We start from the raw sequence: 57671 nt of genomic DNA on the forward strand, positions 1-57671 counted from the left end.
ATATTGGTAATTATAATGCGTATTTGAAATATAGGAAAATATACAAGGGGGGGTAATGAGTTAATTTTCCTATTGGGATTGGATTTGCAAATTACGGTATTTTGCAGAAAAAGTTGCTTTTTTTTTAAAATCTTAAAAGAGCTTGACCAATTTATATTCAATATGCATTACTTCTTAAGATTTATTGCTCCAACTTAATCTAATCTATTTTGATTTGACGTTAATATTTTTGTACAAGTTCTTTCGTTATTTGATCTTCAAAATAATGAAAGTAACCATCCATTTATTCGAGAAAATAGAAGACAATTCTTTCAATCAAAAATAAAATGTAAACTGCTTTTTAAATAGAAGCGTTTTCTCCTTTGGTGTGAATACACCAAATAATGAGTGAAAACATAAATTTGCTGCAAAATCTGCAACAATTCACCCACTTCAAAAGTTACTCTACTACAATATTTAGTAAAATCATCAACGATTTATATGCAATTCAACTTGGTTTCTGATTTTGTGCCAACAGGCGACCAACCCGAAGCAATTCGGCAATTGATAGAAGGACTCGAAAACGGTGAAAAAGCACAGACCTTGCTCGGGGTGACAGGTTCGGGAAAGACTTTCACCATGGCAAATGTCATTCAACAAGTCCAAAAACCCACCTTGATTTTGAGTCATAACAAAACTTTGGTAGCACAACTGTATGGAGAATTCAAGCAGTTTTTTCCTGAAAATGCCGTAGAGTATTTTGTGTCTTACTACGACTACTACCAACCCGAAGCCTTTATTCCTTCAACGAATACCTACATCGAAAAAGACTTGTCTATCAACGATGAAGTCGAAAAATTGAGACTGCGAACTACGACTTCTTTGATGTCGGGAAGGCGTGATATAGTAGTGGTAGCCTCTGTATCATGTATTTACGGTATGGGAAATCCTGCGGAGTACAAAGACAGCATCATTCGCATTTCGGTAGGCGATGTGGTGTCTCGCAATCATTTGTTGCATGGTTTGGTGGATATTTTGTATTCTCGTACCGAAACCGATTTTGAGCGGGGTACTTTTCGGGTGCGGGGCGATACGGTGGACATTTATCCTGCCTATGCAGATTATGCATTTCGGGTTACGTTTTTTGGTGATGATGTGGAGGAAATCGAAACCATGAATCCCGAAACAGGTATGCGAATGGAAAGCGTCAAAGACATGGCAGTGTATCCCGCCAATCTTTACATTGCGCCCAAAGACCAGATGATCAAAATCATCCACGAAATCCAAGACGAAATGAAGGCACAAGTTGAATATTTTCAATCCATTGGCAAATATTTGGAGGCGAAGCGATTGGAGGAAAGGGTCAATTTTGATCTCGAAATGATGCGAGAATTGGGCTATTGTTCGGGTATTGAAAACTATTCTCGCTTTTTTGACCGCCGAAAACAAGGCAATCGTCCTTTCTGCTTATTGGATTATTTTCCAGACGATTATTTGATGTTCATTGATGAGAGCCATGTGACGATTCCACAAATCCACGGAATGCACGGTGGTGATAGAGCCAGAAAACTGAACTTGGTAGAGCATGGTTTTCGCTTGCCTTCAGCTTTGGACAACCGCCCACAAAGTTTCAGAGAATTTGACCAATTGGTCAATCAAATCATTTATGTGAGTGCCACACCTGCCGATTATGAATTGGAGCAATCAGAAGGTGTGGTAGTTGAGCAAATTGTTCGCCCAACAGGATTGCTCGATCCTCCTATTGAAGTCCGTCCGAGTTTGAATCAGATTGACGATTTGATTGGTGAAATCAACGACCGAGTCGAAATCAATGAGCGTATTTTAGTGACAACTTTGACCAAACGAATGGCGGAAGAACTGCAAAAATATCTTGACCGCCTCAATATTCGCTGCCGATACATTCATTCAGAAGTCGATACATTGGAGCGTGTCGAAATCATTCGGGATTTGCGACTAGGTGAGTTTGATGTCTTGATTGGGGTGAATTTATTGCGAGAAGGATTGGATTTGCCTGAAGTATCTTTGGTTGCGATTTTGGATGCGGACAAAGAGGGTTTTCTGCGAAACGAACGTTCACTGACCCAAACGGCTGGTCGTGCCGCAAGGAACTCCAATGGTTTGGTGATTATGTATGCCGATAAAATCACCAAATCTATGCAGCGCACGATTGACGAAACCAACCGCAAACGGGCTAAACAAATGGCGTACAATGAGGAACATGGCATGACTCCAAAAACTGTTTTCAAAAGCCGCACTCAAATACTTCAACAAAGTTCTGTCCTTGAGGGTCAAAAGCAAACAAAGGTCTATGCTGAATCTTCTGTGGATACCAACATGAGTATTGCAGCTGATCCAGAAACACAATACTTGAGTCAACCACAACTGCAAAAGGCGATTGACAAGGTAAAGAAAGAGATGCAAAAAGCGGCAAAGGATTACGACTTTATGGAAGCTGCAAGATTGCGGGATGAGATGTTTGCTTTGGAGGAAATGAAGAAGGAGAAGTTTGGATAGTTGGTGGAATGTAGTTCAGTGATTGATGATTAGGTTTTCAAAACTATTAACTACCAATCTTTTGTGTAAAAAATAAAGTAGCGACTCAAAAATAATCTTTTAAAGTTGCCAACAAAATAACCTACCGCATTTGAGATGGAAACTTTTGAAGTTTGCTCTTTGAAGGTTATTGATTTTCATTGTAATAGAGAACCTTTGAAGCAAAACTTCAAAAGTCTAAATCGGGAAATTATTTTATGGACGTTCCTTATTCCTTCTTGTGTTTTCAAAATCAATCCTCAACCAACTGCTTGATTTTGATACTCAAAGCTGCAAAAATCAAGGTCATAATTGGACTCAACCAATTGAAAATAGCATATACAAAATAGTCGGATACAGATACCCCCAATACTCCACTTTGATAGGCACCACAAGTATTCCAAGGAACCAATACCGATGTTACTGTACCCGAATCTTCCAAAGTACGACTTAGGTTTTCAGGCGCAAGTCCTTTATCCTTATATGCTTTAGAAAACATTTTTCCTGGGACTACAATCGCTAAATATTGGTCGGAGGCAGTCACATTCAAAGCCAAACAACTTGCAACTGTGCTTGCAAATAAACCAAAAGTAGATTTCGCAACACTCAACAATGCCGCAGAAATGCGGGCTAAGGCTCCAATTGCATCCATGACCCCACCAAAAACCATCGCACAAATAATCAACCAAATCGTACCCAACATGCCCGACATTCCGCCTGCTGTGAATAAATCATTTAACTCTTTGCTCGATGTTTCGACTGCTGTATCAACTGTCATAGCATTCATAATGCCTTTATAAGCAGAGTTAAAACTCAAACTTTCTGCCCCCCCTACTTTGGCTACAATATCTGGCTGTGCGATAATTGCTGCAATACCTCCTAAAAGCGTACCTGCAAATAAAGCAATCAATGGCGGTGTTTTTTTAACAATCAATAGGACAACCAATATGGGCACAATGAATAGCAATGGAGTGATATTAAATGCAGCATCCATCGCTGCCAATTGTGCCGAAATATCTGGTGTTCCTGTGGTATCAAGCGTAAAACCTAAGATGGTAAAAATGATTAAGGTAACAGTAATTGTAGGTACAGTCGTCAAAGCCATGTACTTGATATGGGCAAATAGGTCAGCACCCGCCATTGCAGGTGCGAGGTTGGTAGTATCCGATAATGGGGACATTTTATCACCAAAATATGCTCCTGAAAGTACCGCTCCCGCAGTCATTCCCAACGAAATACCAAGTGTGTCACCAATACCAATAAGCGCAATTCCAACTGTGGCAGAAGTTGTCCAAGAACTTCCTGTTGCGATGGAAATAATCGAGCAAATAACCACACAAGCTGCCAAAAATATGGTCGGATTCAATATTTTGAGTCCATAATAAATCATGGTTGGAATGATTCCGCTAATCAACCAAGTGCCTGCAAGTGAGCCTACCATCAACAAAATCAATATTGCCCCAGCCGTTGATTTGATGTTTTCGCTGACCTCTTCTATCATTTTTTTGTAGGAAACCTTATTGAAAAAACCTACAACCATTGCTACTGCCGCACCGCAGAGCATAATAAATTGGTTGGATCCGCTCAAGGCATCATCACCAAAAGCATAAAAAACATTGTAAAACAGCATGACAATCAAGGCAAAAACAGGGATAAGTGCTTCCCAAATATTTAGCTCCTTGTTTTCAATAATGACTTCGTTGTGGGGATTTGTATTGTGGTTTTCCATTTTGAATATTAAATTGAATGGAAAAGGTAGATATATTTTTACTTTTTTCCTAAAACACTCCACTCAATTTTCCTCCTATCGAAGTCATATCACTCCATCACCCGATTCCCGACCCACACAAACCGCCGATTCACAAAATTGGGGTCGGCAAAAGAAGCATTGCCCGCAGGATTGCCGCCTGATACGTGAAAATCAGAAAACGCCGCCGCTTGATTCACAAAGATAAAACCCGTCAAATTGAGGGAAACGGGCGTGAAAGCAGCATTCATGGCTTCGGTGATTTGGGCTGCAATTTCCTCGTCAGTCGTATAAGCCGCACAAGAAATCGCACCCTGTTTTGCAGCCAAAGATTGGGCTAAATCAATAGACTGCTGTGTGTTTTTGGTTTTGACAACGACAATGATGGGACCAAACAATTCTTTTTCAAATACCGAAATTTGGTCGTCACCTACTTCAATGATGATCGGTGATTGAATACGTGCATTTTCAAACTGTTCGTACTGTACCTTTGGTGGAGGCAAAACCACATTGCCGCCCAAGTTTTTCGCCATTCTCGCTCGCTGCAAAGTCAAAGGATTTTGAATTGCTCCCAAAGTCACTTTCATTCTTGGATTCAATACGTGCGCTGCTACCTCGTTTTGCAGTAAATCAACTACTTGTTCATAAGGGATTACCTCTCCATCTTCTTCTACTCCCGTTTCGGGAATAAAAATATTTTGCGGAGCCGTACACATTTGACCCGAATAAAGCGATAGAGAAAACGCCAAATTTCGCATCACTTGCCGCAAGTTAGGCGCAGAATCTATGATGACAGAATTAACTCCTGCCTTTTCGGTAAACACTTCTTTTGTTGGACTTTGCAGGGATTCAATATAGTTTCCAAATTCGCTACTACCTGTAAAATCTATCAGTTTGACGGCTGGATGTTCGGCTAATTCTTTGCTTATCAAATTTGAAGGACTATCTACTGCTAACTGAGTGGTATTGGGAGAAAATCCGTTTTCTTGCAGCACTTTTTGAAGTTCAGCAATGTAAATCGCAATGGGCAAAATGCCTGTTGGATGCGGTTTGAGAATACATACGTTTCCTGCCATCAAATTGGCGTACAGGCCCGAAACACTGTTCCAAACAGGAAAGGTCGAACAGCCGATTAACAAGCCTATTCCTTTGGGAATGGGCAAGAATGTTTTTTGAAGGGAAATCGTGGAGCGTCCCATTGGTTTTGTCCATTCGGTTTGTCGTGGAAATCGGGTCAATTCTTGGTAGGTCATCGCAATGGCTTCTACTGCTCTATCCGTAGCGTGTGGTCCCGATGCTTGAAACGACATTCCAAAAGATTGTCCAGTAGTGTGTTGAGTAGCATAAGCAATTTCAAAATAACGTTCTGCAATGCGTTCAATGCTTTCCATTAAAATACCTGATCGTTCTTCAATACTTACCTTTCGCCAAGTTTTGAAGGCGGCTTGGGCATTGTTTATCAGAACTTCAATGGGCGTTTGGGGGTAGGTGATCCCCAAGTTTTTTTGCCAAAATGGAGATTCTTCATTGCCTATCCAATCTGTTCCTCCTGTTTGCAGCAGCTCTTCAAAAGGTTTGTTCAACTTGGCTTCAAAAGCTTCGTAGCCTTCTTTTGCCTTTTCTTTGGGGTAGGCGTTGTGGTGTTCGGGATGGTGGCAATAGAATGCTCGGCTTTGGTTGGCTTCAATGGCTTTGGTGAGGGCGGTTTGGTGTTTTTGGAAAAGGGACATAAGGCAGAAGGAAAATTTAATCAGAGATTACACTGACAACACAGATGCTATCAGATTTTTTATTTATTTTGGGGTAGCAAGATAAAAAATAATAACGATGAAAAATTTTATTAATCAAGTATCTATACAAAATTTCAAATCTACCTAACCCGCTCCACATTCAATTCGTCCTTCACCACTACCACCGTCCAAGCTTGCAAATTGCTCATTTTATTCAATTTAGCAGATTCTGCCACATACTCCAACAATTGTTTTTTCGCCTCTTTCTGCTTTGCCTTCAATTGTTTGGCATCTTCTTTCTTGAGGTACTTCAATTCAAAAATGTACTGGTGTTGAATGGGAATATTTGGACTTTCTAAGAAAGACAAATCTAAATAACCCGCAGGTGTTTCTCGCTCACTTTCGATGAAAAAAGTATTGGTCAGCATCATGTAAGTAATCATGATGATTTTGACATATTTCTCGTCAAATTTTTGGTAGTCTCGATTTGCCAATTGATGTAAAGTGGAGTGAATCAAGTCAAAAAACGCTTGTGGATTACCTTTGAATGCCATTGAAGCGATGGCAGAGGTAATCAAACCTGTATTGACATCCACCATTTTGTTTTCTTGGAGAACCTCTCGAAAATAGTCAAAATACAGTTTTTGAATCACATAGTTGGGCACTCTAAAATAGATGATGTTCCCCAAAGCATAATCAATCGTCAAAAAACCATTGTAGAACAACAAACTCATGAAGTCGTGTTGGGTGAAGATTTTGGCAAAAGAAAACTGTTGGGTAATTAGGCCTTCTAATTCTCCTTCTTCAATGATTTTGTCGAGTGTTTGGTGGTTTTCTTTTGGAGTAGCGACATTCATCAAACGTCTGACTTTGTGGTAGTCACTTGCAATATTGGTGTCCAACATTTCTTCTGGCAGTTCACCATAGGCTTGGTAATAAGCAATGAAATAAAGCACCATATTGGGATTGAAGAGTCTATTTTTGGCCCTGTGATTCAGTTTATACCCATTGTACCAATCCTTCATCAAGGGCAGCAATTCTTCTACGTCTTCTTTCTTGTTTGGAATTGCCAATTCAAATAGCTCTTTTACAGTATCTTCTGTAAAACCCATCAGTTCGGTCATGTTCAAATCCAGAGAAAGGTTGGTGGCAATGTTGAAGCCGCTCGTCATGCTGTCTAAAGTGATGGGAGTAATGCCTGTACTGAAAAAGCGGTCAACTGTTCCAAAATAAGTTCCTTCCTTAATCGCCTCATAAAACTTGCGAACAAAACCTTTTTTACTAACAATATCTTTGAAGTTCTCCAAATCAAAAGCAATCAACTCATTGGCAAAATGGTCGTATTCATCAACTAAAATATAAACTTTGTGGTCGGGTGCTTTTTCTTTGATTAAGATTAGTAAGGAAGACATCAAATGGGCAGGATAGGTCTTTTCGGTAATTTCTTTTTGTTCTTCAGTTGTAAAAAATTGAGGGTAGGCAGTACAAAAACGACTGATTCCTTCTCTTACCTTTCTCAAAAAGCCTTCAAGCGTACTCTCTGCGCTACTCGTGTCTATTTGTGTAAATTCAAATCTCAACACCAAATACTTACTTGCCATTGGAGTCGGATGTTTGCCAATGTAGTAATTACCAAAGAGTTCTTGAAAAGTATCTTTGTGTTCTAAGCCATAATAATGGTGCAACATGGAAATAAAGAGGCTTTTACCAAATCGGCGAGGGCGCAAAAAGAAGAAATACTTTTTCGCCATGTTTTCCAACTGTTCGATGTAAGGCGTTTTGTCGACATAGTAGTAGCCTTGTTTTACCAAATCTTTGAAATTGCTAATGCTGTAAGATAACTTGATTCCTTGATTCATATCGTTGTTTTGTTTGGAAAGATACACTTTTTTGAGTGAAAAAAATAGCTTTAAAAGCAGATATTGAAGGCTTCAAAACTCATCGAATTTCCTTCCGCATCCGATACAACATCGGCTCAAAATCATTCTTCGCATACAATTTCTTAGCCGCTTCATTGAAGTAATAGACATTCAACTCCAATTCTGAAAAACCCGCATCCTTTGCTTCTTCTTCAATTTTTTGCAGTAATAAAGTACCAATTCCTTGCTGTCGAGCGTTTTCGTGAACGCCCATGTTGTCTATCATCACATATCGGCGGGGAATCAATATCGGGTATTCGGGAATTTGTTTTACAAGGGCAATCAAGTAACCCAACACCTCATTTTCTTCGACTGCAACCAAAAAAATGCACTCTTCATCTGCCAGAAAATCACTGAAACGATTGAACATAAACAACTCGTAATCCACATCAGTTGGTTCTTTGAATCTGGAAGGAACGGCAAGACGGTGGTGAATGTCGGCTTGTAGGTTGATGCCGTAGAAACCTTTGAAGTCTTTGGCAAGTGCGTGTCGGATGGTCATTGAAGTATCAAAATTGAAGGTGAAAATACTATTTGTCCTATTCAACAAATTTGCAAGCCTAAAAAGTTCGATTCAGAACCAATTAGGACCAAAGATGTTTTAAGTTTGTGCAAAATGCCCCCTTTTAACAAAATAGTGAAGTAGATGCTAGGAAAATGGTACGATGGAGAGTTTGTTCAAATATCGAAAGTAAACGATACGGTCAAGCGGTTTTGGGTGCAGATTCCATCACTCAAAACGATTGATTTTCAAGCAGGACAGTTTATGACCTTTGATTTACCGATTCACGAAAAACGGCACAAACGCTGGAGAAGTTATTCGATTGCTTCACCACCAAATAACGACAATGTGTTGGAGTTTGTGATTGTGAATTTGGACGGAGGTGAAGGAACGCAGTACCTATTTGAAGAAGTTGAAATTGGTACGCCATTAAAATTGAGAGGGCCTTTGGGCATTTTCAATTTTCCAGAGGCACATTTAAAAAAAGAAATTTGTTTTGTATGCACAGGTACAGGCATTGCTCCTTTTCGCTCTTTTCTTTTAGATTTGAAGAACAAAGGTGAATCTTTCCATAAAATACATCTCATATTTGGCACTCGACATGAAGACGGTATTCTGTATCGTCAAGAAATGGAAGCACTTGCCAAAAAATGGAAAAACTTTCATTACTACATCACTTTGTCAAGAGCAGAAGATTGGGAAGGCTCGAAAGGATATGTCCACTCTATATACGAGGAAGTTTTTGCAGACAACCGAGATGCCCATTTTTACTTATGCGGTTGGAACGAAATGTTGGATGAAGCAAAGGATAGATTGACTGCAATGGGTTATGAAAGAAACCAAATCACGTATGAGTCTTATGGTTAAGTATTTATGCTTTAGGTTTAGATTTTTCTTCTTTAACCTTGTAAATCCTGAAAAAAGTAAGCGCAGTGATTACCAAACCTGTTGCAACGCCATAACCCAATAAATCACGCTCTCCGTTCCAACTCACCAACTGTCCCAAAAATAATACAGCCATGACAACGATTACGACATCAATCAACTTGTGTTTGAGATCATCCAAGTTATTGATTTCTAACCACTGAGGCAGTTTTACATTTGGGTCTATAAACAATTCGTATAGCCCCGCCGAAATGATGTAAATCACCGTTGCCAACAAATATTCGTCAATCACTTCAATAAATGACAAAATCACTCCTTTGTCACCTTTTCCGTCAATCACTCCGTGTTGCACCAATTCCGATACATACTTCAATACTTTCCAGCTACCATGTAGCAGCAGTGATGTAGCGGAAATGAGCGAACCAATAACAGCAAAAAGAATCAAGTAACGACTGTTGGAAACTAAGTTTTTGAACATAATAGGGAGTTTTGGAGTGCAAAATACGGCTATGCACCCAAATTTAAAACTACTCTCGTTCAAAAATAAAAACAGCCCTGCAATTGCAGAGCTGTTTTTAATGGAGAATCATCCAAAATCAATGGTTATTTGACCATATCAATTGACATCAATATTCTGGTGGCTTTTTTCAGCACCTGCTAATTTGGGCAAAGTCACCTTCAATACACCCTCTTCGTATTTCGCAACAATAGATTCTGTATCAATCTTATCGTTCAATTCGAAATAGCGTTCAAAACTTCCTGGCTTGAACTCCAATTGACGGGAGTGTCTTTTTTCAGATTCGTCAGTATCAGGTTTTTCAACTGCAATACGCATGGTATTTGCTTCAAGGGTAATTTTGAAATCACTCTTGACATACCCCGCAGCAAAGAGCTGAATCTCATAATAATCGTCCAACTCCTCTACATTGACAGGTGGGTAAGACCATGCCGACATAAATTTGTTTTTCCAATGTCCTCTACCGTGGTGTCTGCGATGACGGGTTCTCCAATGTGGATGATTAGCTGTTTTACAACACATAATAAATTTATTTTTAGAATGAAATAATAATTGTTACTGTATTTTAATCACTTTGTAGTGAGAAGAGTAGGTTCGATTCTTTTTCGAAAAATCCGAAAAGGACTCGTCTTTCCATGCTGCAATTTGTGGGCTTCTTTGGTAAGCACTATCAAAACGATCTTCAAAATCTGGGCGATACGAACCTTCCCAGGTAAGGTATCGAAAGAAGTTTTTGATTTTTCGTCCCAAAAAGAACGCAAAACTCAATACGGCTGCTGCAATCGCTGCCATAACTACAAATCGAGCAATGAAAAAGAAAAGAAAAACGCCCAATGAAAGGGCAAAGAAAAACTTAAATGGTTTCATGTCTTGTGTTTTTTTAAAAGATTAAATCACAGATTCGGTAGATAACGCAAATGGCGCTGATAAATACCATTTGAATAATTGAAGTAACCCAATCTTTGAAGAGATAATTTTTATGGGCAATTTGAAGCGATTTGCCTGTTTTATTGCCTTATATCTTTGAAGACGATTGAAACCAAAAATTACTTTAAAAAAATAGAATTATTTTGAAGAAAAAATTTTTAGCATTGATAATCAAACATTAATGTTCATTCCTTTTGCCACAACGCTCTCGCCATTTGCTTTTAAACTCAGCTCGTTCCTCCTCACTCATACGCATCCATTTTCCCCGCCAAGCTTTGCGAGATTTTTGCCAACGATGAGAACCTCCTCCTGCACCGAATCGAAAACCACCAAAAAGTATTCGAGCAAGCACAAACAAGCCAATCGCTTGCCAAAAAGTAATGGTTTTGAAGTCGGTCACCTTGACCAATACTTCATTCCACAAAAACACAATGACATTGCCCAGAATGAAAAAAAACAAGGCGAGCATCGCTAAAAAAAATAGGCCTTTAATCGGGCGAGGTATGCGTCTATCGGATGTGTTGTTACTGAACATGACTGTATTTGATTAATTGCTTACGTTTTTTAATAGGACAAAAATTCTTCATAAAGTGTTTGCAGTCGTTCCCGCAAATGTTGAACAGCGTAACGCTTTCTCGAAATCAAGGTTTTGATATTCACACCCGTTCTATCAGAAATTTCCTGAAATGTTTGGTCTTCCAATTCGTTCCAAACAAATACATTGCGTTGATTTTCGGGCAATTCCTCCAATGCTTCAAACAAGGCTTCCCAAAAGACTTGTCGAAGTGTTTCGGTTTCAGGCGTATTGTTGTCGGCAAGTAAGATGTCCTTCAAAAAAACATCTCCTTCTTCATCTTCGTAGGTATAATCGTCCAACAATTCGTCTTTTCGCTTTCGGTAATTGTCGGTAATTCTATTGCGTGCCACTCGAAACAGCCAACCACTGACCTGCTCAATCGGCTCCGTATCTACAACTCTACTGAATTGATACCAAACCTCTTGTAAAATATCTTCGGCATCAGCAGTCGTTGGCACTCTGCTCCGAATAAACCGAAACAAACGATTGCTGTATTCTTTGACAATTCCTGTTGTATGTTGTTTTTGCTGTTCTGCCATTAGCGTTAGCATAAATCCTCTTTCTTTAAGAAGACGATTGAACGCACTTTTTACTTTAAATTATTCATTTTTTTCTAAAACTTTTTTCACAATACTGCCGAATTTTGTAGAATCAGAAATGACTCAACCAAAAATTTATGTTTTGGTCTTGAAAAGATACAAAAAACTTCAATTATCGTATTTTTAATGCAAATCAAACACTTCAATAATTTTTTTCTAAAGCACTTTATATGAAAAACAAACACTACACCATCCGCACCATGACTCGCTCAGAAATCGATATTGCAGTCGAATGGGCTGCAAAAGAAGGTTGGAATCCAGGCTTGCAGGATGCAGACAGTTTCTATGCAGCTGACCCAAATGGTTTTTTGATTGGCTTATTGAATGGCGAGCCAATTGCCTGTATTTCGGCGGTTCGGTATGGAGACTCTTTTGGTTTTATTGGTTTCTACATTGTTCATCCCGACTATCGAGGCAAGGGTTACGGCCTACAAATTTGGGATGCGGCATTGGACTATCTTAAAGGGAGAAATGTGGGTTTGGATGGAGTTTTGGAGCAGCAAGAAAACTACAAAAAATCGGGCTTTGAGCTTGCTTACCGCAATATACGTTTTGAAGGAAAATCAAGTGGAAAATTTCCTCAACATGAGGGTTTGGTAAAACTCAATTCCTTGCCTTTTGAAGAAATTGAAGCCTATGACCGTACTTTTTTTCCCGACAACCGAAGTGCTTTCCTTCAATCTTGGATAAGGGAAAGTAATGATAAAGAAGGCTTTGCAGTAGTGAAAGAGGGACAACTGCAAGGCTATGGAATGATTCGCAAATGTGGTTTGGGTTATAAAATCGGGCCTCTTTTTGCGGACAATGCAAACTTGGCAGAAGTGCTTTTGTTGGCTCTTACTGCCAATCTTTCACCTGAAGAAGTGTTTTATTTTGATACGCCTGAGGTGAATCAAGCCGCAGTTGATTTGGCAGAAAAATATGGCATGAAACGAGTGTTTGAAACTGCCAGAATGTACAATCAATCGAATCCTGCTATTGATTTGCAGCGTTTGTTTGGAGTGACAACGTTTGAGTTGGGATAGGTGAAAGTGTCAAATGCTGAACTTGTCGTGCATTTTAATCAGGATACAATATAGGCTTCAAATACATGTTTGATTCGGTTGATACGGTCTTATTTTGTAAATTGTGTCTTATTTCTTTTGCCGTACAAATATTGTAGAAAAATAAATACAATTATTTTTAGAAGCTTCCTCACTCAAACCATACAGAAATAACGTGCGAGCTAAAAAATCAACAAAAAACAACCTTCGTCAAAGAGGTATAAAAAAACCTACTGGGGTAAGTGTAGAAAAGTTTTTGAAACCTTCTAGCAATAGATGGAAACTTTTACTGGGTTTATTAACAGGTTTAATAATCATCACCTTTGGGTCTTATTTAAGCCTTCAATATGTTTACATCTTTTTGGATATAGGCAATGATACCAACCTTATTTTCTATCCCAATTATCTTTACACAGCTGAATATCTTCGAACAGAAGGCATCTCTATGTGGTCTTTTAGCAAGGGACTGGGGCAGGGTGATTATGGCTCGGGATTGCTTAACAATCCTTTTAACTGGATATTATACATTTTAGGCGGTGACAAACTGGCTTATGGAATTGTCTATGCAGAAGCCTTAAAGATTTTGTCCATTGGCATATTGTTCTTTTTATACCTACGCACAGTAGGTTTTACCCGTCTTACTTGTTTGATAGGTAGTTTGCTGATGGCTTTTTCTGGCTATGCTATTTTGGGTAGTACTTGGTATGGTCATTCTAAATTTGTGTTTGAGGGAGTTTTTGTGTTGTTGGCTTTCGAGTTATTGTTCAAACAAAACAAATGGTGGCTTTTCCCCATTTCCATCATGTTTTTTTTAGGCTCAAAGCTTTACTTTATCGGTATATTTTTACTGCTATACAGCTTGTTTCGATTCATGGACACCAAAGGGTGGAAACCACAAGAATTGCTACAACTGTACCTAAAAATGGGCATTTTAGGACTTCTTGGCTTGACTTTTACCGCCCCTTTTTTAGGCTCTACGGTGTATAAATTTTTGTATAGTCCAAGAGTTGCAGGAGATGTATCTTATGTTGATTCTCTATCAAGTACGCCCATTTTTTATTTGGAAACCCCTTTGCACTACTTGACCGCACTGACCCGCTTTTTCTCCAATGATTTGTTGGGAACTGGCTCAAACTATGCAGGTTGGAAAAATTATTTAGAAGCCCCTGAGTTTTATTGTGGCTTGCTTACCCTCTTACTCATTCCCCAGCTTTTCACGTTTCTGAATCGCAGGCGAAAGATTCTATATGCTTGTTTTTTGGGTTTTTGGATTTGGTTGATTGTCTTTCCTTATTTTCGATATGCTTTTTATCTGTTTGTAGGTGATTATTATAAAAATGCCCTTTCCTTGTTCATTCCTTGTTCCTTTTTGTTTGTGGGTTTATCGGGTTTAAATTTGATTCATCGAAGCGGCAAAGTGAATGTGAAAGTGCTGTTCGCCACCTTGTTTGTTTTGCTATTGTTGCTACATTTTCCTTATACTGCTGCTGAAGGTATTATAGATAAAAAGCTGCAATGGATGATAACCTTGATATTGATGGTGCATACAGGCATTTTATATGTTTGGCAAGTCAAAAAATCTTATAGATACCAATTGCAGTGGGTTTTATTGTTGACAGTTTGTTTTGAAGTGGCATATTTATCCCATTTTACGGTGAATGACCGAACAGCTATTTCTTCAAAACAATTGCAATCTCGAACAGGCTACAACGATTATACAAAAGATGCGGTCAAGTATTTAAAATCTGTGGACAAGAGCTTTTATCGAATTGACAAAACATACAGTTGTTTTACCAGACGAGAACAAGAAAACGTCATCACCATTGGAAGTCCAAATGATGCAGTGGCCTTGAATTACTATGGTACTCCGTCTTATGACTCTCACAATCATCGGTACTATGTGCGTTTTTTGCAGGAAACAGAGGTCATTGAAAAAGGAGATGAAATAGCGAGTCGTTGGATTGTAGGTCTGATAGCGCATCCTTTTTTGGAGTCGTTGGCAAGTGTAAAATACGTATTGACCAAGCCTGCTTCCGATAATTTGGTGGATCGAGGCGTCTTCAAAAAGATACATCAGATTGAAGATGTTCAGATATATCAAAACAAATTCAACTTACCGATGGGCATTACCTACCAGCAATTTGTACCTGTTTCCGAATATAAAAAATTACTCAATTCCACACAAAAAGCACTGGCTTTGCTGCAAGCAGTTGTAGTAGAAGATGAGGATGTGGAAAAATTCAAGGCTTTGGAGAGAAGAAGCCTTGAGGATATTAACCAAACTTATCAAATCAATGAGTTAAATAGTGCATTGATTGCTAATGCCCTACAAATCAACTACCATGACAATAATCGTATTGAAGGAACAATTGGTCTGCCTAAACCCAAAATGATGTTTTTTTCTATTCCTTATGATGTGGGTTGGTCTGCAAAGGTAAATGGAAAACCTGCTGACTTAGAATTGGTTAACCTCGGTTTTATGGGTTTGATGTTGCCCGCAGGCAATCATACCATTCAATTGAGTTATTTGCCTCCTTATTTCTATCAAGGCTGGATGGTATTTTTCCTTGGATTGGGTTTGTACATTTATTTGATGTGGAGGGTATATTGGCAGCGTAAATAAACATATTTTTGACATTATTTTTTGTAAAATAGTCACCTTCTACGTTTATCAAAAATAAACTAAATTTTTATAATGCCAACCGAACACTTCAATATTCTGGGTACATCAGAAGCCACCTTAAGCTATATCTTCGAATCTATTGCTGCCTGTAGCTATAAAAATGCAACTGTAACCATCATCAAAAATATAGACTATACACCTAAACTTCCTTTTGCCATAGAGGGTTTGGCTCATGAGATTGTAGCTGATAAAGACATAGATTTTTCTAACATAAAAAATTGTCTAATAGGAGTTCATAGATGTGTTGTAAAGAAACAGGTATTTGATTACTTCAAAAAAAATCATGGAGTGACTTCCAACAAATATACAAATATCATCAGCCCAAATTCCGTCATATACTCCACAAGCACACTTGGAGTAGGAATAAATATTAGCGATCACGTAGTATTGTCTGCCTATTCACATATAGAAAATTTTGTTACCATTAGCAAAGGCACAATCATTGGACACCATACCCATGTTGGAGATTTCTGCACTATGAACCAAGGAGTGCAAATTGCAGGCAATTGCCGAATAGGAGAAGGAACTTTATTTGGGATGGGAGCGCACATTGTAGATGGCATCACGATTGGGAAAAATAGCGTCATTGGCGCATGTTCTCTTGTCACCAAAGATATTCCTGAAGGAGTAGTGGCTTATGGAATACCTGCAAAAATTATTCGACCTGCCATTTCATAAAAAGCATTATGAAAAAGATACCATTATCAAAAAAATCTACAATAAAGGTCTATAATCCTTCTATAGAGTTCTTTTTAGCCAGAATTGAAGCCAAAGCGTACTTCTCATACGCCAAACAATTACACGGTTTCTGGGATGTTCTTTTAGCCGTTATGATTGCGTATCCAGATTTGAGGAAAATCCGAAAGGATGATGCTTATTTTCAGAAATTTAGCACGGCAATGTCTGAGGTATTGATCACCTTGTCTTCTATCCAAATGGCTCATGGTATGTACTTTGACGTATTGAAACTGTTGAGCAAAATGGATGAGATGCCCGATAATTTTTTTTACGGTGTTTCTGATTTAGATTTTTACCCACAAGACTCTCCTCCTCATTCTATTGATTCTTATATTCCCAACTTCAATACTTTCAAACTGCTTTCTATCAACAACCCGTTGAGATGTAGAATGATGCGCTGTGGTGACCGACAACTGATCATTCAGCATTTTTTACCCGAAAGCTACATTCCCTTCAATGGCATTATTTGGAGGAGATACGGCTACAATGGTTTGCTCGAACCTTTTTTTGAAAAAGTAAAGGACAACCACCATATCACCATTGTAGGCCCTCACTACTACCATAACTTTGGCGAATTATTAGATATTGAGCGATTCCACCACATTGCGATTGACCAATTTAGAGCTTCTGAAAAAAGAGAAGAATTGTTGCAAACCATTGTGCAGCACCAAAAAACGTTGCAAAATGAGGATGCTATTTATTTTTTTGTTGCCAGTTCGCTAAGTCTATGGCTCATCAGTCGTTTACACAACAAGCTACCTAACAGTTACCTGATAGATGTTGGGCAAGCACTTGATTCAGCTATTCCGCCTGAAAAAATGAAAATAAGCAGCGAATTTCAATTGCGGGGCTACAAAAAAGAAGCAGGCTTCAAAACCTATAAAACTGCCAATCCCAACTATTTTGTAGAAAAAGAGCAAGGGGATAGAATTGTGGTGACAGACGAGAAAGAAGTTGTATTTTTGGACAAAAAGCGAAGTTTGCTATCTTGCTATTTTGTTTCACTTCAAACCAAATTTCTCTACTTTGTCTATCACAAAGCAAAGGTTTTTAGATATGCAGACAATCCATTTATCAAAAACGCCATTCGATTGGTGCGGTATATGAATTACCTATTGAAGTCAAAGTGAAAATACTTTAATTATCTCGAAATGAAACAATTAAACAAACTCACCATTCTCGGTCTTTCGGAATTGACACTAAGCATGATCTTTGAAATCATCCACCATTCCTACGCCCATCCTATAGACATTCAGATTATACGAAACTTGCCTTATACTCCAAATTTTCCCTTTACCACCGCAAACGCCAATTATTCAATCGTATTAGATGAAGATGTTGATTATACAAAAGTGCAACATTGTTCATTGGGTGTATTTGGAACGAACACAAAAAAGTTGATTTTTGAGCATTTTCAAAAAAATTATGGGATTGATAAAACAAGGTATCTGAACCTTATTTACCCCGATGCAGTTTTGGCTTCTACCATTACGATGGGAACGGGTATTCACATCAATCCAAATGTCGTGATTGCTCCACAAACCCACATTGGCGATTTTGTGAGCATCAATAGAAGTGTCAGCATTGGACACCACACCCATATAGGCGATTTTTGTACCTTCAATCCTGCCTCCAATGTAGCAGGAAAATGTCGTATAGGAGAAGGGGTCACCTTGGGCATTGGCTGCAATGTGATAGATGGAATCAGTATTGGAGAAAACACTGTGGTAGGAGCAGGTTCCCTCGTCACCAAAAATTTGCCCGCCAATGTAGTCGCTTATGGCGTGCCTGCAAAAGTAGTTCGTACCCTAAAAGATGGATTATGAATACAATTCCCTTATCAAAAGGTTCTACCATTAAAATCTACAATCCAGGCATTGATTTTTTTTTAGACAAAATTGAAGCAGGAGAAGACTTTTCTTTTTCAAAACAACTGCATGGTTTTTGGGACGATATTTTGGCTGCAATGATTGTCGAACCCAATTTGCGGAAAATCCGATACACAGATGATTATTTGCAACAACTGAGTGAGGCGATGGTTGGGGTCAAACACGACCGTTCTTCCCTACGCTACACTCCATCTTTGTATTTTGATATATTGAAGCTAATGCTTCGACTCGACCAAATGCCAGATAATTTCTACTTTGGCGTATCAGATGTGGATTTTTATACAACAGATATCCCTCCCTATTCAATCAATTCGTATATCCCTACCTACAATAACTTCAAACTGCTTTCTACCAACAGCCCGTTGAAATGTAGAATGATGCGCTGTGGAGACCGCCAATTGATGATAGAACATTTTTTGCCAAAACACTACATCCCCTTCAATGGAATCCTTTGGCGACGCTATAGCTACAATGGTTTGTTGGAAGGCTTCTTTGAAAAAGTAAAACACAGTCATACTATTGTAATTGTAGGGCCCGATTACTTCAAAGATTTCGGCACACTGCTGAAAATAAATCGTTTTCACTACATTCCCGTTCATGGAGTGGCCGCTTCCGAAAAGAAGGAAGAACTTTTACAGACCATATTGCAGCACTCTCAAACATTAAACAATGAGCCGACTATCTATTTTTTTGTTGCAGGCGTATTGAGTATTTGGTTGATACATCAATTACACCATCAATTATCAAAAAGTTATTTGATAGACGCGGGTCAAGCATTGGATGCAGTCATTCCTTCGAAACAAATGAAAACAACTACCGAGTTTCAACTGCTGGGCTACAAAAAAGGTGAAAATTTTAAAACCTATAAAACTGCCAATCCCAATTATTTTGTGGAAAAAGAGCAAGGGAATAGAATAGTGGTGACAGACGAGAAAGAAGTTGTATTTTTGGACAAAAAGCGAAGTTTGCTATCTTGCTATTTTGTTTCACTTCAAACCAAATTTCTCTACTTTGTCTATCACAAAGCAAAGGTTTTTAGATATGCAGACAATCCATTTATCAAAAACGCCATTCGATTGGTGCGGTATATGAATTACCTATTGAAGTCAAAATAAGTCTTCCAAAATACTTGCTGACCTATTTTTTCCAATGAGATAAATCTTTCTTCAATAAATTTTCCAAGTTATTGATATCTTCTTCAAAAACAGGCTTTAGTTTTTCTCTCATATCTTGTGACATTGGAGGGTAGGTGTAAGACTTGGTTATCTTTTTCATTACCCAATCGTTGAAGCCCCATTTTTTCAACAACACTATCAACCAATTTAGATGCAATGAAACAACTAAAAAACTAAGTCCTCGAATCCAATTTTCGACATTTGGCAAACGAGCCATTTTTGAAGCATTTTTCTTTTCATATACATCTTCGGGTAAAAAATCTCTATCCACACCTAAGAAAGTGTAGAGTTCTTTCAAGATTTTTTCTGGACAGTTTTTAATGTCTTCAAAAAAGATTAAGTAAATATCCTCCATTGAAAAATGCTCTAAATAAGTTTGGAGTTGTTGGTAGTACAAACCTTGTTTTACATAGGCATCTTTTTGATTGACAACCAAATCCAAGTTCCTTTTTTCATACTGCAAACGATGTTTGCGAAAATTATAGTTAGAGTAAAACCTATCTATGGGGTTTCGCAAACAAACAATTATTTTGACATTTGGGAAATGAGTCTTCATTCTTTGAGCAGCTTCCTTATCTGCCAAATAAGAAGTCGAAAATTCACCCTTGATTTGATTGGATAAGCAGTGAGTGAAATGTTTTTCATACCACTTTAGTCCTTTTTGATAATTGTCATTATTTTGATTGCGAATAAATGGGCGTTTCGCATTGAAAAAATGCACCTCTTTGGGTTCAGAAAGGCAAATTTGTGGATGGGCATAGAGCATTTTTGCTACCCATGTAGTACCTGCTTTTGCAGCACCTATACCTATAAAATCAATGTTAAATCCTTTTTTTTTCATTGTTTTAAAAAAATCGCCAATGATAGGTCTATTTTTACCGCTATTAAGTAGTAAATTAAAATGACAATTAAAATCAAAAAACATACTGATAAACAGTTGTTTGGAAAATTTTAATTGTTAAGATAAATATGGCTGACTACTTAAGTCAAACAAATTTTGCTATATTGAAAACTCCATATCCTATTCCATGCAAAAACTTATTATCAATTTTACTCCAACAGGGATGATTCCCACCAAATCACTAACATCTCATGTTCCGATTTCTCCGAGTGAAATCATTGAACAAGTCCATGAAGTCTATGAAATAGGCATTACTCTCGTTCATCTTCATGCAAGAAGTGAAGACGGCAAACCTACCTATAAAATTAACATTTACCGAGAGATTGTAGAAGGAATCAGGAAATACTGCCCCGACTTGGTACTCGGTGTTTCGCTTAGTGGTCGAAGCAATCCCGAATTTGAAAAACGCTCACAAGTATTGGAATTGCAGCCCGATATGGGTTCTTTGACGCTCAGTTCTCTCAACTTCTCCACGCAGGCAAGCATGAATTCTCCAGAAATGATTCAAAAATTGGCTTTGAAGATGAATGAGTTGGGCGTTCATCCAGAATTGGAGTGTTTTGACAGCGGTATGATTCATTATAGCAAATACTTGATACGAAAAGGTATTTTACGGCCTCCTTTTTACTTCAATTTGTTGGTCGGCAATATCTTCAATGCTCAGTTGGATTTAGCCACTATTGGATTGATGGTAAGGGATTTGCCTTCAAATAGTCATTGGTCTTTGGCAGGTTTGGGCAATCATCAACTTGCTGCAAATAGCATTGCCATTGCAGCAGGAGGCGGTGTGCGAGTAGGTTTGGAAGACAATATTTGGTTGGATCAAAAACGAACAATTTTGGCAACCAATTTAGAATTGATTCAACGCATTCATAGTTTGGCAGCCATTGCAGAACGCCCTATAATGGGGGCAAAAGAATTTGGAGAATTGGGTTTTTACAACTCGAAGTAATAGCATGAAAACAACAATTATTTGACAAACAGCCTTTTGTGATTAAAACTTTGCTTTCTTCATTCTAAAAGGCGACACAATATACAAAGCAAAAAACAAAAACAATGCGCCTACAATGGTGCCAACTGACAATAGATACAGTGAAAGTGAAAAATCAAGCACTACATAGACTGCAATGAACTGTAAAACAATCACAAACTTCAAAAAAGAAGCAATCAACTCATTGGAAACCCTTGTGACAAAGTACGCTCCAAAAGGTGCTCCAAATACGACAATTGGAACAGCACTCATCCACATTCCAATCACCTCCTCTGGCAAGTTGCCCAACATCAAAAAACACGCAAAGCTAATCACACTTTGTATGGCCATCAGCACAATACTCATGGAAGTAGCCGTTCGGATATCCATCCGATAATACAACACCAACACGATGTAGCAAATAATATCTATGCCATTTCCTATCCAATTGGAAACAACTCCTCCAACAAATCCGATTGCAGGAAGAATCAGGTAATCATCCCATTTATCCACACTCGCAACGAGGCGGACATTCTGCAATTTGAAGATAGAAATGATGATGGCAAATGCTAAAAACAGGCTCACAAAAAATACTTTTAACTGCTTTGCATTAAATACCCCTTGCAGTACAAAAATACAGACCAAGGCTCCCAATAATCCACCGATACTAATACGGAAAATACAGTTTATATCTAACTGCACTCTTTTGCTGCAAAAAATGTAAATACTCGCTGCTGTCATTCCCACAGATTGTATCATCAAGCTGAAAAATTTGGCCACAACGGGGTGTACCTTTAGCCATAGGGTCATCGGCACAAAAGCAAAAGCGCCTCCTCCTTCCGATGAGCCTCCCGCTACAAAAGAAGCGAAAGCCATAATGCCAGAAATGCGTAGGTCTATACTCTCAAAATCTACATTGAGAATCCACAACAAAAGAACGAAACCGACAAACAATAGATAGAATTTGTACTTGTTGAATACCTGAACCATACATTTGGATTGTTTATGTTTTGTTTTGTTTGCAAAAACACCTCGCCTTGATAAAATACTCAACACCAATGAATTATTTACAACTCATTGATTGTCATCAAATCATTTAGCACAATTTCGTCTGTAATCGTCTGTTGTTTGCCAGTAGGCCAAATCACTTCAATTTTGCTTATCGAGTTGGCATCTCCCAATCCAAAATACAAAGGATAAACACTTTGGGACAAATAACCCAGTTTTCCGTCATTTACTTTGGTGTATTGTTTATTTTCGGTTTTCACTACCACTTTTGCACCAATGCCATCCTTATTTGAAGCCGTTCCCACCAGTTTGATTTTGATGTATTGAATATCCTTCTTTTGGTCTGACAAATTGCTGGTTAAGACCATGGGCACATCATTGAATTCATTGGTGATGATATCCAAATCTCCATCATTGTCGTAGTCAAAAATGACCGAAGAGCGGCTGCCCAATGCCCCCCAAAGTGTTTTTTGACCATCGTCAGCTTTGCAGTAGTTATGCCCTTTATCCGCACCTTTGCAGTCCAATTCTACCCACGGTTTTGCAAAGCGGTTGTTCCGTCTAGGTTCAACGCCCAATACAAACTCGCTGTCCAAAAACTTTCCTTTGCCATCATTGAGCAATACCGAATTGGGGTGGTATCGGTAGGGGTAATTCATCGAAGAAGCAATAAAGACATCTTCAAAACCATCTGCATTCAAATCTCCAGCACTCAAGCCCCAAGGCCAATAATTTTCTGCATTGATAACATCGGAAATTTCTTCAAACTGCCCATTACCGAGATTGCGGAAAAAGGTATTGCCGAAAATACTTTGCCCTTCGCTTTTCAAAAAACTCTCGGGCTGATTGATGGACACTTTGTCTTTTTCACTCGCTCCAAAAGCATCGTTTTCAAACATATCGGAGTGCATATCCGTGACAAAAATATCTTGTAATCCATCGTTGTCAAAATCAAATACTTCAATGCCCATTGCTCCCCAAGAAGTTTTTGGAAAAACCGATCTACTTTTTTTCACAAATGCTTCTCCCTTCACATTTTCATAGTATTCGTCATTTCCTTGCATACTCAACATGTAGATATCAGGGTAGCCATCATTGTTGCCATCTATGATAGCCGCATCGCCACTCCAAGATTTGTCTATGAAGCCTGTCGTTTCAGATACATCTTCAAAAGTGTTGTTCCCCAAGTTTTTATACAAAACGCTGCTCTCAGCCAATTCAGGCTTTATGTGTCCTGCAAAAGCATCGTCTCTCCCGTCATAGAAAGTATAAGATTTTCCTTCAATCTCAAAAGTATCTATTTTTTCGGTTGTATAAATACCTACATTTGTGACCAATATATCCAATAAGCCATCAATATTGTAATCAAAAAAGAGTACACCTGAAGAATGCGCTTTACAATCTACGCCTGCTTTGGCAGATATATCGGTAAAATGTCCATTGCCATCATTTTCAAACAACAAATTGCCATCTTTGATGACAGAAATATATAGGTCAGGATCTCCGTCATTGTCTATATCTGCAAAAGAAGCAGAAACATAGGTTTGGTTTGGAGTAAGCAGCAAACCCGCTTTTTCAGTGATGTTTTCAAATTCCCCTCCTCCAATATTTCGCCAAAGTTCACCCGCTCCAACTTGCGACGGAAAATAAATATCATACAACCCATCCTTGTCCACATCTGCAATCGCAACTCCATTGCCGTGGTCATAATGAACTGCTTTATAGTTTTTTGCAGCATTGGGAACAACTATATGCTGAAAATCAATACCACTTTCTACTACTTTATCTTCAAAGGAAAAATTGTGGAAAGCAGTATAATTGGCAGCAGCCTTCAATTGATTTTGTTGCCTTTCGGCCATCCATGTTGGCGTTAAGGCTTCTTTTGTCACTATGTTTTGATTGCGGTTGCTACCATCGTTGTCACTTGTTTTTTGAAGTGCCCAATATCCTACTCCCATCAAGAGTATCGGTAGCATCAAAGCCAATAAAATATTAGTTGTAGAAGGTTTCTTGCTCATTGTGTATATCTATTTTTTGTGAAGCAATATTTTGAAGCCAAAGTATAAATTTTGAAGGCTTCTCAACGACCAATTCACCGAAAAGCGAGGTGTGAGAAAATCCACACAATTGATCGCCTTTGATGGTGTAGGACATAGAAGAATATGTCTGAAAATTAAGGACGTGTGTTAAATCGGGAACAGCTATTTGCGCTTGTTCCAGTTCGGGTATCTTGAAAAAATACAGATAGTCTTCGCTTTTGAATACCAACTCAATGGAAGTATATGTAGGAACATGAATTTCATTTTTACTTATTATATCATCCTCTGTATGTAGCGTTTGGTCTAACCCTGCAAAACGGTAATACCAATTGTATTTTTTCCCTGTTACTTCTATGGTCAATTTACCCGATGTACAGTAGGGATTTTCTTCTTGCTGCATCAATTGACAACCATGAAAAAGGTAAAGCAGAATACCCAAAAGTGCTATTTTGCAGAAAATATTCATTTCATACAGGCATTATCTTCTTTCAAAAACGTCCGTACTTGGATGGTACCCATACCAACCATACCATTCTTTGACAATAAAAAAATGTGAAGACAATTGTGTCCCTTGAAGTTTTCCTTCAACACATTCTCCAAAATAGTTCCACCTGCTGTTGGTCTGTTCGTCCCTAATATCGCCTTGATTATCCACCATAAATGAAACCGATTGACCCTCTATTATTGGAACAAAAGCTCCTGCCATTGTCGTGTTGGGTTTGTGAAAAACAACTACTGTGCTTCCGTCAGAAAGCGTGTCTTGCAAGACCTTGCCCTCCGCATCCAAATCCTTCATCGAATAGGCTTTGTAAACACCTTCGCTTCCTACTCCCAATACAATGTCAAACATCGGTAAATCAGTGCCAATAGAATCAGGCAAAGTACCCCTATAAATAGGCGCAATTCTATCATAGCCAAGGTATTCTCTTGCACCATGCCCCTCTCTTTTACTTTGAGAATCATATAGCACCATTGTATTCGGATTTTCTTCGCCCCAATCTTTCCACGCTATCTGATAAGTGTCTATATGAGTCAGTGCCGAATCCTTCAAAGCACCATAAAAAGCTTTCCCTTCAAAAGGCAACCAAAAAGAATCTGTTTCTTGGTCACGCATAAACCACGTTCCTTTGTAAATACCATGCTCTCGAAAGTTCATTTTCTTGCCGCCCACTACTGCTTTGAAGGCACTTCCACTTCCACACATTTCGCAAAGCGTCACCACTACAGCCTGTTCGCCCAAAGTCAAGTTAGCAACATGGTGATTTTTTAGAATCCACCAAGGAAGTGCATACGCTTGGTCCTCCACCTCAATACCGATAACTGTATCCTCATCCTTCATGTGTGATGCCCCCTTCCCACTCTGCCATATCGGCTTTTCCAAAGGTTTGTGAAAATCTACTGTCTGATTGATAGCCGTCATATCCAAATATAGGCTGTCTATTTCGGGATGTTTTACCAAATCTTCTTTTTCAGCATGTTTATGTCCGTGTTCATTTGGACTATGTTCATGGTTATTCACGCAGGCATTCAATAAGAAAACACAAGCCGCTATTTGCAGCCATTGAAGGAGCAGGGAAAATAAGTGAAAAGAAGCTGTATTTGTTTTTTCCATTTGTTTTTGAAGCAAATTAGGTATCCAATTGATTTTTTTTTTAGGCAATTTAAAGTATTAAATTAGCCAATTCTAAAGCGCAATATACTTGTTTCCAAAGCATTGTTTGAATTTGAGTTTTGAAGTTGAATTTGAATTTGCCTTAAACTAAGGCTTGTAGCAGCTCATCAGGAACTTCCATCGTTTGACAAACTTCTTTTTCGGAGAGTCCAATAGAAGCGAGCAGTTCAGGAAAATCTTTTCCTCGACTTGTGAGCATCAGTTGCGCCAAGGTAAGATAGTTTTCATCGTCGCTTTGGTTGAGAATGCTCTCTCGGATTTGTTCGACCAAATGATTGGGAACCATTTCATCAGGAAAAGCCAATAGCTGAAACAGATTGAGGCGTACCTGAAGGTTTCGGCAAAAAGTATCTCGGTAAAATTCGCTGCGATGTGGTTTTTGCAAGGACTTTTCAACCGCCCATGCTGCTACGGTCGCACCATACATGGCAATGGTAATGCCCTCGGAGTTGATGGGGTCAAAAAAAGCGGCTGCATCTCCCACCAAATAACATCTATCAAAAGCCAGTTTTTGAGGCTTGTAGGCATAATCCCGTACCGTTCTGATTTTGCTGACGAGTTCCCCTTCTTCAATCAACTTATTCGTCAAAGGAGTTTGGCGGATATAGGTCAAAAAACGTTCTTCTAAAGTTGCTCCACCCTCTTTAAATTTTTGCAAGTGGGTTCGTGGAATCAAAGCGCCCAAACTTACCTTGTCCTTCAGTACAATCTGCCAGACCCATCCCCATTCTCCTGTGTCGGAAATCATGGTCATTGGAGGGTCGTCAAATCTATTTTCAAAAGCAGTGACTTCTCCTTTGCTATTCAAATAATCGGACTGATTGAAGTAAGCCCAATAGGCTTGAAACTTAAAGTTTTCGTCAAAATCTATCAGATCGTGTTGCTTCCCTGCCACTACATTTCGTCCACTTGCGTCAATCACATACTGGGCTTCAATCGTTCCTTTTTCTTTGGTGTTCGTATGTTGATAGCGAACGATTGCGCTATCTTCGCCATTGTCCACCCCTTTCACTGTTGTTTCTTCGATTACCTTTGTACCCAATTCTTTGCATCTATCCAGCAATATCTGGTCAAACTCTGCCCTTTCTACATGAAGGGCTGGTCGAGTGAAGCCAAAATTGCGAAAAGATACTGTCCGCAAAACACCGTCCCAATGAACAAATCCGCCTGCTTTTTTGATAAAACCTGCTTCTTCAATGGCTTCTGATGCACCAATGGCATCTGTGAATTTCCAGAAATGAGGAATCAAACTCTCTCCTACGGTGTATCTCGGAAACTTTGCTTTTTCCAACAAAACCACATCAATTCCTTTTTGTGCCAACAAAGCCGCAGCCATTGAACCAGCAGGGCCACCGCCTATTACCAATACTTCGCATTTTTTTGGTATGTGAGTCATTGTTATTGTATTTTTGTATGTGTTTAAATCTTCAAACGTTTTGCAATGATATTTTTTTGGATTTCGGAACTGCCTGAGTAGATGGTGCTTGCTGTTGCATCCTTGAAGCTACGAACCATATTCGCATCATTGGAGTGAGCCATTGATTCTTGAATTTGCAACAATTCCATCGTGTCTTTTTTGTACAGTTCTGATGCCTTCAATTTGGCCATAGAAGAATACAGGTCTGCCGATTTTTTGTTTTGCAGCAGCCATGCCGCATGATACACAAGATGACGAGCAGCCTCCAATTCTACTTTTATGCTTGCCAATTGATGCGATACTGCTTGAAAATCTTCTCCGTATGCCGTTCCAATTGCTTTTTTTCGCTTTTTCACCACTTCAATCGTGTCTTCGAGCAGTCGCTGCAAAGTTCCCAAATGTACGGCACTCAATCCAATTCGTTCCCATATCATGGATTTGGTGAACATCACCGCCCCTCCACCTTCTTTGCCGAGCAAATCAGTTTTGGACAAAGATACATTGTCAAAAAACACGCTGCTCATGGTGCAGGAACGCAATCCCATTTTGTCGACTTTGCCACCTAATTCATACTGTTTCAGTGATTTTTGCAGGATGAAAGCACTGATGCCTCCAAACATTCCTTTTGCTCTATCTGTTGCAGCATAGGTCAACAGCATATCTGCAACGGGTGCATTGGAGCAGAAGTTTTTTTCGCCATTCAATACAAAACAGTCGCCTTTTTTTGCTGCCGTTGTTTGCATATTGAAGGCATCCGAGCCACTTTCTGATTCGGTCATTGCATTGGCTATTATCCATGTACCATCACAAAGCGAGGGCAATAAATTTGTTTTTTGTTGCTCATTTCCATACAGCCAAATCGGTACGACACAAGCCAATAGATGTGCGCCAATCGCAAAACTGAAGCCATTGTCTCTACATCCATATCCCAATGCTTCTAAACCCACCATCGTAGAAACTACATCCAAACCTCTACCTCCACAAGATTCGGGAACCGCCAATCCTGGCAACCTCAATGCACCACTTTTTTGCCAAAGCGTTCGGTCAAATTCTTGCAGTTCATCTCTTTGCGCTGCACCTTGGTTGAGGTGTTGCTCTGCAAATGCAATGATTTCGGTCTTTAGCGATTGTTGTGCAGTGGTCAAATCGAGGCTCATGTCATTTTATTTTTGAACTTGCGCTAACAAGGCTTGGTAATTCACTTTTTGAGTTGAAGTAGTGGGTATATTTTCAAGGGCTTCAAATTTGTCGGGTAACATATAAATTGGTAGTACGCTCAGGCTGTATTCCCGCAATTCATTGGAGGAAACTGCCTTTTGTGGTGAGTGATTTTGCTTCAATTTGTAGTAGCAAATAATCACTATTTGATGTTGTTCTGCCTCATGCGCTACTACGGCTACTTGTTCTAAATCAACATTTTGCCCTATACATTTTTCTATTTCGTCCAGTTCTATGCGGTAGCCTCTGCGCTTCACCATTCTATCTCTACGCCCCAAAAACACATAATCTCCTGCTTCGTTGCGCTTCACAATATCACCTGTTTTGTACCATTGAGTGTCGTTTTCATCTTTCTCCAATACTGCTTGACTTTTTGCCATCTGCTGCCAATAGCCAGGGGTAACTGCTCTGCCACTTACCAACAACTCTCCTTCTGCTTCATTGTTCATGATTTTCGTTTGTATGTGGCTACAATCTTTGCCTATCGGAAAGGGTTGTAGCCTGTCGGCTGCTATTGAAGGGATTTCAAACCATGTACATACATTGGTTTCAGTAGGGCCATAAAGATTGAAAAAACGGGCTTGTTCCCACTGAGTTTTTAGTTTTCGCAAAGGCGGAATGGGAAATACTTCTCCTGCAAAAAACACACATCGTAAAGCACTGTGGTCATAGCGTTGAAGTTTGCCATAGTTTACCAAAGCACTCAAAAGTGTTGGGGTGGCATACAGGATAGAACCTTTGTATTTTTCCAACAAAGCTGCCAACAGTCGAGGGTTTTGGGTTTCTTCGGGTTCAAACAACGCCAAAGTTGCCTTGTTCTTCAATGCCACATAGACATCAAAAATGGATAGATCGAAATGGAAAGGGGCGATTGAAGCAAATACATCGTTTTCGGAAAAACCAAAGGTTTCGTCTGCCCAATCCACAAAACTCAGCGCATTGTCGTGTGTAATCATCACTCCTTTGGGTTTGCCTGTAGAGCCTGAGGTGTTGAGAATATACGCTAAATCGTCGGGAATTGGTTGCTGCAATATTGGGTTTTGTGGTCTTTGGAGTAGGTAAAATTCTTCCAATTCTACACAATCGTATTGCTGCAAATGAGGTAGATATGATGGCTCTATTGTCTTGTCGAGCAGCAGCGCGTGAAGTTGATTGTCTTCGATGATGTGTAGGTTTCGCTCAATTGGGGCGTTTTTATCCAATGGAACATAGACGTTTTCAGCCAAAATTACGCCTCCTATGGCGAACAGAGCATTTTTTTTGGAATTTGCCAAAATACCAACTCGCTTTTGGGCTTGTAAGCCAGCAGCGCATAAAGTATTTTTCCAATGCTGCCATGCTTCTTGAAGTTTTCGGTAACTGATGGCTTCTTCTTGACAAACCAATGCAGTTTTGTCAGGACTGGATTGGGCTGCTACATTTTGAAGCATGATGGATAAAGTAGGGTTCATTTTGAAGGGTTTATCCTATTTTGGATTGAACAAACGCAACCATGAGGTCAATGCTGTTCATATTGCTGTGATCTACCTCATGGGGTTCAAACTCTATTCCAAAGGTTTCTTCCAAAAAGTCCACCAATTGCAGCACAGATATAGAATCTATAATGCCTGACGAAATAAGTGGCATGTCATTCTTCAAATCTTCCGCAGCATCCGAAAAATGTTCTTCGAGGATGTACGCTCTGATTTGGTTAATAATGGCTTGTTTGTCTGTACTCATTGTATGATTTTATTGAAGTTTTAAATAATCTACCAATTCTTTGTAGAGCCTATCTGCCACCAATTGATGTGCTTTGGCATTTGGATGTTTGTCTATTCTTGATACATGAAGGTCATCATATATATAATTGTCATATACATTTTCTAAGTTAAATAGTTCATATCCTGCTTGTTTCACGGTAAGCCTGTATTTTTTGAAGTCATCTTTTATTCCTAAAGAAGGGTAGTACAACAAGATAGGCTTCATATTGTATTTTTTACAGATTGTCGAAAAATGGTACAATGACCATTCCTTGATAAACTTGCCTGTTTGGTTTGCTTTTTCAGGTGTAATGATGGTATTTTCATCAAATTCTTGTGACTCTAAAACTTTTTCCAGTTCAGGATAAAGCTTCTTTTTCTGTGTAAGTATTCTTTGCAGTGGACCAAACAAGTTCTGTGCTCTTGAGAAGTGATCCACCAATATCACATAGTTGGGTTTAAAAGTTTGCACTTCCGATTCTAATAAATAAGCGAGTTGGAAAGCCTGTGTTCCGCTACCCAATGAAAAATTAATGATTTCGAAATGTAGGGAATCAGAGCCAAAATTTTCGTTTAGTCTTAGCTCGGTAATGCTTTCAAATACTTCTTCATCATGTATGCCATAGCCAATTGTAGGAGAACCTCCTAAAATAGCAATTCTTATGGTATTCGGTGGAGGTATTTTTTCATAGTCTTTATCACGCAAACCCCACTTGTTGGTAGAAAACCGCTTTCCACGAAAAGATGCCTTTTGGTTGGGAAGCATTTTTAACAACATCACATCATTTCTGTTCTCAACAAAATCCTGTTGAGAAAAAGAATCCGCTGCATCATCAGGCATTTCGGTCGAAATCTTTGCGTTGACATCTTTCCATGCTTGATAAACTGGACGAATAAAAAATATGTTTTTCCAATTATTATTGACCAAGAAATCATTTATTTGGTCATCCCACAATTGGGAGGATATATCTACCTTCAAAATATCTTCATAATAACCTTCATACTCTCTATTGGCATCATTTTCATTCAATTCTCCTCCTCTTGCAAACTTAGCAATATCCAAATTAATATTCTCTCTAACAAATAAAAATAAGATTAAATACATTGCAGTCAAAGATAGATAGCTCCATGTAGGAGTTCCTGCTTTTAAAGAATAGTTTTGTAAGTAATTTCGATAGAGGAAAAAGCCAATTCCCAGCAATAAAATAGCAGTTAGAAGATACACTCCTACACGCAGCCAACTTACCCAATCGTCTATAAAAGCCAGTTGAATTATGGCAAGCCACTCCTCTAAGGTCGCATTGGTCCACATCGAATACAACACTGCAATGGACAAGAACACTGCAACTACTTTTGCTGCATGAAACACGCACCCTGCAAAAGTTTTGGAAGGCGTGTATTTTTTGTTTTCCAACAGCATACTCGTTGTAGCCAAAATTCCAAATATGCTCCAATACAACACACTTGTAAAACGTATGGGATTGCTACCCAATATCCATGCCCACTGATAGATATGGAAGAACCAAGTAAAAAAGAAGGTAATCAGTGCAGATAATAGTAAGGCATGTTTCGGTGTAGTTTTACGCAATTTGAAGTAAACAGGATAATAACACAACTTCATTAGGAAGCTTTTCCAATAAATATTGATTCGTCTAAATAAGTCGGAAAAACTACTTGCAAAAAACATATAATTGAAGATGTCGGGCAGATTGTAGCCAAACAAACGCAATACACCAACAGACAAAGACAATATTCCTATCAAGCGAATCACTGTCAAATAAGTAGCTATGATGTATTGACTCACTTTCTCAACTCCATCAATCGTTGTCAAATCTGGCACTGCAAAATAATACAACCAACGATAGATTAAAAAACAAATCACACTCCACAGAATTAAATTGATGCCTCGCTGATAAATAAAGGTATCGGATTGATTGTAGTAAGTGCTTAAATAGGTTTTGTAATCTACAATGGGAAATAGGGGGAAGACAATATTGGGCAGCATAAAAAAGTAATTCAGCCGATGCCAAATAGAAGCAGATTCTTTTTCATACTTCAATTCGTACAGATATACAATCGTGCGAAACATGAAAATAGCGGCAAAAACTGTTAGTCCATGATTAGACAAAGGCGACCAAACAATTCCTATTCTGGCAAGTGCTAGATAAATTCCCACAGATAAGACCAATAATCGGCGAATCGTCATAGAAATAGGGAGGTGGCAAAGCCCCAAAATGCCGAATCCCATGAGTAATAAAGTTCCTGCATCTCCAAACCTTAAAAACAAAAATAGGGTGAACACGAAGCTGAAGAAAAAAACAATGGGTCTAAATCGAATAGGGCTAACTGAATGAATGAAAAAGAATCCCATCACCAAAAACAAAAATCGCTCTAACCATAAATCTGCTTCTATATGGAAGGAATAGACCAAATACCAAATCAAACTAAGTTGAAGTAATTGAGAAAACAATGCTGCGAAAAAGGTAATATTGGTCATTTTATGAGGTTTAATAATGCTCCTCTCCGTTTTTATTTCAATTGCTTGTGACATACTAAAATTTTCAACTTCCTTTTATTCATCTGAATTATGGCTCAATCTACACGTTTGTAGTGTTTTTTATTTTAGGTTCAGATACTTCACTAACTCTCCATAAAATCTCTCTGCAATTAGCCTATGTGCTTTGGCATTAGGGTGCTTATCGTATTTTGATATTTTTAATTCTTCAACTGAATACTGATTGAATACATCCTTCATATCTATCAAATCATAACCCGCATCCTCTAACATAGGTTTATACAATGTATATGTACTTTTTTTATCAATCAAAGAAGGGTAATACATCAGAATAGGTTGTAAATCTGACATTTTACAGACACTGGAAAAATAATACATACTCCATTCTCTCAGTAATGCTTCCTTTTCTCTCATCTGTTTTGGTGTAATCAAAGTATGCTCATTTATATCCTCTGCTTCCAAGAATGCTTCCATTTCAGGATAAAAAACAATTCCTTTTCTATACAAACTTTGTATTTTCCTAATGAGTACATTTTTACTAGAAAAGTGATCCACCAATATCACATAATCAGGCTGAAAAGCCAACACTTGCTCCTTTAATAAATAAGCAAGCTGAAATGTTTGTATTCCAACACCTTGCGAAAAATTAAGAATTTCAAAACGCAGTGAATCATTCCCAAAGCTTTCATTGAGCTTTCTTTCTGTTATTGCTTCAAATACTTCGTCATCGTGTATTCCTGCCCCAAGTGTAGGAGACCCTCCTAAAAGCGCAATCCTTATGGTATTGGGAGCAGATTCTTTTTCATAATCCTGATCCCGAAAACCCCATTGATTCGTAGAAAAACGCTTTCCTCGAAAAGTGCTTTTTTGATTGGGCAACCAATCGTATTCCAGCACATCATTCGTGGTTTTGCTAAAATCCTTTTTATCCAAAGTTCCCAATTTTATTTCAGACGTTTCTTCAGAATAGGTTTCAGTTGTCTCATCCCACAACCCCATCAACATTCGAAATAAAAAGAATTCGCTCCAGTCAGCATTGCGTAATGAAAGACTGATTTGATCGTCCCACAATTGAGAGGAAATATCTACCTTCAAAATATCTTCATAGTAACCTTCGTATTCTTGGGTTGCATCGTTTTTGTTCAATTTTTCCCCTACTTCAAATGCCACCATTTGAGGGTTTGTACTGTCTTTCACAAAAAATAAAAAAACAAGGTACAATATTCCTAATGAACAGTAATTGAACCACGGCTTTTCTTCCTTCCACTCTAAATATTCACCATAATTTCGGTAAATATAAAAACCTACTGCTACCAATAAAATTACTCCTACAAAAAAAGCAACTCCCCAAAGCCAATCTATCCATTCATCGTAAAAGGCAATTTGAATAATAGCCCACCATTCTGACAATGTAGCTTGCGTCCACATCGAATACAATATTGCTATCGTTGTGAATACCCCAACTACCTTTGCAGCATGGAGCAGCGCAGCAGAGAAGGTTCTCGAAACCTTTGTCTTTTTTGTTTCCATCAACATACTGACTGTTGCCAAAATACCAAATATACCCCAATAAAGAATACTCGTAGGACGTATGGGATTGCTACCCAATATCCAAGCCCACTGATAAATATGAAAAAACCATGTAAAGAAAAACGTAATAAGGGCAGACAATAAAAGGGCATATTTAGGCGTAATTTTACGCAATTTGAAGTAAACAGGATAGTAACAGATTTTCATCAAAAAGGTCTTCCAATAGATATTGATGCGCCGAAACAAATCTGAAAAACTGCTCGCCAAAAACATATAATTGAAGATGTCGGGCAGATTGTAGCCAAACAAGCGCAACACGCCAACTGATAAAGACAAAATTCCCACCAATCGAATGACCGTCAAATAGGTCGCAATGATGTATTGCCCAACTCCCCATACGCCTTCAATTGCAGCTACATCTGGCACTGCAAAATAGTACAACCAACGGTAAATCAATAAACAAATCACACCCCATAAAATCAAATTGATGCCTCGTTGGTAGATAAAGGTCGCTGGTTTATCGTAATAACTACTTAGATAGGTTTTGTAGTCCACAATTGGAAATAGAGGAAATACAATATTGGGCAACAGAAAAAAGTAATTCAACCTGTGCCAAATCAAGGCAGATTCTTTTTCATACTTCAATTCGTACAAATACACAATCGTGCGAAACATAAAAATGGCTGCAAATACAGTCAAGCCATGTGAACTAAAAGGAGTCCATACGTAGCCCAATCTACCCAGTGCAAAAAAAATGCCTACCCCCAAGACCAACAGTTTGCGAATAGATAAGGATATGTGTACATGGCACATACCAAAAATTCCCAGTCCCGTTAATAGCAGTATGGTAGCATCCTGAAAGCTGAGAAACAAAAACAAAGTGCAAACAAAACTACTCAGAAAAACAATGGGTTTGTAATTGATAGGTGTTAGACTGTGAATGCCAAAAAAAACCACTACAAGGGGAAGAAATCGCTCCAACCACATATCCGCTTCAATGTGAAGCGCATACACCAAATACCAAATCAAACTCAGTTGAAGTAATTGAGAAAACAATGTGGCAAGGAATGTAAGATTGCCAGTTTTTCGATTGTTTAAAGTAATGTTGTCTATTTGTACTTCTATTGCCATATAAAACTCGTTTCATTACATTAAAAACATACATATTACACATTAATAATTCGCTATTCAAGCTTTAAATAGCGAATTAATTCTTCATAAAGCCTATTCCCCAATATTTTATGTGCTTTTGCGTTGGGATGACCATCATGGGGCGACACTTGTAGAAGTTGTTTTGCATATCCATTAAAGACATCATACATATCAATCAAATCGTAATCTGTATTTTTTATAATAGGCAAAGTTTGTTCAAAAAGATTTTCACCTTCTAACATAGGATAATGCAATAAAATGGGTTGTATATCAAGCTCTTTACAAGTTTTTGCAAAATGAACTATTGCCCATTTCATGATAATCTGTTCTTTTTCTTTTACTTGATTCGGAGTAATCAATGTATTTAAACCTATTCCTTCTGACTCCAACAACTCTGTTAATGCAGGATAGAGCGGAACATCATCTTGAAGCATTTTTTTAATTTTATTGATGGTCTTGTGTGTATCTGCAAAATGTTCTACCAAAATAGCATAATCGGGTTTAAATTGCTGTACATCTTCTGTGAGCAAATGCACCAATTGAAAAGTTTGTGTTCCAGTACCTTGTGCAAAATTCAGGATTTCAAATCGAAGTGAATCACTTCCGAATTTTTCATTAAGTTTTGCTTCGGTAAGGTTGTCAAAAACCTCCTCATCGTGTACACCACATCCAATAGTAGGTGAGCCACCTAAAAGTGCAATACGTATAGTATATGGAGGCGTTATTTTATCATAGTCCACATCTCGGAAGCCCCATTTATTGGTCGAAAAACGTTTCCCTCTAAATGTACTAGTTTGATTGGGTAATAACTTATATTCAAGCACGTCATTTCTATCTTTAATAAAATCCATCTTATCCATCCCTTTTAGGAAGGGCTGTGTATTTGCTTTTTTTGAAAAAGTAACCTTATTCCAAAAAAATAGGGCTTCTTTAACACCTGAAAATTCACTCCATTCCTTCATTCCTAAATAGCTATCAATCTCATCGTCCCATAGCTGAGAAGATATATCTACTTTAAGGATGTCTTCATAATAGCCTTCGTAGCTTGTTTTCTTATCGTTGTTATTTAAAGTTTTTCCTTTTACAAATAAAGTAGAATTTTCATTCTTGCTGTTCATTGCAAAAAACACAAATACAATATAGAGAATACCCAAAGAAAAATAGCTGGTTGTTGTTTTACCCTCTTTCCAAGTCTGTTGTTGAAGATAATTGCCGTGTAAATAGAAACCCAAGCCAACAAAGGCAATAGCTACACCAACAATACCCAAAATTTTTACCCAATTTATCCACTCATCGTAAAAGGCAATTTGAATAATTGACCACCATTCTGACAATGTAGCTTGCGTCCACATCGAATACAACACTGCTATCGTTGTGAATACCCCAACTACCTTTGCCGCATGAATCAAAGCAGCAGAGAAGGTTTTCGAAACCTTTGCCTTTTTTGTTTCCATCAACATACTCACCGTTGCCAAAGTGCCAAATATACCCCAGTAAAGAATGCTTGTAGGGCGTATGGGATTGCTACCCAATATCCACGCCCACTGATAGATATGAAAAAACCAAGTAAAGAAAAATGTAATCAATGCAGATAAAGTAAGTGCATACACAGGAGTGATTTTACGCAATTTGAAGTAAACAGGATAGTAGCATATCTTCATCAAGAAAGTCTTCCAGTATATATTGATGCGCCGAAATAAGTCCGAAAAACTACTTGCCAAAAACATATAATTGAATATGTCGGGCAGATTGTAGCCAAACAAACGCAATACGCCAACGGACAACGACAAAATTCCCACCAATCGAATTACCGTCAAATAAGTTGCAACGATGTATTGCCCCACTCCCCATACACCTTCAATTGTAGTCATATCTGGCACTGCAAAATAGTACAACCAACGGTAAATCAATAAACAAATCACACTCCACAAAATCAAATTGATGCCTCGTTGGTAGATAAAGGCTGCGGGTTTATCGTAATAACTACTGAGGTAGGTTTTGTAGTCCACAATTGGAAATAGAGGAAATACAATATTGGGCAGCAGAAAAAAGTAATTCAGCCTGTGCCAAATCGAGGCAGATTCTTTTTCATACTTCAATTCGTACAAATATACAATCGTGCGAAACATAAAAATGGCTGCGAAAACCGTCAATCCGTGTGAAGTAAAAGGAGTCCATAAATAACCCAATCTGCCAAGTGCGAAAAACACCCCTATTCCTAAAACCAATAATTTGCGAATAGACAATTTTATGGGTAAATGGCACATACCAAAAATTCCCAAGCCCGTTAATAGCAATATGGTAGCATCCTGAAAGCTGAGAAACAAAAACAAAGTGCAAACAAAACTACATAGAAAAACAATGGGTTTGTACTTGATAGGCGTTAGGCTGTGAATACCAAAAAAAATCACTACAAGCGGAAGAAACCGCTCCAACCACATATCTGCTTCAATGTGAAGTGCATATACTAAATACCAAATTAAACTCAGTTGAAGTAATTGAGAAAACAATGTGGCAAGGAATGTAAGATTGCCAGTTTTTTGAGTGAGTAAAATATTGTACTTTATTTTTTCCTCTGTCGCTTCTAACATAAAAAAATGAGGTGTTTTATAATGGATTAAAACGGCTTCCTTGTTTTTTCAAAAGTAAATGTAAGAATATTTTGGAGTAATTTAACTGAGTAAAGATGATACACTTCAATTTTCATCATGAAACCTACTTCCTCCAAAGAATAACTTTTGTTTAATGGATTCCGACTACTTTTGTAGAACTTTTCCCAAAAAGCTTTTATTTTGAGCAGAAAAGTCAATCCTTTTCGTGTTGCTTTCTTGGAAATCAAAAATATACTATGAATCGTCAAAAAGAAACAAGTCAAACTCATTTCCACTCAAAATGGTTTGGCTATTTTTTCCTATTTTTTTTAGTTGTCCAATCTATCTCAATATTATTGAATCAATTGGGCGTAAAAAAGGGTTTGATTGGTTATCAAAGCATTTTTTGGGCTACTGTTACAGGGATTATTGGGGGTTTGTATATTTGGTTGAATCGAGTACGTTTGTTGAAGATAGAAGATCGGATTTGGCAAATTCAGCAAAAGAGAACCCAAACCCAAAACAAACGTTTCTCAAAAAAATATCCAATACTGAATCGCATACCTGTGTTAGGTTTTTTGTATAAAAAATGGCAATCAGAACCATTTTTATACAAGCTAGCTTTGATAGGATTGGGTATATTGGCAAGTGGCATTTACCTCTATGATTTGAGTTATTACGATTGGTTGCCAGATGAGACTTTGGTAACAGCAACCGCCAAAGGATATTTGAACACGGGTACTTACACTAGATGGGATTTTTGGACAGAGGAAATGGGAACAAAACACTATGATAGAGCTTGGATACATACATGGATGGTGGCTCAGAGTTTCCGCTTTTTTGGTTATTCAGAATGGTCTGCACGAATCGTATCCGTATTTTTAGGGTTGGTTTTTGTTCCGATTATATATGGTGTATCCAACTTCTTTTTGCGAAATCGTCTTGCCGCTCTTCTCGTAACCTTTGTATGTATTCTGAATCCCTATCTGATTGTTTATTTTAGACGTACTCGTATGTATGCACTTTTAATGCCTACCTTTACCTTGTTGGTTTATTTATCTTATCGAAGCCTAACCAATAAAAAAGTATATAGCACATATATCTACGAAAAATACCATTGGGTTAGACAGTACTTCAATTATGACTGGAGTTTGGTAGTGGCTACATTATTCCTACTCTATGCTGCATTGGTCGTGCAGATACTCAGTGCCATTATTTTACTTCCATTGGGCTTGTTTCTACTTTATCTATCTATATTCAAAAAACAAAAGAGGTTGATACCTATTTTGTTGGTAGGAGCAATAGTCGTTCCATGCATGATTGCCATATTTCCTGTCTTTAGAACAATAGCAAACCATATAGATACATTTACTTTTTTCGGCGTATATAAACCTCCTTTTACAAATTATTTGTATCTCCCTCTTCTTCAAACAGCATTATCCCTCAGCATACTGTCTATCGGGTTCATTTGGATTTGGATTTCAAAATACAATGCAAGACTGGTTTTCATCTATATGCTTGTTGTGATTGTCATGCTTTTATACACTTATTCCATTGATTATTCTGACAACAGTGGATTTAGGTATGTTATGCACATTATGCCATTTGCAAGTATGTTGGTGATTGGCATTTTGTTTAAAATCAACCGTTTATTGACTCCCAAATCATTGAGATTGATTCTGCCTTTTATTATATTAATATTAAGTACGGGCCATTTTATAAATAACTACAACTGGATTTACCGCATTTATCCTGAAGCACAGTTTTTTACAAGAGCCTATCCCACCATTTTGAACAACATACAACCAGAAAAAGAAGGTCTCATAGGTATGTTTATTCAGAGAGAGTATATGATAGGATGGGGGCATAAAATTACAGACCTAAACATACCTAAAGGCAGAAAATATTCCCTTCAATGGCTCAAAGAGGATTTGTCTATATTTGATGCCAATTGGGTCACTTGGGCTACCCATAAAAGCTGGCACCTTAGACCCGAAGTAATCAGATACATTAACAAAAACTGTGTAAAATATCACGGTTATGGAGTGGACAATTCAATGATTGAAGTCTTTTATTGCAAACAAAACAAAAATGAGAAGGATTAATTTTCAATCATTGCTTTAATCATTCGCACTTCAAAAACATTGCATGAATCGTAAAAAACATACAACACTTTCTCTCAACAAACGCCTATTGTCAGGCTATTGCTTTTTGAGTTTCTTGGTTATCCAATCTGTATTGATGGTTTTCAACCATTTTGGCTTCTACCAATCATTTACCAAGAATACAAATATCTTTTGGGGTGTTGGGGCAGGTATTTCAGGTGCTTTGTTTATTTGGTTTTCTCAAAAACGCCTCCAAGAACTGGAGAAACAAAATTGGCAAAGTCTTCGCAAAAATGAAAAAATAGCACGGCAAAAATTTCAAAAACAATATCCCCTCATTGCAGGCATTCCCATTCTTGGTTTTCTTGTTCAAAAATGGCAAGCAGAACCATTGGCATCTAAACTTGCTTTGATAGGTCTTTGCCTATTAGGAAGTACGGTTTATCTCTACGATTTGTCTTACTACGATTGGCTTCCTGATGAACCATTGGTTGTAGAAACAGCCAAAGGCTATTTGGAAACGGGATCTTATATCAAATGGGATTTTTGGATGGATCAAGCAGGAACAGAGTGGTACGGTCGGGCGTGGCCTCATACATGGATGGTGGCACAAAGCATCAAGGTACTGGGATTGTCTGAATGGAGTACACGTTTGGTATCTGCTATATTTGGAATTCTGTTTATTTTGGTGATTTATGGAGTAACCAACTTTTTTTTCCAAAACAGATGGACTGCCTTTTTGGTCACTTTTGTATGTATTCTACAACCCTATTTTGTTGTTTATTTTCGACGTGTTAGGATGTATGCTGTTTTGGTTCCCATTTTTGTCCTCTTATATTATTTGGCCTACCAAGCGATTACTACAAAAAAAACCTATCCTTTATCATTGTATAGAAATGATTGGGTAAAAAAATACATTAACTACGATTGGGGCTTGATGATTCTGACCTTAATAACATTTTACTTAAGCCTTAAAATACATGTCCTCTCATTGGTATTACTCCCTCCCCTTTCTCTTTTAGTAATGTATTTGTTAATAATAAAAAAACAGGTCAGGCTCTGGTGGCCCTTTCTTATTGGAGCAATAGCAATGGGAATTATCATTTTAAACATAAATTACACCGTCTTATTCAGCATACTGGGAAGATTTTTTACTTTTTTTAGTACTTACCAACCTTATTACATAGCCAATTTATTGGCTTTTCTATTTCCTACCCCCTTTTCTATTGTAGTCTTATTACTTGGATGTATGTTGGTTGGGTTTGCCAAAATCAAAACCCGAATATTAGCTATTTACTTATTATTTGGCACATCATTCACTATATTTGTCTATATGATTGTGTATGATACTCATTTTCGGTATACCATTCACATTCTTCCTTTTGCGTATATGCTAATTGTTGGCATATTGATGAAAATAAATCAACTGTTTACTACACCATGGCAAAAAATCATTATTCCAACTTTTATTGCATTGTTGAGCATACTACATTTCGCAGATAAATTCGATTGGGTGTACTACAACTATCCCGAAACCCAATTCTCTTCCCAAGCCTATGTTTCTATTCAACAAAATATCCAACCAAATAAGGAAGGCATCATTTCATTGTATTTTATTGATATGTACATGGAAGGCATGGGAAAGAGTATAAAAAAAATAGACATGTCTAACAACAAACAATACAGTATCAATCAATTCAAAAGAGATTTGGAGCAATTTGAAGAGGGGGCATGGGTTACTTGGGCAACCCACAAAGGTTACCATTTGCCGCCTAATTTAATAAATTATATTGTGCAAAACTGTGGCGTTTATCATGGTCATGAGGTGGATGACACAAAGGTCGAAGTCTATTATTGTCGGTAATTCAAGTAAATAATTATAATAAAATGTCTAATGATAAACCAATAAAATTGATTTATATCATAGGTATGAGTTTTAGTGGTTCGACACTACTTGGCTTTCTGTTAGGATCGGGGAAAGAGGTTGAGAATTTAGGACAATTAAAAACTTTTTCACGCAGGCAGATTAGCCGAACATGCACCTGCGGTGATGCGCCTTTAGTTTGTTCTCTTTGGGGGAAATATTATGATGGTAACTACCAAACTTTTGACAAACCAAGTGTTTTTGCAAAAATAAGGATGATATCGAACATTTTATTGAAGAAAAAAGAGGGTGTAAAACAACTTACAGACACACCAGATTTGACATTTCTAAAAGCAATACATGATGATATACAGTCATTTAATTCACAAATCAATTATTTGGTAGATACTTCTAATAGTATCTGGCGTTTGGCTTATTTACTGCAATGTCAAGGAATAGAACTCAAAGTCATTTACTTGAAAAGAGAGGTTAACTCCAATATTGTTTCTTTTATGAAACGCAATCGGTTACTCGGTTTTTGGAGAGGAATATTTACTTATAAAATAAAGCATTACTTAATTAGCAAATTTTTGGCGATAAATCAAGTGCCAAATGTTTCCGTTTCGTATGAGGAGATCTGTGCAATACCGCAAAAAACGCTATCTCGCATAGGTATTTTTTTGAATATAAACTATGATAACTTTTCAACTCATATTCGTCAAAGACAGTACCATGTGATTGGAGGAAATCGTGACACAAGTAAACAGTTTAGAGATGGTTTTCAGGGAGTAGAAAATAAGAATGTACCAAAAGAGAAATTCAATAGCCTTCAATCTTTTATATTGAAATATTTTGGATAAAATGCATATTATATACGTCTATTTCAATGATTTGGCTGCTAAGACTGGGGATGTTCCCCAGATTTTCAATATGCTTCATACATTTGCCAAATCAACGGAAATTACTTTCCTATCAGCTTGGGCAAGCCAACATCAAATCAATAGTAGATTAAGTGATTTTCATCTTTACAAAAACTTCAATCAGATAAGAATTCCTATCAAACTCATTCAAGATTGGAAGTTCTTGGAACGATTCACCCGTGCGATTTACTGCTTAGGAGCTATTTTATTCGTCCGACTCCACCCCAAATCCATTATTTACACGCGAGATTTCTCATTTTTGTATTTTTTAAGTTTGCTCCCTCCTTTTTTGCGCCCCAAAAATCAGATTTATTATGAACCTCATAAAATTTACCACCTTTCTTCCTCCAAGGTAAATATTGAGCAAGAACAAAAAGCTCTAAAAATTCCTCATTTATTTTTTCCTATTTCAAAAGGTATTCAAGTAGATTTAATTCAATTATTTAACATTGACAATCAAAGAATTGAAGTAGCATCTGATGGCGTTGATATTAAACGTTTTCAAACTTCAAAACCCAATGATGCAATTCTCTTGAAAGAAAAATACCCTTTTGCGGCAAATAAGAAGGTGATTATCTACACGGGGTCTTTTTTAGAATGGAAGGGGGTAGAAGTGTTGGTCAAAGCAATAAAATTTATTCAATCTACGGATTTTTGCGTATTGCTGATTGGAGGGAGTCCACAAAAAGTAAACGCTATAAATGCACTTTGTGAAACAGAAAAAGTAGCACATTTAGTAGCAGTTGAAGGGTTTGTCACACAAAACAAATTGATTCCCTTGGTTAGAGCAGCGACCATTGCAGTAATACCCAATACCAAAGCAGTCATTAGCCAATACTACACTTCTCCTCTAAAAGTATTTGAGTATATGGCGGTAGGCTTGCCTATTGTAGCCTCCGATTTGCCTTCTCTTCGAGAAATATTGACAGAAAAAGAGCATTGCCTTTTTTTTGAAGCAGAAAACCCTCGCAGTTTAGCTGAAAAGCTTGATTTTTTACTGCAAAATGAGATCTTCTGCAATCAAATGCGTGCAAACAATCTTCTATCAGTTCAAAAATATGATTGGCAAATTCGTGCAGACAAAATTCTATCTACAATTTCGATGTTCAATAAACCTCCAAGCCCTTAAGTTCAGGCAGTAATTTCCCATCCATATTTTGAGGAATATTTTCTCCCAAAAGGCCCAAAATCGTTGGTGCAATATCCATAATGTGTGCTTCCTCTAGCGTTCCAATTGTAGAAATATTACTTCCTGCCAATATCAAAAAACCATAAGGCTGATGCCCTCCTGTATGCTTGTCTATTAAAACACCAGAAACAGTACCAATTTGAGGACTACTTAGAGCTTTAATAGGCGCATCTTGTGACCAAGTGATGACAATGTCAGGAAGTTCATTCACATATTTTCCCTTGTGTTCATCACGAACTATGATTACTTCTGCTACTGCTTTCTTTCCAGTAGCAGGATTAATCAAGGCTTCAAAAGCAGACTTAATCTTAGCACAAATTTCATCATACCCTTTCCCTTCTTTTATTTTTCCATTCGGCTCTCGCCCCACCAAGTTTATTCTAATGGCACCACTATAATCACTTGGTAAACTAAAGGCAAGACTGTCCTTCCAGTTATTGCCTCCATACAGAAACTTACGAGTCCAAGTGTCCCACAATTTTTCAGGAATAAATTTTTTGACCGTTTTGATAAGCGAAATAGGTATAACCAATTCTGCTCTTTCCAATGCCAATTCCCCCCATTTTTTGGCAGGTAGCCAGCTCAAAACTCCTTTTTTTTGTTTAGAACTTACATTCCCAGCCATACCCAATTTTTTGAGTACTTCCCCTACCAAATGTCGTCCGCTATAATTGGGGCCCATACCAATATTGGAGAAAACCATCACCGTAGTATTTTCCAGATCTTCTGGCAACATTGCTTCAATTCCTTTATCAATAGCCTGATAACATTGTAATATGGCATCCCCAAACACTTTCGCCAATGCAACATCATAATCAGGATGTGTCTCATCCATCAAATGCCAATATAAATGTCCTACCCAATGCAACTCTGAATAAGAAATGAGAAACAAATCCCATCTTTCTTTTTCCAAAACATATTTTGCCATCGCATTTCTAGCATGAATTCCCTTCAATAGATTTTCCAATAAGTCGCTATACTCCTTTTGTGTTTGAGGCCTCACCATATACCAGTTTTCTAATGGATGGCGACCAAATTTTTCGATGACTTCTTTTGTAAAATCAATGGGCCAAGAAGACTGTTTCCATGTTTGATGTTCGTCCCCCCAATTGACAAAATGTATTCCATTGAAGCCTTCTTCTGGCATTGATTTAGGCACGTCAATAATGGCACATCTTTTACCCGACCGACTTAGTGGTATCCAACAAGGTTCTTCATGAACTGCATTTGCATACTGTTTGTGAATTTCGTAAGTGCCTGTTTTGAGGTGACGGTGAGAACGAGAAATTCCATGTTTTGCAGGACTTGTACCTGTGTGAAGGGTAGGCCAAGAACTAGCACTTGCTACATCTCCCGTGGAAATCAATTTTCGCCAAGTGCCTTTTTCCTTCAATTTTTGAAGAGTGGGTAATTTCCCTTCTTCACACCATTTCTCAATGAGATACATATCAGCAGATTCTATACCAATAGCAATTACTTGTTTTTTTGAAGCATCAGACATATTCATAAATTTATATTTTTAAATATTACTTCCAGTGAGATAAATCCATTTTCAAGAACTCCTCCAACTGCTCAATATCCTCCAAAAATAATTGTTTTAACCATATTCTATCCTCTTCTTTCAAAGGAGCATAATGGTCAGGTTTCAGATATAATTTATGAAACCACTCATGGAAATTGTTTTTTTTAAGCCATTGAATAATTGGGCTTCCTCCAAAAGCAGAGATAGTGCGAACAATATGAAATTCAAATCTATTGATTAGTTTAGATTTTGTTTGTTTAGAGCTATTTGCTTTCAAATGAATATCCTCGGGCAAAAAATTCTCATCTACACCCAAAAAACGATACAGTTTTCGGACAGCCTTTGCTGGCGTATTTTTTACTTCTTCAAAAGTTAAAACACAAATTTGACTTTTGTCAAAATACTGAAGATATTTACTCAAGTACTTGAAGTACAACCCACGTTCTATGTATTCTTTTTCTTGCTGAACAGCCTCTAAAAAAGTTCTTTTTTCTTCCGCATGATAGTTTTTAGTCATTTGATAGTAAGAGTAAGCCCTATCAACAGGATTGCGAAAACAGACAATCAACTTTACCTTTGGAAAAGTATTAAAAATTCTCTCAGGTGCATCAGGGTCACTAAAATAAATAGACGAATACTCTCCTTTCACACTGTCTATTGGACAGTGTTTGAAGTGATTGAAATACCACGACATTGGTTTATCTACACGCCAATTTTTCTTTTCAGAAACCCAAAAAGCATGAAAAGTGTTGAAGTACAATACTTTTTGTGGAATAGAAAGACAAATCTGAGGATGTGCTTCTAAAAATCGAGCAATCGTTGTAGAAGCCGACTTAGCAGTTCCAATACCAATAAAATCTATTTTATTTTCCATGCTATTAAAAATCATCTTTTATGTCTATGGTTTTGAGCCATTCATTCGATATCTCTAAGAATTGTTCACCATCATAAAAAGAAGATCGAAAAAAAATGTTGACTTGTCTGACCTTCTCTTGCCCTCTAAAAGCTTCCTCCTTACCCCAATAATAATATTGTCCTCCAAGTGGTTTTAGGAAACGCCATCCTTTGGGTAAAATATGTTTTTTGCAGCCCTTATTGAAGTTTTGGAAGAACTTTTGAAGGTATATGTCGTGCCACTTTTCTTTATCTATATCTTTGTGACTTTTGCCAAAAGTAACTTCAATTTGCTGCAAAGTCGCTTTATTACCTTTTGAATCTACAATTCTATTCCGCAATTCTACTTGATTCACTTCCCCCAAATGCCCATAAGGTATTTTTCTATCCGTCAAAAACCAAGCATAGATTCTACCAAACAATCGCTCATGTGGATCCAAAAAATCATTGTACAGACCATAGACTTTCCCACTTTCGCCCACCACTTCCCAATGTATCCGACCTGCAAATGGAGCATCCCACCAGCCCAATCCATTTGGTCGCCAAAGCCGAATATGGGTCAATGGCAAAACCACAGCAAGCAATAAAAACACCAGCTCATTTTGCCAAGTAAACAAAGCTGCAATGAGTTCAGCACCTGCAACATGAATCCAAGACAAAAGTAATAGATTCGTAAAGATGTATTCCCAAAATAAAATACCTGTGCTTAAAAATATAAAAACGTGCATCATCCCGATTCCAACGATGACCACACTTGCCACATAAGGATGCAATAGTAAAAATAGGGTGCTTGCTTCAAAAAACAAAGTCGCTAACTGCAAGGGCACATTTATTTTTTTCAAATACTTCAACAATTTCAACACTTTTTGCTCAGGCAAAAACTGCAACCAACCCCATGTATAAGCTGAAGCAACGATGAAATGCAAGCGGTTGTGAAAAACCCACGGATATTTCCAAGTGGAAATCTTGACCTTTTTGGCAGCAGGTATCCAATAATGAGTAGCATATACTGCAAAAAGTAAGACCAAACAAGTTACAGTCGATTCAGAAGGCGTGATAGTCCATCCAAAATCTCCAATTTCTGCCACAAATCCCATACCTCCCAACACAATTAGGAACGTAAGCACACATTGCAGCATACGAATGGGCAAATGGTTGTGGTGCAGCCACCCTTTGAAGTAGTTGATGGAAGTAAATAGAAACACGACCATCATTGCAGGAAAAAAATATACCCCTATCGTACTGAATATCAACAAAATTCGCTCTTTACAAAGCGTTTTTCTTGTAACCAAGTCAATATCTGTCAAGACGTATTTCCACACTAAAATCCCCATCAATGATAAAACAAAAGGGCGAATACACGTACCTGAATCCAATAGTTGCCAATTGAGGTAAGGATAACAAAGACAACTCAATAACACAAATCCACAAGGCACCAACCACCGACTTCCCCATTTCTGGTCTAATTCCTCCAATTGGCTGCTTATGCGACTTCCAAAAATATCTTCCTCGTTGTGCAGCCAATCCAATTTTTGAGTGGAATAGCCCAAAATCAAATCATGTAGGGGTTTGTGCAAAAGCACAAACAAAAGCAACGAGAAAAGTACAGCTGTTGTCATATCCTCCTTCAATTTTTTAGAAAACTACCTCGACTTAAATTTCACATACTGCTCTTTTATCCACAGCCAATCTGTTTTTTGCGGTACAAAAAGCAAGTACAAAGGCCGTTTCAAATGAGGCAGTACGGAAAGCAACATATACAACGCCGTCAAACCATAGGCAGTAATAGATACATAGGCGGCACCAACAATACCATATATAGGAATGAACCAAAACCCTAAGAATACTGTTGCAGTCAAGCCAATATAAGTTCCTACAATACTGTGCCTTTGGCGATTATATGCGTTGTTGTAAATGTGTAAAATGTTGCGAAGGCTGCCAAATAATATTCCAATAGACAGCAGTTTCATTGGAAAAACAGAGGCTACAAAAGCTTTTCCAAATACAAAAGGAACAATCACATCTGCACTAAACCATACACCAATAACAAATAGGGTATAAAACATAACGAATCCTCTAAAAATAGTGCAAAATAGAAGTCCTCCGTTTTCTCTATTCATTTTGGTCAGATAGGGAAATAGTACGCTTCGAATAGATATGGTGAAATCCAACATAAAATTGGTGGATTGTGTGGCCAAAGCATACAGCCCCAAGGAGGTCGTTCCTTGATAAAATTCAATCAACCATACATCTAAACGCTTATTTGTGTACTCAGCTAGTGAATATACATACTGCTTGGTTCCGTATCTAAAAAAAGGAATTAATTCTTCTCGAATAGAAATAGAAAAATTGATTTCAATGGGGATTTTTTGAAGCAGCAATAAAGAGAATATAGCTACATTCACAAATTCAATCAAAACTACCCATGAAAAAATCGTGGTTATACTGCAATGATAATCAAATTGATGGCAATAAAAATATGGTATTGTAATGAAAATTATTTTCACAGCACTACTGATGAGTTCGTAAATATTCAGATACTTGAAGTTGATATAGCCTGCAAATATGCTCTGATATATTTTGGTTAGGTACTGGAATGAGAAAACGAAGAAAATGAATACCAAAAAAAAGGTAGCAGTATAAGAGGAAGGCAAAAACATAGATTGAAATAACCCTACATTGAAGTAAGTTAGTAAAAGAAACAAAGCCATTATGCCGATTGCTCCTACTATTAGAAAAAAGAGTATCCCCAATATTTTGGCGATAGGAATTTGTTGATTGACAGTAAAAAAAGTAGTGCTGGATCTCGAACCAAAACCCAGCAGCATTACCGCTATGTTGATATTTGTAATGATGAAAGTATAAACGCCATTTCCTTCAGGCCCAAGTAATCGAGTCAATAACACCATGTATATCAAAACACTTATTGCGCTGGGTATTTTGACGAGTACTGTGTAGAGTGTATCTTTTTCAAATGTTGATTTCATGTGTTGAACAATAGTTCTTCATATTTTTTGGTGAGGTTTGTCCAACTGTAATCGTGTATAATTCTATGTCGAGCCAAATTACTCAGCTTTTCAATTTCAATAGGATTATTAATCAAATTCTTCAATACTTGCTGCAATAATTCAGGGTCTTCAGGAGCAATTTTTACACCTGCATCTCCAACTGTTTCGGGACACCCCGATACATCAGAAGTAATGACAACACAAGCCGCTGACATGGCTTCTAATAAAGAAATACTGGCATTTTCTTTTGCCGAAACGAGTGCGAAAATAGATGCCTGTCCCAGAAGATATTTGTATTTTTCTGAGGTATTGTCCAACCATCCATGAAGCACAATTTTGGTTTTAGACTTCTTTGCCAGTTGTACCAATGTTGGCATCATTGGCCCGTCACCTGCAATATGTACTTCAAACCCCATATCCTCTTTTCCTACCGACTGAATTAGGTACTGAAAGCCCTTGCGGGCCAATAACCGCCCACTTGAAAAAATTATGGGTTTTTTGGACATTGGTAAATAAACATTGGGGTCAATTCCATTGGGGATAAAGACAATTTTATCTTCAAAATCACCTACACGCTGCAAAAGCAATTTTTTTAAGTAAATAGAAGGCGAGATAATCTTTTCCGAATGTTTGATAATTCTTCTGAGCAAAGGAGGGGTCAAGCGGTGTAAAAACTGAAACCTATCAGGATTGTATCCAGGTACATCACTTCCATGTATGGTGATGACATACGGAACATGAAAGTTTTTTTTCACCCAATAAGCTAAAATACCTGTCGGAATCAAAAAATGACAGTGGCAAATATCGTATGAATAATGCTTCAGATGCTGCTTTAGAAAAGTCATTGCGCTCAGTAAATAACTGCCCTGTTCATAAGGATAACAGATGTTTGGTTTAGTTCGCAAACACTTTACTCGATAGATATGTATTCCTTCTTTTACCTCATAAGTGGGCAAATCACCAAAAGACATAGTCACTACTCTCACTTCATGTCCTATGGCAACATACCTCCTAGCAATTTCATAACTCACAGGGCTAGCTCCACCTCCTACAGGAGGGAATTCGTAATTTAAGTATAATATTTTCATATAAAAAAACGATTATACTATAATGTGTAGGCTCTATAAGATTTTTGTTTATGATTCATCGAAGACCTTAGTGATAAAAGACTTTTGAAGTTTATTCTTGAAGACATAAGATATTTGAAAACCAGTACTTTCTTAAAAGGAAACTTCAAAAGTCTCAACTCTTCAACTAAAAATGTAGATGAGCCATTTTTATGAAAAAAGTAAAGCTTGCATTAAGTAATGATTAAAAATTAACTCCCCGATTTAAAATTCTTATTTTAACTTTCATTCCTTACTTAAAAGTGGTTTAGGGGTAGAGCTACAAATTAATAGAGATCACTTTCAAAGCTAAGTTTTTTATTGATAGTTTCCAATAACTGCCTCATAAATCCATTTATCAAAAAAAAAATAACCATCTTAGACACAAAGATAAATCTATCAATCAACCTTTAACAAATAGCAAAACGCCCTAAGTTTGATTTGTCAAACTTAGGGCGTTTCCATTATAATTATTTAATAATCAATTGTTAATTACCACCATTACTAAATCACTAATAATCTTCACCATATACAATCAAGGCATGGATGATACCTGGTAACACAAATAACAAGGTCAACACAAGATTCAACCAAAAAGTAGAACCGATACCTCTACCGATGGCAACAGAAGCCGGAGGTAAAAAGAAAGCCAATACCAACCGAAGTATCTGATTATCACTTGCAGCCACTTCTTGACCATCTTTTTTGGCCTCTTTCATGGCTTTTTTCTGAATTTTTATTTCCTTCATTAATGTCTGACGTACTTCCTTTTTCATCGTCCGCTTCTCTTTCTTAGAAAGCGTAGAATTACTCGCCAAGATTTCCATCTTTTGTTGGGCATCTTCCATTGCAGAACTCATAGCCACAGGTTGTTCAGTAGCAGTTGAAGAATTAAAAGTGGGTGTGTCAACTGCCAAAATTACCTCCTCATTGCTTGCAGTCATGATAGGTGTTTCTGATAAAACAGACAGATTTTCACTCACTTCAATGTTTTCTTCTATAATTGTTTGTGAAGATATTTCCGCTTTCATTGTTGCAGTAGAAGTCGGCACAATACGTTCAGTTTTAGCAACATAAGAACCTGTTCCTTGACCTGTGATTTTGAGGTCTTTATAGTATTCAGCTACTTCTGCTTGAGTCATTTTGGAGGACGAACAAGAGCTAAAAAACTGACAACATAAAACAACAACAGCGACTAATAATAAAGAGTGTTTCATTTTTTTCATACCAAAAATAAAGGTTTAAAAGTTTAAAAAATGGTTTTACATTCTAAGGAGATGAATTTGCAGAAAAGTTGCATTTCCATTCCTAAAAACAGCGTTATAACGCTGTTTTTTGCCAAAAGTTAACTTCTTTAAAAAATCAAATTCAATCATCAACCGTATTCTTAAAATTAATATTTTGTGAATCAATGTTTTATTGAAGTAAAAACTATATTTTATTTTGATTGCATACTTTCTCTTTCAGAACCTTCCTACTTGTTTACCGTTTGAATGAAGAACCAAATTATACTGTTGACGAATGAGATTTTTATTATTAATCACCTTTGTAACTGCTTTGTTGTTAAGCTGTTCAAGCACTAAAAATGTGCAATTTACCACAAACGTTGCTGCTCCTAATTACAGCAACAACGATCATTGGGCATCGCTTCCTTCCAAAAAAGACCCTGCCGATTTGGTGCCTGTGAATTCCCTCAAAAATGAGCAGGAAACTGCCAAAGTCGATGTATTTTTTGTGCATCCCACTACATTCACCAAAGGAGATGCATGGAATGTATCTATTGACAACCAAGAAATTAACGACAAAACAGATGATTCGACCATTAAACTCCAAGCGAGTGTTTTCAATGGTAGTGGTCGAATCTATGCACCCCGTTACCGTCAGGCAAATTTGAAGGTTTTTTACAAAGAAACGGGAACAACTCAGGCAAAACAGGCTTTGGATTTGGCTTATGAGGATGTGAAAACTGCTTTTCAATACTACCTTGACAACTACAACGATAAACGCCCCATCATCATCGCAAGTCACAGTCAAGGCACACTACACGCTACTAAGCTGGTGAAAGAGTTTTTCGACAATCCCGAATGGAAAGACCGTTTGGTAGCGGCTTATTTGGTAGGTTATCCTGTCCGCCCCAATGACTTCACATACATCGAACCCTGCAAAATGGCAGCCCAGACAAACTGCTATGTGAGCTGGAACACAAAAGGATGGAACTTTGACATGACCCCGTTCTATAAAGACGCAACTGCTACGAACCCAATTAATTGGACGATTGATGGCACTTACGCAAGCCGTGAGGAAAACAAAGGTGGTGTATTGAAGGGTTTTGATGAAATCAAGCAAGGTATCAACGATGCTCAAACCAAAGATGGAGTGATTTGGATTCACAAACCCAAAATACCGTTTGCCTTTTTGTATTTATCTAAGAACTACCACGTTGGAGATTACAATCTTTTTTGGATGAATGTGAGGGAAAATGTAGCGGAAAGGGTGGCGAATTATTTGAAGTAAAACTTATAATTACTAATGAAATATAGGCACTACTGCTTCATTCTAACTGTTTGTTTTATAGCAATTGGATGTAATCAAACCCCGAAACTAACTTTGGCGGATTTGAGATTCGTGAATTATGAAAAAGATGCTATCGCTGCAAATGGGATTCACAAAACTTTAGCTATTTCAAAAAACAAAAAACAAAGACCTGAATCTTCTGATACCTTGGCTGTTTATAATTACGACCAAAACGGCAATACTTTGGAAGAAAATTACTATGTGTTTTTTGGACCTTCAATAGATTACGAGTATGATAGCCTTGACTTTCTGACTCAGAAACGATATACTACCGATTTTTCGGCAAGATTTGTTATCAGTTATGCACTTATTCCTGATAGTTTTCTATTAAAACAGTTTTGGGTAGGTTCAGATACAGATACTTGCTATTTTAGATTCAATAAGATGGGATAATTAATTGAAGCTATCGAATATACAAATGATGAAAGTCGTGGAATGCATCACCAAAAACTTTATGAATACGATGATTCACAACAACTTAGTAAACTCACATCAAAATCACTAAATTCTCAAAGATGGGTATTTGAACATGAATTCCCTCAAATAGACAGATTTATTGCTACAACAATCATAACAGACTTCTTTTATACAGACCAAAAATTGGATTCAACGATTACCAAGTACCACTATTCTTCAAATCCAAAATTCAATTTTAAATCCAAGACCATATACGATGAAAATGGGCTAAGGTACAAGACAATTGAAAAGGACACAATCATTACGACTTACATTCATGAGAAAATAAACTAAAAAAGGCTTCCAGACAAAACTTCTTTGCATTATAGTTCCCCTGCAATTAACAATATCTCATTCTCAATTTTTACAGGTATCCAAAGTCCATCATTTTTTAATTCTTCAAGGATGAAGGGGCTTGTATTAGAGAGCATTTTAAGCATTCTCAAAATCATTTTGTAAATCCTCTATTTTTGTGCGAAACAAAGAAAACCCATATTTCTCCATGTTTTTCATAAAGGTTTGTTTGTCGACACCTATCAAAGTTGCTGCTTGCCCCAATGATTTTTTTTCTCATGCATATAAACTTGAAGTCAACGAAAAAAGAAGATTTTTTTCATTTACTTCCAAACTATCAGGAAGTTGTAAAGTCAGTGTTTTCATGTTTAAATTATTTTCCTCAAAATATCTTAGACTTCAATAACAACAATAAAAACTTTTACCTTCAATGCACCCTTTCCAAACCCTTCAATTCTACTCCATAGTCGTATTGCAAATCTTCATGCAAAGCGGTGATTTTCTTTTTGATAAATGCAATTTGGCGGTAGTAGAGATTGCGTAGGCTTTCGCTGTTGGTGTGCGGAAATTTTTGTACTCTTTGACAGAAGTAAATCAACAATTCTACCTCTGTTTCTTTCTTGAGAGAATAGCGAATGTAGGTCTTGACCCTCCTCAAAATCTTGCGGATGCTCTTGTTGATGAAGTAGTAACTTTGGGTGTTGATTTGGTCAAAGGCTTCATTCATTTCGCTTTTCACTTCTGCAATGTAGTTTTCCTCGTCAGGGGCTTCAAAAAGCAGATAAGTGAGTAGTTCTTTATTTTCTTTTTTGAATTTGGACAAGCGCAAGCAAAGTTCGAGCAGTTCTTTGGCACTGCGGTTGTTGAGTTCATCTTTGAGTTGTTTGACGGTGGCAGTTTTCATACAGTCAAGATTGTGAGATTAATTTTCATGCTTAAAGATAGTAATTATTTTATCTGTTTCTTTGGGTAATTCTGGTTTCACAGTGATTGTCAAAATATGGATAAAAGTAAAATCATTGAAGAAATCACTGCTGAAAATCAAATTGCACCAAATCCGTTTCATCCTCTTCTGATTCTATCAATTCGATTCTTACTTCAATGTTGTTTTCTCTTTTATTGGAGGGATATACTGGTACACCACCTGCTATCCCTACTCCAAAAACAGCCAAGATTATTAAACACACAAGCGCCAATAGCCTCAATGAACTTTTGATTTTTTTCATTTTAATAAATTAATGAATGACTAATATTTATTTCGAAGATTGGAATTTAGGGATGCTCAAAAAATAAGTCACCGATTAGGGCTTTTGAAACTTCGTATCAAAGTATTTGCAACATTTTAATAATCAAACACTTGCAAAAAACAAGATTCAAAAGTCTTCACTTCAAATGTGGAGTTTATTTTTCTGTGATTTAGGATGATGAGCTATCTCAACAATAGTTCGTGCAATTTTTAATGAACACAGAGGCACGGAGGCACAGAATTTTGATTATCAAATAATTAGCAAAATAAAAATTATCTTCTAAACTGTTGATAATTAAATTGTTGTGATTTCTGCACGAACTATTGATCCCAATAAATAATAAGATAAAGCCTTGTCAGAACCTTGGGGAATAGTTTTGACTGGAAGAAAATAGGGAGTGGAGATGTAAAGACAAACTTGCTTGAAAGTGTTGTTTATATGCAATTTGTACAATGTGTCATTTACCACTAAAACATTTGCAATGTATTCTTTGAAGTTATTGAAATATCTACTCAAAGGCGTTTGTTCAAATGCCTTTTTATAAGAAATGATGGATGGAGCAACCATCCGTTTTTGTGAGAGAATCCATTCTGTTTGAGTTACCGTTTGCTGCTGCAATGAAATATGGAAAACATGTCCCGAAAAAACAAAAACACTCAAAAATAGGGCTGAAATAAGCCCCCATTTTGAAGGTTTGTTATGGTGATATATTGAAGGTATCTTTGTCATTTCTATTTCGAAGATACTTGTTTTTTCTTTAAAATTCACTATTTTCAATCGACTTTCGTTCATTTGTCATTTACTACACATGCTACAAATAGACTAACCTTATACCTTCCTAAAACATGCAAACCAAACTTACTTCCCTTTTGGAGTCTTTAGACGTTTACGAGGCAAATCGTTGTCGCAAGTTTTTGCGCTCACCTTTCTTCAATGAAGATGAGCGATTGGTGCGTTTGTTTGATCTCCTAATCCCAAATACCTCCAAAACACCTATCTCTAAAAGCGAAATTTGGCTGCAATTGGAGGGAGAAACTCCTTATAAGGATGTTAAGTTTCGGCGGTGGTGCTCGGATTTGACCAAGTTGGTGCTACAATTTTTGGCGCAAGAAATCTATCAAAATACGGTGATGCCCGAACAACTGTACCTCATTGAAGTGGTACAAACCCGCAACTTGGAAAAATTCTACCACAGCAGTTTTCAAAATGCTGAAAACCTGTTATCCAAACAAAAGCACAGAGATAGCGTGTTTTTCTACCACGAATTTAAACTCAATGAAGCCCAGCAAAAACAGGAGTTTGCGACGAAAGGACATTCCGAACAAACGAGCTTTGATGTGCTAATGCAACATTTGGATGCCTTCTATCTCACTCAAAAGTTGCGCTACTATTGTCATTGGCTCAATTATCGTAAAGTGCTGCGATTGGAGGGTGACATGCAAGTTCCTTTGATGACTGAATTGATGCAATTCATTGAAGCAAATAAGGTGAATCAAATGCCTGTGGTGGCGATTTACTACCAAATTGCCCTTACTTTATTGGATGACAATGATGAAAATCATTACCACGAACTCAAGCGACTGTTGGAAGTTCACAGTCATCTTTTTAGTTCTGAAGAAGCATGGGAAATGTATGGTTATGCTTTGAACTACTGTATTCGAAAAATAAATAGTGGGGCAGAATACTTGGCTGAATTATTTGGTTTGTATCGAGTGACGCTCAACAAAGCGGTTATCTTAAATGATGGACAGTTGGATCACCAACACTTCAAAAACATGATTGCGATTGCGCTGAGATTGAAGCAGTTTGACTGGGTGACAGATTTCATCGAAATCTATCAAAACAAACTACCCGAAAAAGTGCGTGAAAATGCCTACACTTATAATATGGCAAGAGTGTATTTTTCCAAAAAAGAATGGGACAGGGTTATTGAATTGTTGCAGCAAGTAGAATATGATGATGTGTTTTACAAACTCGACTCCAAAGCCCTTTTGCTCAAAACTTATTATGAATCAGGAGAATGGCTGGTGTTGGATTCTTTGATTGACAGCTTCCAAATACTGCTCCGCCGAAACAAGGAAATCTCAAAACAACACCGCAGCAACTACCTCAATTTGGTGAAATTTGTCAAGAAGTTAAATAGCTTGACATCGAATCATCCTACCAAAATCAAAGCATTGAAGGAAAAAATTGAAGCGACAAAACAGGTGGCTGATAAAGGATGGCTTTTGGAAAAATTGGAAGAATTTTGAGATAAGTTACTTTGCTTTTTTTACA

General features: G+C 37.5%; 46 protein-coding genes. 16 read left to right on the forward strand and 30 right to left on the reverse strand.

Going from position 1 to position 57671, the window contains the following annotated elements; translation table 11 throughout:
- The first annotated feature begins 480 nt into the window (after positions 1-480).
- Complete coding sequence (gene uvrB, locus R3E32_18120) at positions 481-2514, forward strand: excinuclease ABC subunit UvrB (protein MEZ4886650.1); 2034 nt, start codon at positions 481-483, stop codon at positions 2512-2514.
- A gap of 271 nt (positions 2515-2785) precedes the next feature.
- Here the strand turns inward: uvrB and nhaC are convergent, their stop codons facing one another.
- From nhaC to R3E32_18140, 4 genes are all read right to left on the reverse strand, one after another.
- Entirely contained in the window at positions 2786-4261 is a 1476-nt protein-coding gene (gene nhaC, locus R3E32_18125) for a Na+/H+ antiporter NhaC (GenBank protein ID MEZ4886651.1), read from the reverse strand.
- An 89-nt stretch (positions 4262-4350) separates the two neighbouring features.
- On the reverse strand, positions 4351-6009 hold the full coding sequence (gene paaN / locus R3E32_18130) for a phenylacetic acid degradation protein PaaN (protein ID MEZ4886652.1): 1659 nt from the start codon (positions 6007-6009) through the stop codon (positions 4351-4353).
- Between the two features lie 140 nt (positions 6010-6149).
- Positions 6150-7868 (reverse strand): AAA family ATPase, encoded by a 1719-nt coding sequence (locus R3E32_18135; protein ID MEZ4886653.1) that lies wholly within the window; start codon positions 7866-7868, stop codon positions 6150-6152.
- Positions 7869-7947: 79 nt separating this feature from the next.
- Positions 7948-8475 (reverse strand): GNAT family N-acetyltransferase, encoded by a 528-nt coding sequence (locus tag R3E32_18140; GenBank protein ID MEZ4886654.1) that lies wholly within the window; start codon positions 8473-8475, stop codon positions 7948-7950.
- A gap of 99 nt (positions 8476-8574) precedes the next feature.
- On the opposite strand from R3E32_18140, the gene R3E32_18145 reads away from it, so the two are divergent.
- A complete protein-coding gene (locus tag R3E32_18145) occupies positions 8575-9297 on the forward strand; it encodes an FAD-binding oxidoreductase (GenBank protein ID MEZ4886655.1) in 723 nt (240 codons plus the stop codon).
- Between the two features lie 4 nt (positions 9298-9301).
- Here R3E32_18145 and R3E32_18150 read toward each other — a convergent pair whose 3' ends face one another.
- The 5 genes from R3E32_18150 to R3E32_18170 all read right to left on the reverse strand — a co-directional run bounded on the left by R3E32_18150 (position 9302) and on the right by R3E32_18170 (position 11887).
- The gene (locus R3E32_18150) at positions 9302-9793 is read right to left on the reverse strand and encodes a YqhA family protein (protein ID MEZ4886656.1); all 492 of its coding nucleotides are present in this window, start codon (positions 9791-9793) and stop codon (positions 9302-9304) included.
- A 138-nt stretch (positions 9794-9931) separates the two neighbouring features.
- On the reverse strand, positions 9932-10354 hold the full coding sequence (locus tag R3E32_18155; GenBank protein MEZ4886657.1) for an Hsp20/alpha crystallin family protein: 423 nt from the start codon (positions 10352-10354) through the stop codon (positions 9932-9934).
- A gap of 33 nt (positions 10355-10387) precedes the next feature.
- Positions 10388-10699 carry a hypothetical protein gene (locus tag R3E32_18160; protein ID MEZ4886658.1) on the reverse strand — a complete coding sequence of 104 codons (312 nt, stop codon included), beginning with the start codon at positions 10697-10699 and terminating at the stop codon, positions 10388-10390.
- A gap of 238 nt (positions 10700-10937) precedes the next feature.
- The gene (locus tag R3E32_18165) at positions 10938-11294 is read right to left on the reverse strand and encodes a hypothetical protein (protein ID MEZ4886659.1); all 357 of its coding nucleotides are present in this window, start codon (positions 11292-11294) and stop codon (positions 10938-10940) included.
- Between the two features lie 29 nt (positions 11295-11323).
- On the reverse strand, positions 11324-11887 hold the full coding sequence (locus R3E32_18170; protein ID MEZ4886660.1) for a sigma-70 family RNA polymerase sigma factor: 564 nt from the start codon (positions 11885-11887) through the stop codon (positions 11324-11326).
- A gap of 218 nt (positions 11888-12105) precedes the next feature.
- Here R3E32_18170 and R3E32_18175 point away from each other — a divergent pair, with 218 nt between their 5' ends.
- The 6 genes from R3E32_18175 (at position 12106) to R3E32_18200 (ending at position 19403) form a co-directional block, all read left to right on the forward strand.
- On the forward strand, positions 12106-12960 hold the full coding sequence (locus tag R3E32_18175) for a GNAT family N-acetyltransferase (protein ID MEZ4886661.1): 855 nt from the start codon (positions 12106-12108) through the stop codon (positions 12958-12960).
- A 193-nt stretch (positions 12961-13153) separates the two neighbouring features.
- Complete coding sequence (locus tag R3E32_18180) at positions 13154-15601, forward strand: YfhO family protein (protein MEZ4886662.1); 2448 nt, start codon at positions 13154-13156, stop codon at positions 15599-15601.
- A gap of 72 nt (positions 15602-15673) precedes the next feature.
- Positions 15674-16339 (forward strand): hypothetical protein, encoded by a 666-nt coding sequence (locus R3E32_18185; protein ID MEZ4886663.1) that lies wholly within the window; start codon positions 15674-15676, stop codon positions 16337-16339.
- An 8-nt stretch (positions 16340-16347) separates the two neighbouring features.
- Positions 16348-17529, forward strand: coding sequence for a hypothetical protein (locus tag R3E32_18190; protein MEZ4886664.1), 1182 nt, complete (start codon positions 16348-16350; stop codon positions 17527-17529).
- Between the two features lie 21 nt (positions 17530-17550).
- A complete protein-coding gene (locus R3E32_18195; GenBank protein MEZ4886665.1) occupies positions 17551-18225 on the forward strand; it encodes a hypothetical protein in 675 nt (224 codons plus the stop codon).
- A complete protein-coding gene (locus tag R3E32_18200) occupies positions 18222-19403 on the forward strand; it encodes a hypothetical protein (GenBank protein ID MEZ4886666.1) in 1182 nt (393 codons plus the stop codon). The genes R3E32_18195 and R3E32_18200 overlap by 4 nt, the downstream gene beginning before the upstream one ends.
- A gap of 22 nt (positions 19404-19425) precedes the next feature.
- On the opposite strand, the gene R3E32_18205 is transcribed toward R3E32_18200, so the two are convergent.
- The gene (locus tag R3E32_18205; GenBank protein MEZ4886667.1) at positions 19426-20304 is read right to left on the reverse strand and encodes a sulfotransferase domain-containing protein; all 879 of its coding nucleotides are present in this window, start codon (positions 20302-20304) and stop codon (positions 19426-19428) included.
- Positions 20305-20491: 187 nt separating this feature from the next.
- On the opposite strand from R3E32_18205, the gene R3E32_18210 reads away from it, so the two are divergent.
- Entirely contained in the window at positions 20492-21316 is an 825-nt protein-coding gene (locus R3E32_18210) for a 3-keto-5-aminohexanoate cleavage protein (protein MEZ4886668.1), read from the forward strand.
- Positions 21317-21358: 42 nt separating this feature from the next.
- Here the strand turns inward: R3E32_18210 and R3E32_18215 are convergent, their stop codons facing one another.
- The 11 genes from R3E32_18215 to R3E32_18265 all read right to left on the reverse strand — a co-directional run bounded on the left by R3E32_18215 (position 21359) and on the right by R3E32_18265 (position 38215).
- The gene (locus R3E32_18215) at positions 21359-22324 is read right to left on the reverse strand and encodes a sulfite exporter TauE/SafE family protein (protein ID MEZ4886669.1); all 966 of its coding nucleotides are present in this window, start codon (positions 22322-22324) and stop codon (positions 21359-21361) included.
- Between the two features lie 77 nt (positions 22325-22401).
- A complete protein-coding gene (locus tag R3E32_18220) occupies positions 22402-24360 on the reverse strand; it encodes a CRTAC1 family protein (GenBank protein MEZ4886670.1) in 1959 nt (652 codons plus the stop codon).
- Positions 24335-24847, reverse strand: a complete 513-nt coding sequence (locus R3E32_18225; protein ID MEZ4886671.1) for a hypothetical protein — start codon at positions 24845-24847, stop codon at positions 24335-24337. Before R3E32_18225 ends, R3E32_18220 begins: the two co-directional genes overlap by 26 nt.
- Positions 24848-24859: 12 nt before the next feature.
- Positions 24860-25993, reverse strand: coding sequence for a DUF3179 domain-containing (seleno)protein (locus R3E32_18230; GenBank protein ID MEZ4886672.1), 1134 nt, complete (start codon positions 25991-25993; stop codon positions 24860-24862).
- A gap of 142 nt (positions 25994-26135) precedes the next feature.
- Positions 26136-27449 (reverse strand): NAD(P)/FAD-dependent oxidoreductase, encoded by a 1314-nt coding sequence (locus R3E32_18235; GenBank protein ID MEZ4886673.1) that lies wholly within the window; start codon positions 27447-27449, stop codon positions 26136-26138.
- Between the two features lie 23 nt (positions 27450-27472).
- Entirely contained in the window at positions 27473-28627 is a 1155-nt protein-coding gene (locus tag R3E32_18240; protein MEZ4886674.1) for an acyl-CoA dehydrogenase family protein, read from the reverse strand.
- Between the two features lie 6 nt (positions 28628-28633).
- The gene (locus R3E32_18245) at positions 28634-30139 is read right to left on the reverse strand and encodes an AMP-binding protein (GenBank protein ID MEZ4886675.1); all 1506 of its coding nucleotides are present in this window, start codon (positions 30137-30139) and stop codon (positions 28634-28636) included.
- Positions 30140-30149: 10 nt separating this feature from the next.
- Complete coding sequence (locus R3E32_18250) at positions 30150-30407, reverse strand: phosphopantetheine-binding protein (protein MEZ4886676.1); 258 nt, start codon at positions 30405-30407, stop codon at positions 30150-30152.
- A 9-nt stretch (positions 30408-30416) separates the two neighbouring features.
- The gene (locus R3E32_18255; GenBank protein ID MEZ4886677.1) at positions 30417-32924 is read right to left on the reverse strand and encodes a hypothetical protein; all 2508 of its coding nucleotides are present in this window, start codon (positions 32922-32924) and stop codon (positions 30417-30419) included.
- Positions 32925-33044: 120 nt separating this feature from the next.
- Entirely contained in the window at positions 33045-35603 is a 2559-nt protein-coding gene (locus R3E32_18260; GenBank protein MEZ4886678.1) for a hypothetical protein, read from the reverse strand.
- A 53-nt stretch (positions 35604-35656) separates the two neighbouring features.
- Positions 35657-38215 (reverse strand): hypothetical protein, encoded by a 2559-nt coding sequence (locus R3E32_18265; protein MEZ4886679.1) that lies wholly within the window; start codon positions 38213-38215, stop codon positions 35657-35659.
- A 257-nt stretch (positions 38216-38472) separates the two neighbouring features.
- Here R3E32_18265 and R3E32_18270 point away from each other — a divergent pair, with 257 nt between their 5' ends.
- From R3E32_18270 to R3E32_18285, 4 genes are read left to right on the forward strand one after another with little or no spacing between them, the layout of a single operon-like run.
- Entirely contained in the window at positions 38473-40320 is a 1848-nt protein-coding gene (locus R3E32_18270; GenBank protein MEZ4886680.1) for a hypothetical protein, read from the forward strand.
- A gap of 43 nt (positions 40321-40363) precedes the next feature.
- Positions 40364-42184, forward strand: coding sequence for a glycosyltransferase family 39 protein (locus R3E32_18275; protein ID MEZ4886681.1), 1821 nt, complete (start codon positions 40364-40366; stop codon positions 42182-42184).
- Positions 42185-42207: 23 nt separating this feature from the next.
- Positions 42208-43044, forward strand: coding sequence for a hypothetical protein (locus R3E32_18280; protein ID MEZ4886682.1), 837 nt, complete (start codon positions 42208-42210; stop codon positions 43042-43044).
- Between the two features lies 1 nt (position 43045).
- The gene (locus tag R3E32_18285; protein MEZ4886683.1) at positions 43046-44233 is read left to right on the forward strand and encodes a glycosyltransferase family 4 protein; all 1188 of its coding nucleotides are present in this window, start codon (positions 43046-43048) and stop codon (positions 44231-44233) included.
- Here R3E32_18285 and R3E32_18290 read toward each other — a convergent pair.
- The 6 genes from R3E32_18290 to R3E32_18315 form a co-directional block, all read right to left on the reverse strand.
- A complete protein-coding gene (locus tag R3E32_18290; GenBank protein MEZ4886684.1) occupies positions 44211-45800 on the reverse strand; it encodes an alkaline phosphatase family protein in 1590 nt (529 codons plus the stop codon). The genes R3E32_18285 and R3E32_18290 overlap by 23 nt on opposite strands.
- 19 nt (positions 45801-45819) lie before the next feature.
- On the reverse strand, positions 45820-46689 hold the full coding sequence (locus R3E32_18295; protein MEZ4886685.1) for a sulfotransferase domain-containing protein: 870 nt from the start codon (positions 46687-46689) through the stop codon (positions 45820-45822).
- Between the two features lie 4 nt (positions 46690-46693).
- Positions 46694-48328 (reverse strand): hypothetical protein, encoded by a 1635-nt coding sequence (locus R3E32_18300; protein MEZ4886686.1) that lies wholly within the window; start codon positions 48326-48328, stop codon positions 46694-46696.
- A 24-nt stretch (positions 48329-48352) separates the two neighbouring features.
- A complete protein-coding gene (locus R3E32_18305; GenBank protein ID MEZ4886687.1) occupies positions 48353-49696 on the reverse strand; it encodes an oligosaccharide flippase family protein in 1344 nt (447 codons plus the stop codon).
- The gene (locus R3E32_18310; GenBank protein ID MEZ4886688.1) at positions 49693-50805 is read right to left on the reverse strand and encodes a glycosyltransferase family 4 protein; all 1113 of its coding nucleotides are present in this window, start codon (positions 50803-50805) and stop codon (positions 49693-49695) included. The genes R3E32_18305 and R3E32_18310 overlap by 4 nt, the downstream gene beginning before the upstream one ends.
- 530 nt (positions 50806-51335) lie before the next feature.
- Complete coding sequence (locus tag R3E32_18315) at positions 51336-52040, reverse strand: YqaE/Pmp3 family membrane protein (protein ID MEZ4886689.1); 705 nt, start codon at positions 52038-52040, stop codon at positions 51336-51338.
- 304 nt (positions 52041-52344) lie between these two features.
- Between R3E32_18315 and R3E32_18320 the strand changes: the two genes are divergently transcribed.
- Both R3E32_18320 and R3E32_18325 read left to right on the forward strand, forming a co-directional pair.
- Entirely contained in the window at positions 52345-53337 is a 993-nt protein-coding gene (locus tag R3E32_18320; protein ID MEZ4886690.1) for a DUF3089 domain-containing protein, read from the forward strand.
- Positions 53338-53439: 102 nt separating this feature from the next.
- Positions 53440-53790 (forward strand): hypothetical protein, encoded by a 351-nt coding sequence (locus tag R3E32_18325; GenBank protein MEZ4886691.1) that lies wholly within the window; start codon positions 53440-53442, stop codon positions 53788-53790.
- 784 nt (positions 53791-54574) lie between these two features.
- Here R3E32_18325 and R3E32_18330 read toward each other — a convergent pair.
- The 3 genes from R3E32_18330 to R3E32_18340 form a co-directional block, all read right to left on the reverse strand.
- Positions 54575-55051, reverse strand: a complete 477-nt coding sequence (locus tag R3E32_18330) for a hypothetical protein (GenBank protein MEZ4886692.1) — start codon at positions 55049-55051, stop codon at positions 54575-54577.
- Positions 55052-55175: 124 nt separating this feature from the next.
- Complete coding sequence (locus R3E32_18335) at positions 55176-55373, reverse strand: hypothetical protein (protein MEZ4886693.1); 198 nt, start codon at positions 55371-55373, stop codon at positions 55176-55178.
- 315 nt (positions 55374-55688) lie between these two features.
- Positions 55689-56123, reverse strand: coding sequence for a hypothetical protein (locus R3E32_18340; GenBank protein MEZ4886694.1), 435 nt, complete (start codon positions 56121-56123; stop codon positions 55689-55691).
- A gap of 116 nt (positions 56124-56239) precedes the next feature.
- Here R3E32_18340 and R3E32_18345 point away from each other — a divergent pair, with 116 nt between their 5' ends.
- Positions 56240-57646, forward strand: a complete 1407-nt coding sequence (locus tag R3E32_18345; GenBank protein MEZ4886695.1) for a hypothetical protein — start codon at positions 56240-56242, stop codon at positions 57644-57646.
- The last annotated feature ends 25 nt before the right edge of the window (positions 57647-57671 follow it).

The organism is Chitinophagales bacterium, from assembly GCA_041392475.1.
Lineage (GTDB): Bacteria > Bacteroidota > Bacteroidia > Chitinophagales > UBA2359 > JAUHXA01.

Excerpts from the sequence above, each read along its gene's own strand:
- R3E32_18220 (MEZ4886670.1), bottom strand. The coding sequence starts at position 24,360 with ATGAGCAAGAAACCTTCTACAACTAATATTTTATTGGCTTTGATGCTA.
- R3E32_18200 (MEZ4886666.1), top strand. The coding sequence starts at position 18,222 with ATGAATACAATTCCCTTATCAAAAGGTTCTACCATTAAAATCTACAAT.
- R3E32_18155 (MEZ4886657.1), bottom strand. The coding sequence starts at position 10,354 with ATGTGTTGTAAAACAGCTAATCATCCACATTGGAGAACCCGTCATCGC.
- R3E32_18150 (MEZ4886656.1), bottom strand. The coding sequence starts at position 9,793 with ATGTTCAAAAACTTAGTTTCCAACAGTCGTTACTTGATTCTTTTTGCT.
- R3E32_18270 (MEZ4886680.1), top strand. The coding sequence starts at position 38,473 with ATGAATCGTCAAAAAGAAACAAGTCAAACTCATTTCCACTCAAAATGG.
- R3E32_18135 (MEZ4886653.1), bottom strand. The coding sequence starts at position 7,868 with ATGAATCAAGGAATCAAGTTATCTTACAGCATTAGCAATTTCAAAGAT.
- R3E32_18295 (MEZ4886685.1), bottom strand. The coding sequence starts at position 46,689 with ATGGAAAATAAAATAGATTTTATTGGTATTGGAACTGCTAAGTCGGCT.
- R3E32_18250 (MEZ4886676.1), bottom strand. The coding sequence starts at position 30,407 with ATGAGTACAGACAAACAAGCCATTATTAACCAAATCAGAGCGTACATC.
- R3E32_18260 (MEZ4886678.1), bottom strand. The coding sequence starts at position 35,603 with ATGGCAATAGAAGTACAAATAGACAACATTACTTTAAACAATCGAAAA.
- R3E32_18305 (MEZ4886687.1), bottom strand. The coding sequence starts at position 49,696 with ATGAAATCAACATTTGAAAAAGATACACTCTACACAGTACTCGTCAAA.
- R3E32_18225 (MEZ4886671.1), bottom strand. The coding sequence starts at position 24,847 with ATGAATATTTTCTGCAAAATAGCACTTTTGGGTATTCTGCTTTACCTT.
- R3E32_18195 (MEZ4886665.1), top strand. The coding sequence starts at position 17,551 with ATGAAACAATTAAACAAACTCACCATTCTCGGTCTTTCGGAATTGACA.
- R3E32_18240 (MEZ4886674.1), bottom strand. The coding sequence starts at position 28,627 with ATGAGCCTCGATTTGACCACTGCACAACAATCGCTAAAGACCGAAATC.
- R3E32_18310 (MEZ4886688.1), bottom strand. The coding sequence starts at position 50,805 with ATGAAAATATTATACTTAAATTACGAATTCCCTCCTGTAGGAGGTGGA.
- R3E32_18330 (MEZ4886692.1), bottom strand. The coding sequence starts at position 55,051 with ATGAAAACTGCCACCGTCAAACAACTCAAAGATGAACTCAACAACCGC.
- R3E32_18245 (MEZ4886675.1), bottom strand. The coding sequence starts at position 30,139 with ATGAACCCTACTTTATCCATCATGCTTCAAAATGTAGCAGCCCAATCC.
- R3E32_18175 (MEZ4886661.1), top strand. The coding sequence starts at position 12,106 with ATGAAAAACAAACACTACACCATCCGCACCATGACTCGCTCAGAAATC.
- R3E32_18185 (MEZ4886663.1), top strand. The coding sequence starts at position 15,674 with ATGCCAACCGAACACTTCAATATTCTGGGTACATCAGAAGCCACCTTA.
- R3E32_18255 (MEZ4886677.1), bottom strand. The coding sequence starts at position 32,924 with ATGACCAATATTACCTTTTTCGCAGCATTGTTTTCTCAATTACTTCAA.
- R3E32_18230 (MEZ4886672.1), bottom strand. The coding sequence starts at position 25,993 with ATGGAAAAAACAAATACAGCTTCTTTTCACTTATTTTCCCTGCTCCTT.
- R3E32_18290 (MEZ4886684.1), bottom strand. The coding sequence starts at position 45,800 with ATGAATATGTCTGATGCTTCAAAAAAACAAGTAATTGCTATTGGTATA.
- R3E32_18340 (MEZ4886694.1), bottom strand. The coding sequence starts at position 56,123 with ATGACAAAGATACCTTCAATATATCACCATAACAAACCTTCAAAATGG.
- uvrB (MEZ4886650.1), top strand. The coding sequence starts at position 481 with ATGCAATTCAACTTGGTTTCTGATTTTGTGCCAACAGGCGACCAACCC.
- R3E32_18345 (MEZ4886695.1), top strand. The coding sequence starts at position 56,240 with ATGCAAACCAAACTTACTTCCCTTTTGGAGTCTTTAGACGTTTACGAG.
- R3E32_18285 (MEZ4886683.1), top strand. The coding sequence starts at position 43,046 with ATGCATATTATATACGTCTATTTCAATGATTTGGCTGCTAAGACTGGG.
- R3E32_18320 (MEZ4886690.1), top strand. The coding sequence starts at position 52,345 with ATGAGATTTTTATTATTAATCACCTTTGTAACTGCTTTGTTGTTAAGC.
- R3E32_18190 (MEZ4886664.1), top strand. The coding sequence starts at position 16,348 with ATGAAAAAGATACCATTATCAAAAAAATCTACAATAAAGGTCTATAAT.
- R3E32_18335 (MEZ4886693.1), bottom strand. The coding sequence starts at position 55,373 with ATGAAAAAAATCAAAAGTTCATTGAGGCTATTGGCGCTTGTGTGTTTA.
- R3E32_18215 (MEZ4886669.1), bottom strand. The coding sequence starts at position 22,324 with ATGGTTCAGGTATTCAACAAGTACAAATTCTATCTATTGTTTGTCGGT.
- R3E32_18235 (MEZ4886673.1), bottom strand. The coding sequence starts at position 27,449 with ATGACTCACATACCAAAAAAATGCGAAGTATTGGTAATAGGCGGTGGC.
- R3E32_18170 (MEZ4886660.1), bottom strand. The coding sequence starts at position 11,887 with ATGCTAACGCTAATGGCAGAACAGCAAAAACAACATACAACAGGAATT.
- R3E32_18205 (MEZ4886667.1), bottom strand. The coding sequence starts at position 20,304 with ATGAAAAAAAAAGGATTTAACATTGATTTTATAGGTATAGGTGCTGCA.
- R3E32_18160 (MEZ4886658.1), bottom strand. The coding sequence starts at position 10,699 with ATGAAACCATTTAAGTTTTTCTTTGCCCTTTCATTGGGCGTTTTTCTT.
- R3E32_18265 (MEZ4886679.1), bottom strand. The coding sequence starts at position 38,215 with ATGTTAGAAGCGACAGAGGAAAAAATAAAGTACAATATTTTACTCACT.
- R3E32_18145 (MEZ4886655.1), top strand. The coding sequence starts at position 8,575 with ATGCTAGGAAAATGGTACGATGGAGAGTTTGTTCAAATATCGAAAGTA.
- paaN (MEZ4886652.1), bottom strand. The coding sequence starts at position 6,009 with ATGTCCCTTTTCCAAAAACACCAAACCGCCCTCACCAAAGCCATTGAA.
- R3E32_18210 (MEZ4886668.1), top strand. The coding sequence starts at position 20,492 with ATGCAAAAACTTATTATCAATTTTACTCCAACAGGGATGATTCCCACC.
- R3E32_18315 (MEZ4886689.1), bottom strand. The coding sequence starts at position 52,040 with ATGAAACACTCTTTATTATTAGTCGCTGTTGTTGTTTTATGTTGTCAG.
- R3E32_18280 (MEZ4886682.1), top strand. The coding sequence starts at position 42,208 with ATGTCTAATGATAAACCAATAAAATTGATTTATATCATAGGTATGAGT.
- nhaC (MEZ4886651.1), bottom strand. The coding sequence starts at position 4,261 with ATGGAAAACCACAATACAAATCCCCACAACGAAGTCATTATTGAAAAC.
- R3E32_18300 (MEZ4886686.1), bottom strand. The coding sequence starts at position 48,328 with ATGACAACAGCTGTACTTTTCTCGTTGCTTTTGTTTGTGCTTTTGCAC.
- R3E32_18275 (MEZ4886681.1), top strand. The coding sequence starts at position 40,364 with ATGAATCGTAAAAAACATACAACACTTTCTCTCAACAAACGCCTATTG.
- R3E32_18165 (MEZ4886659.1), bottom strand. The coding sequence starts at position 11,294 with ATGTTCAGTAACAACACATCCGATAGACGCATACCTCGCCCGATTAAA.